Genomic DNA, 57,671 nt, shown 5'->3' on the forward strand with positions numbered 1-57,671 from the left:
AGTCTTCCCTCACCGACGAGTTGGTGCGCCGTTTCCTCTTGGACTTCCCTGAGAAGCGGGTGGCTATCTTGTCCGTAGACCCTTCAAAGCGCAAGAGCGGAGGGGCTCTGTTAGGGGATCGGATTCGTATGAACATCGCTAGCCATCCCCATGTGTACATGCGTTCGTTTGCAACGCGCGAGGCTAACGTGGCACTCAATCGGAATGTACGGGCTGCTATTGACATTGTCAAAGCTGCAGGGTTTGATCTGATCGTGGTGGAGACCGCTGGCATTGGGCAGAGCGACACGAGCGTGGTGGACATCGCTGACGTGACGCTCTACGTGATGACTCCCGAGTACGGAGCTCCGAGCCAGTTGGAGAAGATAGACATGATCGACTACGCCGACCTCATCGCCATCAACAAGTTTGACCGCTTCGGGGCTCAGGATGCGTTGCGAGATGTCCGCAAGCAGTATCAGAGGAGCCATGGGCTCTGGGGACAGCCGCTCGACTCTATGCCTGTTATTGGGACGATTGCCTCGCAGTTCAATGACCCGGGGGTGAATGCACTCTATGCGCTGCTCGTTCGCAAGATCGCGGAGAAGCTGCAGTTAGACTGGAGACCCCACTTGGACCTCCGATATGAGCTGACAAGGAAGATCGAGATCATCCCCGCTAACCGCCGAGGATACTTGGGTGAGATCGTGGAGACGGTGGAGCGTTACAATCGCTTCGTAGAAGAACAAGCAGCTCTTGCCTCACGCCTGTACCAGCTCCACGGCGCCCTTGAGCACGCGCGGCAGAAGGGGTACGCCGTGGATGAGCTAGAGCGGGAGTTCAACGAGCTGTGGGAGCAGCTCGATCCACACTGCCGGACCATCTTGCAGACGTGGGAGGAGAAACTGCAGCGGTACCGCCAGCCGGAATTCTCGTACACAGTGCGCGGACGCGAGATTCGGGTACCGAACTTCACAGAGAGTCTGAGCCATCTGAAGATTCCTAAGGTTGCCCTACCCCGTTACCGCGACTGGGGCGACATCCTTCGCTGGGCACTTCAAGAGAACTTCCCAGGAGAGTTCCCCTATACGGCTGGAGTCTACCCCTTCAAGCGACAGTTCGAGGAGCCTACTCGGATGTTCGCAGGTGAAGGGACCCCTGAACGGACGAATCGACGCTTCCATTACCTGAGCTACGGCATGCAGGCAGCACGGTTGAGTACGGCCTTTGACTCGGTGACGCTCTACGGCGAGGACCCCGACTATCGGCCCGATATCTATGGCAAGATTGGGAACTCAGGGGTTAGCGTCGCTACTGTGGATGATGCCAAGAAGCTCTACTCTGGCTTTGACCTCTGCGCGCCGAACACCTCCGTTTCCATGACTATCAACGGCCCGGCGCCAATGATTCTGGCGATGTTCTTCAATGCCGCGATCGACCAGCAATGCGAGAAGTACATCCTCCAGGAGGGACTGCGTGAGGAGGTGGAGCGCCGGATAGAGGAGCTCTATGCCAGCTATGGCCTGCCGCGACCGGTCTACCAAGGCCGACTGCCCGAAGGACATAACGGGTTAGGTCTCCTCCTGCTAGGCGTCAGCGGAGACGAAGTCTTGCCGCGAGAGGTCTACGAGAAGATCAAGGCCGACACCCTGCGCGTCATTCGTGGCACTGTCCAGGCAGACATCCTCAAGGAGGACCAGGCGCAGAACACCTGCATCTTCTCCACCGAGTTTGCCCTTCGTCTCATGGGCGACGTGCAGGAATACTTTGTCAAAAACCGGATTCGCAACTTCTACTCGGTCTCCATCTCTGGCTACCACATTGCCGAAGCGGGGGCAAATCCGATTACGCAATTGGCTTTCACGCTGGCGAATGCGTTCACCTACGTGGAGTACTACCTCAGCCGGGGCATGCACATCGATGAGTTTGCGCCGAATCTGTCGTTCTTCTTCAGCAACGGGATGGATCCCGAGTACACTGTTATCGGGCGGGTTGCCCGGCGCATCTGGGCAAAGGTCATCCGCTACAAGTACGGAGGCAATGAGCGCTCGCAGATGCTGAAGTACCACATCCAGACCTCTGGGCGCTCACTCCACGCACAGGAGATTGCCTTCAATGATATCCGCACCACTCTCCAGGCACTCTATGCAATCGCTGACAACTGTAACTCCCTCCACACAAACGCCTACGACGAGGCTATCACTACGCCGACAGAGGAGTCAGTGCGCCGAGCGGTTGCTATCCAGCTCATCATCAACAAGGAGCTGGGCTTGACCAAGAACGAGAACCCGTGGCAAGGCTCCTTCTTCATCGAGGAGCTCACGGATGCTGTCGAGAAGGCCGTGCTAGAGGAGTTCCGGCGACTCCACGAACGTGGGGGTGTCCTCGGAGCTATGGAGCTCATGTACCAGCGGGCAAAGATCCAAGAGGAATCGCTCTACTGCGAGCAGCTCAAGCACTCTGGCGAGCTGCCTATCATTGGTGTCAACACATTCTTGGGCAAGGACGGCTCTCCGACGATCATCCCAGCGGAGGTCGTTCGCTCCACTCCAGAAGAGAAAGAGCAGCAGATCGCGAACCTCCGTGCCTTCTGGCAGCGGAACGCCGATCGTGCTCCCGCAGCGCTAGAGCGGGTCAAGCGGGCAGCCATTCGCGGAGAGAATGTCTTTGCAGAGCTCATGGAGGCAGTCAAGGTCTGTTCCCTGGGCCAGTTGACACACGCTCTCTACGAAGTCGGTGGACAGTATCGCCGGAATATGTAAGGTGCTTCGGGGAGCCTCCTGGCGGACCCTTTCGTTCCTGGCCCGGTAGGTGCATGAATCTGCAGGGGGTGCATAAGGGAGGGGACTGTATAGGTGCTGCCAGTATTTGGTAGAGATTGCTCTGGTGTCCTCGACCCAGGCGGAGATACAGGTTGATGCAATGGTCGGCACGGCAAGCAAGGCGCTGCTCTGAGTGCAAGTGTAGTCGTGCAGTTGCTCACTACAGCCACCAGATAGCGGAGAACGTGGATTCAGCATCTTGCCGCTTCTGGTGGGGCTGTGCGGGCTATGCGTCGTATGGGTCTGCCTCAAGCTGCGGGTAGGTAGTCTCCCTGCCGGGACTACTCTTGCCACACCCACTCAGAGAGCCAGAACCCAAGGACACTGAGGATCCCGCCGTACGCAATCAGTAGGCGCAGTGGTGGCATGATCCCTTCCCATGTTGGGTCTCGGAGCGCTGCAAGGGTACCGTTGATGCCGAAGAGGAGGATGGGAATGAGAATTGGCAGAGCAACGATAGGCAGCAACATCCCTCGATGCTGAGCGGCTGCAAGGAGGGCCGAAAGGAGCGTCAAAGCTGCTGCAAACCCGAATGCGGCAACAAGGAGGAGGATGACTAGCCCAGCGGCATTAGCTATTGGTGGCGTGCGGAGAAAGGAGGCAAGGAGTGCATAGCTAGTGATGCTGGCTACTATGCCGAAGAGACTATTGGCTATCAGCTTGCCCCAGTACAAGGCTGCTGCAGAAGTGAGACTCCGCAGGAGGACATAGGTTCCCCGCTCTGCTTCTGCAATGAAGCTCCTGCTGAGGGTCGGACTCAGGACAAAGAAGAAGGCAAGCCACAGTAGAGCGGCGAACAGTTCACCCGATAGCTCCACTCCTTGGAGCGACAGAGCTAGGATGAAGCTCACCGACACAACGGAGAGGAATGTTAGAGCGAGGCCCACCCGCTGACGGAATTCGCTCCGAAACTCTTTCTCCACGACGGCCAAGAGCCGTCGTATGGGGCTGTACAGCACTGGTGATGGCTCCATCAGCCCGACACCGTAGACATTTCGCAGGCCTTTCGTTCGCGGAGGCCAGACGGTTCCCGGAGTGTTACTACTACAGCGGCGTCCAGGTGATGTTGGCAACGGGGACCGCGTACGGGTAGCCGAACCAGAACACTCCGAAATCCAGCGCTAACACGGAGTTGGAGAGCCGGACTCCAACGAGCAGTCCAGTTCGCGAAGGGCTGCGGATGTCGCTATTCCAGAGTTCTGCTAGGAAGTGTAGGTCCCGTCGGGCGAGTGGCCGAACTTCCAGGCCAACGCCAAGCCCGACAGCACCAGTGGCATACCCAAAGGTGACCGATCCCCAAGATCCTGTACGGACGGTGAGGATGTCATCACCAGCGACCTTCCCAAAGATGATCCCACTGATGCACGAGCGCTCGCCTCGGAAGCTAGCAAGGGTGTAGAGGTGTAGGATTTGGTGTCGTGCCGTAAGGGAGCTCACCTGGGCTCCAACAGCAATAGTGACGTAGCTGATGGAGTTGGTGGTACGCAGGAGCGTGAACTTTGTATTCAGCGCCCACAGCTGTTCAGCCATCGGAACTCTTGGGAGCAGCGTGTGGGCTGCTACGATGGAGAGCCAGTCCTGGAATCCTAAACCGCCATAGAGTGCGAAGAGTCCGGCCAATCCGACGAAGGAGTTCCCATCAACCGGCTCGGCTGTCGGCTGAATGAAGATGCGGTGGGAGTGCCGGTAGGCAGCGTGGAGAGGCTTAAGCTCGGCGATCTCACGGCGTGCGATAGTTGCCACACCGATTAAAGTCCGAAATCGCCAGGCGGGGAGACTGTCAGCTATGAGAGCCTCGCCGAGGAAAGTCCCCTCTAGGAGATCGCCATTGATGAGCCGTATCAGGTAGCGATGTCCCTCCGCTGGTGACTGGGCGAAAGCTGCAACGCAAATCGAGGTGGTAGCGGCAATCGATAGCAGTCTGCGCATTGCATTGATCTCTAAGAAAACGGGCAGGTGTAGCCTCTGTCCCGCACCTGCCCGATGCCTTCGGCAGTGACCCGCCAGTGTTATCGTGGGATAAACACTGGCGAGCTAGCCTCAAGCACGTTCCCGTACACCGGGATCTCCAGTGTCGGGTACTCTGGGTGCGATGTCTTCATGCGCACCATTGCGCTGTAGTAGCCCTTTTGGGTAGGCATGACACGGGCGACCAACTCTACTTGCTCTCCAGGCTTCAGCACCGTGTTGTTCTTCAAGTTCAGCGAGAGCCCCGGCGTTGTCTCGATGTCGTAGAGGCGTACTTCCTGCTGCGACATGTTCTTCAGCGTCAGTGTTGCCTTCGCCTCTTGGCCAACGCGCATGTCTACGAAGACGAAGTACTGAGCTGGAATGAAAGCCAACGGACGTACAATCTCAGCCTTGAGCCACAGGGTCCTCGTGGGTGCTGAGGGGTCGTTAGAGACGATGGAAATAGTCCTGGTGACAGGACCCGTCGAGCCGCCAATCCGTAGCGTTACGTCCATGGTGGCTGTCTCGCCTGGTTTCAGCTCGGTCTTATCCAGTGGCGCAGCCGTGCAGCCACAGGCGGGCTGGACGCGCTCAATCTTCAACACCTCGGTGCCGACGTTTTTCAGCGTGATCTTGGCTCGCAAAGGATCATCCTTGGGGCCTACTTTGCCCCAGTCGTAGGTGTCACCACCAACGATCTCCAACTTCGGTTGGGACCAGAGGAGAGTGCTCACGAAGAGGAGGCCAAGCCCTATACGCCTAACCATCGGTGTCCTCCTGTTGTGGGACTGCTGCAGAGATGGTGACGTAGCCATGTCAGCCTTAGTGTTCGGTCAGGCCCCAGAGTACGGCTGTCATCACCCCAATCTCGTACCGCTGCCACGCGGCCGTCTGTAGGAGGCTTATGAGCGACGTGCCGACGAAGACACTGGGCGAGAGATAGAGCGGTGAGAAGCGTGCTAACGGGAGATCGTAGCCGACCCGAAGGCGGAGTCCGACGCCGTACGGGCGGAAGGTGGTCTGTGTGCTCTGTCCAAGGCGCCGTTCACGGCTTGGGGGGAGGGTGCGGAAGAAGAAGTCTTCGGGTCTGCGGACGACTTCCCATTGCTCCTCACTCATCCTCCACTGTAAGGCAGCCCAGCCGCTGGCCCCGATCCAGAGCCATCGGTAGAGTTGGCGTTTCCAGGTAACTTCGGCCCGTAAGGCGAGTAGCCGGAGGCGGAGTTGGAACTCGGTCTCAAGCAGGCGTCCATCGGCTAAAGGGAGAGGCTGGGCTGGAGCAGCAAGAGTGAGCGTAGCATGCTCTACGCTGAGAGCACCCTGGAGGGAACTCTCCGGCCAGAGCCAGAACTCAGTCAGAGCCGTAGCGCTAAGCCCTGCACCAGCCCCACTCCGGTACGTTGCGCAGGTCCATCCTCCCTCAATGGCCTGGAGCGTAGTCGTACTAGGAAGGAGAGCAAGGGAGCTGCCAGCGCCAAGGAACCATCGGGGCGCCGCTATGGGTAGCCGCGGTGAGAGCTCCCAGGGGAAGCCTTGGGCAGAAGCAGCCAGAGGCAGTAGCAGTGCCAACAGCAGCACTACCATTCCACGATGAGTGGGTGCGTCTGGACGACGTCCCCAAAGTGCAAGCGGCAGTGGTAGTATCCCGGTGGCAACGATCGCAGTGAGTAGCGTTCGACGTGTATCCCAGCCCGGCGCCAGCCATGGTAGAGTGTCGCCACATGCATTCCAGCAGCGTTGAAGAGAGCCAACTCTACAGGCCCCTCCACTGGGAGCTCGTACACCACTTCCACCATATCGGCAGAAGGGTTGGGAAAGAGCTCTAGCCGAAGGCTTCCCTCGGGCAAGAGCTTTGCCTCCAGGCCGCAGACGGAGTCCAGCATCACTCGGCCACCTGCAGCACTCAGGGTCCAGAACTCAGGACAGAGGGTATCACCCAAAAGTCCGCGCTGGAGGGAGACCTCAGTGCTCATGCGCCTGCCCAGGAAGACTCGGAAACCGAGCTCAAGGAGCGTGGAGCGATGCCGTAGCGACCCATACGGCTGGTAGGCATGGACGGAGAGGACTCCGGGCTGAAGCTCACCGATGCGGGCAATCTGTGCCCCTTCTAGAGCTGTTCCCTCGGTCCGCCATGTCTCCCACCGCAGCAGGCTGGGATCGTAGCTGAGGACGAGCTGGCATTGATGGGCGTTCTCGGGTATGGTGTCCACTTCCAGTCGGAGCCAGATTCTGCTTCCTGGCTTAGCGCGGAGTACTGGGAGATGGAGCGAGACTGGTATGGGAGCGACTGCAAGGAGCCGTATGGGTACGGAGACAAGGGGACGTCCAGGCACGTTCGTGCGTACGTACAGCGTATCCCGGAACTCACCAGCCGACGGTGGTTGCACGAGTGCCCGGAGCTCTGTCCGCTCGCCTGGGTGTAGGAGCAGCGGGAGGGATAGGGTCTGCAAGGAAATGGCCTGCCCTGTAGCGAGCCACGCTGTGTCAATCTTGAGGACGTCCGTGCCGGTGTTGCCGAGCTGCAGGCGGTGCTCCTGGACCCTCGGGCACCGTGAGGACCAGGGGAACCAGAGCTCCAAGACTCTGGGAGAGAGCTGGAGCCGTGGGCCAATGCCGACACCTCGGAGTACGAGATGCCATTGGCGGGCTGACCATGGTACTCCGAAGCTGCGGGAGCCTAGGTCGCTCGTGAGGACATATGTGGCCTCGGCGAGCCCTGCCGTATGGGGCCAGAAGACAAGTTCTACCTGGAGCTCTTCCTGTGGTCTAATCCCCACCGGTGGGAAAGGGGTAGGAACAGCCAGAAAGGCTCCGTTCGCCTCTGGGGTGAGGGGAAGGAGTGTGTCCTGAGCATGGTAGCGGTAGTTGCCTTCGTTCCGGAGCTGGAGCCGTACGAACGCGGTGCCTCCTATCCGCACGTTGCCGAAGGAGATGGTGTCACCGCGGAGCTGTACCCCTGGGGAAGCATCCTGGATCTCCCAGTGCCAGTGGTGGACGACACCAAAGCCGGTGATTAGGGCAATTGCGCTCCGCTCGTTCGAGGCAACTGGGTATGGTCGGTAGAGGCAGCGTACCTCAATTGTGTCGGGTCCGGGGTCTTGGGGGCAATACCGGAGTCGAAGTCCGAGCTGTAGAGAACGAGCAGGGACGAGCAGCTCGGTAGAGTCGATCTGGAGCTCAGCCCCTATAGGATAGCTCCGGTAGCGCGTCTCCAGCCGTATCCGGACGAAGGTATCAATTGCCGTCGGCGGTGGTGGGGTCAAAGAGAGCTGGAGCGTTAGCTGCAAGGGTTTCTGGGCTCCGACGAAGACGCTATCGGCTGCAAGGAGTGGTGGGAGAAATTCCGCTTGGAGCTCTGTCTTGAAGGCTCGGAGCACGAAGGTATCGGCAGCAATGATAGCTGGGGCGTGGGGAGTACGTAGGCCAAGGAGCAGCGACGCCTGCTTGAGACCGAGAGGATAGAGCTCTGGGTATGCCCGGAAGCGAATCCATATCCGCTGCGTCTGCCACGGGGGGACAACAACGGGGAAAATGGTCTGGGGCTCAAACTCCAAGTAGTCGTATGAGTCCTCGCCCTGACCTGGAAGGCGCTCAATCGAGAAGTACGGCTGGACGGGGGCTGCGAGCAGGACCGTGTCTTGAGAGAAGTTGAGAATCGTCACAGAGCGGAGTACTGCCCAGCCCACGAAGGTTGTGCCGAAGTCTAGGGTATCCAATTCCGGCCGCTGGGGATCAATGACGATGCGGGGCTGCCCCAACAGCAGCGTAGCTCCGCACAGCAGCAGGACACTAGTCTGCAGCTTCATGCTCGTGGTGGGAGGGACTGACAGGTCTGAGGCCACAGAGGAGCTCGGCAATCTGGACGGCATTCGTAGCTGCGCCTTTGCGAAGGTTGTCGGCGACGATCCAGCAGCACAGCCCCGACGGGACCGAATCGTCAATCCGCAGGCGTCCTACGAAGACTTCATCCCGTCCGGCAACTATGCGGGGATGGGGATAGAGGTGGGATTCTGGGTCGTCCACCAGCACGACTCCCGGCTGTTGACTCAGGAGAGCCCGGAGCTCCGGCAGCGTAAAGGGTTCCGAGGTTTCAGCCCAGACGGCTTCGGCATGTCCACCTATGGTTGGTAACCGGACGCAGGTGGCACTGATTGGTAGGGTCGGAAGCTGGAGAATGCGGCGCGTCTCGGCAACGATCTTGCGTTCCTCTTCGCTCCAGCCGTCGGCTCCTATAGGGTGAAAGGCAGTGGTGAAGGCAATTCCCCTCGGGGCAACCTTATGCGGTGGGTCCATGCCAGCCAGCTCAGCATAGAGCTGGTCTAGTCCCTTCTGCCCCGCCCCGCTGATGGACTGGTACGTTGCCACCGCAACGCGGCGAAGTCCCCATTGTCGCGCGATCGGTGCCAACACAACCACGAGCTGGATGGTGGCACAGTTGGGATTTGCGATAACACCGCTGTGCTCTGCTAGGTCTTCTGGGTTGACCTCTGGGACGACGAGCGGTACTCGCGGGTCGTGACGCCAGGCACTGCTGTTGTCCACGACGAGGCAGTCCAGAGCAGCAACATTCCAGGCATGCTCTCGGCTTAGGGCCGATCCGGCAGACCATAGCGATAGCTCCATCCCACGGAGTCGCTCCGGAGCGAAGCTTTCTACAGGCACTTGCTCGCCGTTAAAGGTAAGGAGCTGTCCCACAGAGCGCTCCGAGGCGAAAAGGCGCAGCTCCCGCACCGGAAAGCGCCGTTCCTGGAGGACTTGCAGGATAGTGCGTCCAACAAGCCCCGTTGCACCAACTACGGCGATGCGGAATCCCATGGGCGTAAGGCGACGACGGCACAAAAATACGCTCTCCGCCCTGGAGCATCCCGGCTATATTTGTGACAGGCACCGGAAGCGCAATTCTGATGGCCTTGCTGCGGGTGGCCGTGGTACAATTCGCTCCTGTCCTTGGTGACGTTCAGCGCAATCTTGCCACCATTCTGGAGCTTCTGGATGCGGCGCAAGGAGCCGACGTTGTAGTTTTCCCCGAGCTAGCAACCTCAGGCTACTTCTTCCTTGCGCGGTGTGAAGTTGCTGCCGTAGCTGAGCCAGCAAATGGTCCTACGATAGAGCGGCTGCACCGCGAGGCCCAGCGGCGGCAGCAAGTGCTCGTCGTTGGTTTCCCGGAGTCTGCTCGGGACAAGCTCTACAACGCTGCGGCAGTGCTGCTGCCCAGAGCCACATCTGCCGTGGTCTATCGCAAGACGCACCTCTTCTACAAGGAGAAGCTCTGCTTCGATCCGGGCGATACTGGATTTGTCGTCGTTCCAGTGCCAGAACTGGGGGTCCGGATTGGGGTGATGATCTGCTACGACTGGCGCTTCCCAGAGGCAGCTCGCACGTTGGCTCTACAGGGAGCGGAGCTCATTGCCTGTCCCTCTAACTTGGTCACCTCTGCGTGGGAGAGGGTTATGCCAGTACGGGCGCTAGAGAACAGGGTCTACCTAGCTGTGGCTAACCGTACAGGTGTTGAGCAGCGTGAAGGCGAGGAACTGCACTTTCAGGGCAAGTCAGCCATCTACGGTCCGGAGGGAGAGATTTACTGCCGAGCCGGACCAGAGGAGCAGGCCGTACTCGTCGCAGAGCTTGAGATAGATCGAGCTCGCGACAAGACAATCGGTCCTTTTGGGGATATCTTCGCTGACCGGCGCCCAGAGTACTATCGACTATGACGGTTCTGCGTAAACGCGCTCGAGTTTTGCGGTGATGTAGTCCACGAAGTCGCGGATTGATAGCCCTTCGCCAGTGACCTCGGCAAGCAGCTCTTGAGGGGTCTTGAGGGCACCAGCAGAGTAGATGTTTCGGCGGAGCCACTCTACGATTGGTCCAAAGGTGCCCTGGGCGATCAACTGCTCAACGTCAGGGAGCTCCTCCCGCAAGCGTTTCCAGAACATCGCCGCGTACAGCTTGCCCAAGGTGTAGCAAGGGAAGTATCCGAAGTCCCCCAGCGACCAGTGGATGTCCTGCAGGCAGCCGGTGCGGTCATCGGGTGGGCGTAATCCTAAAAGCTCCTCCATGCCTGCATTCCAGGCTTCGGGGATGTCTCTGACTTGCAGCTCTTCGGTGATGAGCGCAACCTCTAGGCGGAAGCGGAGGAGGATGTGGAAATGGTATGTTACCTCGTCGGCCTCTATGCGAATGAGCGAGGGCTGGACGAAGTTGACCGTGCGGAAGAGCAGCTCTGGAGTTAGGTCAGCCCAAGGGGTGGAGAGCATACCGTTGAAGTGTCTCCGCCACAAGGGGGCGGCCCACTGGCAGAAGGCGAGACTGCGACCGATGATGTCCTCCCAAAACAGCGCCTGAGATTCGTGGATGGCCGTAGAGGCTCCATCGCCAGCGAAAGTGTCGGCTAGCTCCGGGGGAAGATTCTGGTCGTAGAGAGCGTGTCCCAGCTCATGGAGGAAGCTGTAGAGGCATGTCCGTGGGTCCTCTTCGTCGCAGCGGGTGGTAATTCGCACGTCCTCGGGGCCGAACATCGTGCAGAAGGGATGAGTGGCGTAGTCGATTCGACCCTGGTCTAACCTAAACCCGATCGCCTCGCAGATAGCACGGCCGAGCACGAATTGAGCCGCGCAAGGGGCAGGATGGAGGAAAGGCTGTGGCTGGGGACGGTTCTGGACCCAAGAGAGCAACTCACGCATGTTCTGGGCAACTTCCTCCAGCAGGTTCTGGAGTGTACTGGTGCGCATTCCAGGCTCATACAGCTCCAGAAGGGCGTCGTAGGGATGCTCGGCATAGCCGTAATGGCCTATCTGCTCGCGCTTCAGCTCTATGAGCTGGCGCAAGTACGGGGCGAAAAGTTGGAAGTCGTTCTCTTTTCGGGCGTATCGCCAGCTTTCCACGGCAAGGGCTCGGGTGTGGGCTAGCTCTACAGCTAGCCGTCGTGGAAGGGCACCGACGCGACGGAACTCCCGTAGGAAGAGGCGGGCCATCCGCTGGTCCGAGTCAGGGAGCTGAGGCAGAAGCTGCTGAAGGCGCTCAGCCAAGCGGCGAGCTCGTGAGCTGGTGAGCTCGCGGTACACAAGCTCTTCTAAAGTTGCTATGTGCTGGGCGCGACGCTCGGCAGCTCGGGATGGCATGTAGGTCTCCTGGTCCCACCCCAACAGCGCGAGCGCAGAGCGCAGATGCTGTACTGTCCGCATCAGCTCGCTAAGCTCCGCGCGAAGCCGCGTAAGCGTCCGCTGCTGGATACGGCCGGTTGCATGTGCCATCATTCGCGCTTCAGTAGAGGGACCCGACTCGATGCTGAAATGCTCTGCGGAGGAACGAGGCGAACTCATCCGGATCTCGAGTGAAGCCTGTCGTTGCGATTGTCCGTCCTGAAGGGGTCAAGATGGCGTAGAAAGGGAGCTCTATCGTCCCGAAGCGCTCTTGCTGGAGGCGCTTATTGGAGATGAAGGGCTCGGTGAGGCGATCCGTGAAGAGGCGTACCCGGACCATGCTGTCTAAGAGCGACCGGACCTGCGGTTTCGGGAAGATGTTGGTCTCCATCCATCGGCAATTGGTGCAGGTGAAGCCCGTAAAGTCTATGAAGACAGGGCGTCCGGAACGCTGTGCTTCGGCGAGGGCTGTCTCGAGGTTGTCGTACCACTCCAGTTCCTGGGACGTTGGAGCAAGTCTTGGCATAGAGAGCTGCGAGGGGTCCTTCCCTATGAGCTCGTGGTAGTCACGTGGGGGTAGGAATGCCTCGAGTTCACCCAAGGGCTTGTCCCATAGCCCTGTTGCCAGCCATATCGTGATGGTCCCGAAGAGAGTAGCTATGATGACACGCGCCGGTCCTACCTGCTCTATCGGCGTGTCATGGGGTAGGCGGAAGAACCCAAGGACATAGAGAGTGATGAAGGCCCCGCAAATGACCCAACTTGCGAGGAAGAGCTCTCGCGTGATGATGCCCCACCCCCACACTAAGTCGGCGTTGCTGAGGAATTTCACCGCTGCTGCCAACTCCAGGAATCCCATCACGACTTTGAGGTTGTTCATCCATGCTCCGGCTCGGGGTAGTCCGGCTATGGCCGCTGGGAAGAGCGCAAGCAGGAAGAAAGGAGCAGCGAACACAGCGGAGAACGCCGTCATTCCCAGCAGTGGATAGAACCATTCTCCAGCGGCAATTGCCACGAGAGCTGTGCCGACGAAGGGCATTGTGCAGGTGAAGGAGGTCAGCGAGAAGGTTAACCCCATGAGCAGCACGCCTACAGTGCCGTGCCGTTCCGATGCCTGGTGGAGTCGGTTCAGCAGCCTGGGGGGGAGCATCAGCTCGTAAGCGCCGAACAGGTTGAGTGCGAAGGCAACGAAGAGAGCAGCAATTCCTAGGTTGACCCACGGGTTCGTTGCAAACTCCTGAATGCCTGTTGCGCCAAACAGGAGGGAGAGTAGGAATCCTAAGCCGACGAATGTTGCCATGATGCCCAGTGCATACAGCAGGGCATCGCGTATGGCGCGCCGCCGATTCCGCTCTGCTCGCTTCGTGAAGAAGGAGACGGTGATGGGAATCATCGGGAAGACGCACGGCGTCAAGAGCGCAAAAGCTCCAGCACCGGCTGCAATGCTCAGCAGGAGCCAGATGTTCTGTGGTGCTGCCACCTTCGACTGCTCTGCTGGCGGAGCTGGACTTTGAGTCTGCGGTGCAGATGTTCGGTGCTCGAGGACAGAGGTAGCTTGTGGCGGTGGAGTAGAGGTATCCGAAGGGGCTGCCTCAACCGCAGCAGCTTCGACGACGAGCTCGATTGGCAAGCGGGCTTCTTCGGGCGGGAGGCAGCGGATGGAGTCACAGACCTGGTAGACTACAACCACCTGTGCTCCGTAGCGGCCCGGTTGTGGTGCCGTAATGCGAATGGGGAGGTGGAAGAGGACACTGCCTGTGTAGTACTCCACCTCCATCTGGAAGCCCTCGTCATACTTACGTTGTGGGCGAGGGGCGCGGATTCTTCCTACCAACTCCACCACAGAGGCTGGAGCGACGCTCAATCGCAAGGGCTCTGGACCTATCCCGTCAGCGTTGACCTGTGGGGTGAGGCTGTAGGTATACCAGCCGGGCTTCAACTGTAGTCGAACGGTAATCGAGGCCGTGTCGCCGGCGGGCCGGCGCAGGACGGGCGGGGAGACGCTAAGCTCTACCGGAGAATTTGACTGCGCAGCAGAGCAGAGTGCGCTCACAAGTCCTATGGCGAGCAATCGCAGGGGGGATCGCATAGCTGGAGTTCTCGCAGCATTGGCACGATCGTCTCCTCTGCGCCGAGCTGCTGGGCAAAGTAATGCAGGATGATTGCCGCGTCGCGGAGGGGATGGAGACTGTAGAGTTGGCCTTGCAACTGGGCTCTAGCTCCTCCCTGGAGACGCGCTGCTGCCTGGCGGACATGCTCCGGTAGCCGGCTGTCGCTTGCGAGTTCCCGGAGGTTCTGCCCGACGTGGGTGCCGTACGATGGGTAACCCAGCTGTGGCAGTGCCTGTACCAACCATGCGACCGCACGTCGAGCGCAGACTCTTGCCTTCCCCTCATTTCCCTCCTGTAGGGCCTTGGAGCTAGTTTCCAGCTCCCAACGGAGCTGCAGTAGCAGCGTCTCCGGTAAGGGCTGCATAGCGTTTAGCCTTTACTAAATTGCAAACTTAGCAACCAGAGGCGTTGTTCAACGGAGCGCGTAAGGAGTACGATGGCGGCAGCCTCGTTAGACGCAGTAGTCTCCTTGGCCAAACGGCGTGGGTTTGTCTTTCAGTCTTCCGAGATCTACGGAGGCCTCAACGGCGTTTGGGACTTCGGTCCGTTGGGAGTTGAGCTACTGCGGAATCTCAAAGAGGCTTGGTGGCAGGCAATGACGCTGCGAGAGGATATCGAGGGCTTGGATGCTGCCATCCTCATGCATCCACGGGTTTGGGAAGCGAGCGGCCATGTGGCTCAGTTTTCCGACCCGATGGTGGATAACAGAGTTAGCAAGATGCGGTATCGGGCTGATGCTCTTATCGAGGATTACATCGGCCGGCTCTACGCCGAGGGGAGGACGGAGGAGGCACAGTACTGGGAGGGGCGGCTGCGGCGAGCTTCGGAGGCACGGGACTATCATGCCATCATCGTAGAAGCTCGCATCCCCGATCCTGTCTCTGGGACCTGCGAGTGGACGGAAGTGCGGCACTTCAACTTGATGTTCAAGACCTTCTTCGGCCCTGTCGAGGATGACGGCAGCATCGTCTACCTCCGTCCGGAGACGGCACAAGGCATCTATGTGAACTTCCTCAACGTCTTGCAGACCCGTCGTCGGAAGATCCCCTTCGGCATTGCACAGATTGGCAAAGCCTTCCGAAACGAGGTGACAACGAAGAACTTCCTCTTCCGGACGCGGGAGTTTGAGCAGATGGAGATGCAGTACTTCGTCAAGCCAGGGACAGAGCAGGAGTGGTTCGACTACTGGCTTCAGGAGCGCTACCGCTGGTATCGTGCCCTAGGCATCCCAGAAGAGCAGCTCCGGATTCGGCCACATGAGAAGCTAGCTCACTACGCTGCTGCGGCGGTGGATATCGAGTTCCTCTTTCCCTTCGGGTGGGGAGAACTGGAGGGCATCCACTCACGCACAGATTACGACTTGCGTCGTCACCAGGAGTACTCCGGGAAGCGGCTGGAGTACGTTGATCCCGTCACTCGCGAGAGCTACATCCCGTATGTCGTGGAGACTTCTGCGGGGGCGACACGCTCGTTCCTGGCGTTCCTCTGTAGTGCTTACGACGAAGAGATCCCACCGGGACGGGGAACAACGGAGCGCCGCACGGTGCTACGACTCCATCCGGCACTAGCCCCAGTCAAGGCAGCCGTCTTCCCATTGGTCAACCGTGATGGGATGCCAGAGGTGGCTCAGAAGCTCTATCGGGAGCTCCGCCGCTACTTGCGGGTGGAGTACGATGACTCGGGGGCAATTGGGCGCCGATACCGTCGGCAAGACGAGATTGGCACACCATTTTGCATCACCATAGACGGTCAGACGCTCCGAGATGAGACTGTGACGGTTCGGGACCGGGATACGATGGAGCAGGTCCGTATCCCGTTGAACCAAGTCTTAGCCTACCTTCACGAGCGGATCCAGCTTCCCGTTCCGTAGGGCGATGATGAAGAGTGTGCGTCGGTGGCTTGTGGTTGCTGGGTTCTGCGGCGTGGTCGCCGGGATTACGGTCTTGAGGTTAGCGGCCGTGGCTCAAGAGCCCTTCGTGATGAAGATGACCAAGGCCTTGGACATCTTCACGGCTGTACTGCGGCAGCTAATTACCCAGTACGTCGAACCGATTGATCCTGAGGAGCTGCTGCAGAGCTCGTTGGAGGTCATGCTGAAGCAGATAGACCCATACACGCGCTACATTGACGAAAGCGGCAGCGACGAGCTGGATATACTCTCGACGGGCTCGTATACGGGGATTGGGATCGTCGCTGGCATGCAGGATGACAGCCTGTTGACGGTGCTGGAGGTCCACGAGCATTCCGATGCTTGGCGTGCTGGCATCCGTGTCGGCGATCGGCTCCTCCAGCTTGACTCAACAGTCGTGCTGAAGCTGCCGCCGCGGAGGCTGCGACAGTACACCCGTGGGGAGCCTGGCACTGTAGTTCGCGTTGTGCTCTTACGAGAGCGCCTGTCAGGCGGCTACGACACGCTTCGGTTGCAAGTGCGGCGCGAGGAGATTCGCCTCCCCGCTGTCACGGTCGTGCGCCTCTTCGATGACGGCGTCGGTTATATTCGGCTGGAGCGGTTCTCTCGACGCGCGACAGAAGAAGTACGGCAAGCGCTTCAGCAGCTACAACAGCGGGCGTCCCTTCGGGGACTCATCATAGACGTGCGGGACAATCCTGGTGGGTTACTGGACGTTGCCGTCAATATCTGTGGGCTCTTCGTACCGCAGAACACTCCGCTGTTGACGATCCGAGGCCGAGATCCACAGCAGGACCGCGTCTACTACGCCTACGTCACTCCGGTAGAGACAGAGCTGCCGTTAGCGATCCTCATCGACCAAGGCAGTGCCAGTGCCTCAGAGATCCTAGCGGGGGTGCTTCAGGACCTGGACCGGGCGCTCATCGTCGGGAGCCCGTCAGTTGGGAAAGGTTCCGTGCAGTCGGTCCTTTCCCTCCCGCATGGGGCTTCGCTTCGGCTAACGACGTCGCGATACTACATGCCTTCGGGTAGATCCCCACAGAAGATGCCACTGCCTCTGCTTGCAGCTAAGCAGCCCGAGCCTCCACAGCCGTTCTTTACCCGTAATGGGCGCCGGGTAGAGGGCAACGTCGGCATCATCCCTGACACGATTGTATCGGCAGAGGATTCTCTGCCAGAACCCATCCGATGGCTCCAGAGGGAGGGATGGCTCTTTCGGTTCGCAACAGCCTATGCTGCTCAGTACACACAGCCTCCTTTCCGCTCTGCACCGGCAACTCTGCTCACGGAACTGGAACGCTTCTTAGAGCAGCACAAAGAGGCTGCCAGACTCTATCCCACGACTGCAGCCCTTACGAAGGCAGTGGAGGGAGCGCCGGACCATCTGCCCCCTGCGGCTGTGCGCCAACTCGAGCGGCTGCTCCAACAGAGTCGCCAACAGGAGCCTTCGCTGTTGCTGCGCTACCGCGAGGCTTTGCTGCCCCTGCTGGAGCGGGAGATTTTAGCACGCTTCCTCCCGGCCCGGCAACTCCAAGAGCGGTTCCTCCAGTACGATCGGCAACTTGCTGCCGCTGCCGCTCTCGTGAAGAGCCAGCGCTACTACCAAATCTTGGCTCTCACGCCGAATCGCTGAGCCGCTGCCATAACACGGGCGGCAAAACGTCTACAGCCCCCGCAAGAGTCTGATACGCGGTCCCGAACGGCCATGAGCACGTACATCGTCAATCCTGTGGAAGTGCGCATGCAGGAAGACAAGAACGGAACCCTCTACCCAGCGGTCGTAGCGATGAGCATGCGCGCGAACGATTTGGCACTGCAGATTCGCCAAAAGTTAGAGGAGCGGATCGCCGACCTCATTGGGGATAGCGAGACCGAGGGAGAGCTGTATTCCCGGCGTCTCCAGGAAGAGCAGCTCCGGATTGCGCTAGAGTTCGAGCAGATTCCAAAGCCGACCTTCATAGCGATGAAGGAACGGCTACAAGGGCAGCTGACTTATCGAATTCCGGAGTCTCCGGAGCCGTTCTAAGAAGTCTGCGAGGCCGAAGGCAGCCGCTTTAGTGGTACTGGTGAGGAAAGGGGGCGTTCTAAGAGGTCGGTCTCTGTAAGCGTGCCGTCGCGGAGGTCTATCCGAAAGGTTGTGACAGCATACGGTTGGAGCTCGACGTCGGCATAGTAGCCAAAGGCGGGAAACAAAAGCCTGCACACAGACTGTTGCCCTGTTGACTCCCAGAGGCGGACAATGAGCGCGTCGGCATCCTCCGTAAGCTTCAGCGCTGTGAGGACTGCAGAAGGATGCTCTATGTGCACTAGGGGCTGCACAGGCGCCCTACTCCTAGCAGGAGGGAAGGGATAGGCCAGCGGGGGGCGGAGTCGTATGTGAGCCTCGCGCTCTATGGCTTGGAGCCGGCTAAGGCTCTCGCCGGCATTAAGCCAGAACCGGAAGCGGTGCTCTCCCTGGTCAATGCGTGGCGTGAAGCGGTCGGGCGGCGCAATATGGGATACCCCAGCTACGGGATGGCCAGAGTACGCTGGGGAACGGACGAGCGAGAGGCGGAGTTCGCCACTGTGGCAGTCAACGCCGTACGTGGTGTCTGTGATGCAGCTCAGTGCATACGGCTCTTCTACGAGGCAGACCCACCGCTGTGCTACCTGTTCTGAGCCGTTCGTGGGGAGCTCCTCAACGGCGAACATGCTCTGGCCATAGAGACGGGCGTGGAGGAGCCGAGTAGGAAAGGCGAGCTTTAGGAGACTATCGCGCTCGTTCCAGTACAGCCGGAGGCGCAGCTCGATCTCTGCTCCTTCTCGAGGGATCACATAGTGCAAGCAGGCAAAGGAGCGGTAGCGGTGATGGAAGAGGGCCTCTACGACTGTGCAGAGTGGACCATCCTCTATGATTCGGACGGGATGGAGTGGTTCTGGGACACCGGCAAACCAAGCGGCTAGGGCTTTTGGAAGAAGCCGAAAATGACGGGCTTTGCGCCGAAAGTGGCGGACCCACATGCCCCAGGCGTCAGCGCTGTCGGGAATGACAAGCAAGCTGGCCATCCCTGCCCGGGCGTATTCGCGGCCGTGGACTCGGTAGCGCTCCAGGAGGCCGGTCTGACGGCTGATCCATATCTCGGCCTCGGTTGTGCGGAGGCGGATCCATTGAGGGTCTGTAGTCTGTGGCGGCGGAGGGGGAGGTACATACGCGAAACGGCAGGAGAACCGGTGCATACGCTGGGGCTGTAACGTCGCCCGGAAGAGGATTCGCTTGCGGAAGTCTTGGGGAAGGTTGCTCTCGGGGCGGAGCTCCTGGCAGCTAAGGGGGGTACCGTCTTCTGAGAAGAGCTGTGGCTGTGCATGGAGTGTGGAGCGGTTCGGCTCCTCTGGCTGGCATTCGCACTCCAATAGCACCGTGACCGGGTAGGGGTGGTGGTTGTACACGAGGATGGGAATCTCATCAGGAACTGCCGGAGGCTGGCCAACGGAGAGGGCAATGAAGGAGCGATAGAGGAGTCCGTCAACCGTGTGGAGGGCTGAGGATAGGCGTTGGAGGGCCGATATTGTTGCGGATTCCGTGCACGTTCCGGCGAGGATGTCGTGGAACTGGCAGAAGAGCACTGCCTCCCATGCGCGACGCAGTGATTCTCTGGGATAGGGCAGGAGCCCAAGGAGTGCAGCACACGTGGCCATGGTTTCAGCGGTGATGAGGCGGTCTTCGGCGAGGCGATAGAGCTGCTTGAGCCGTATGTTGGTTGTGTAGGCTCCTACGGCCCACGGTCGGAGGCTCTGGCGGACAACAGGGAGCTTGGAGCGCAAAGGCTCTATTGCCTCCAAGTACTCCTCAGGGGTGGCATGCTGGAACTGCCAATCCATCGCCTGTTGCAGTTCCCGAAGTGCATGCAGGTCTATCTCCGAGGGACCGCCACCATGATTGCCCACTCCCCACGGAAAGAGCAGGGGGTGGGGGCTGTCCTGCTGCTGTAGGAAGGAGCGTAGCTTCTCGGCAGCCTTTCCGAGAGGTGTGTTGTAGTGCGAATCGGCACGAATCCCGATGACTTGGGAGCCATCAACCCCTTCCCATCGGAATATGCTATGCGGCAATGGCAGCCGTTCTCGCGAGGGACGGCAGAAGATGTAGGCGCGGTAACCGCTGCGGGCTAAGATCTGGACTAGCCCGCGGCTGTGTCCAAATGAGTCCACATTGAGGGCCACGACTGGCTCGGTGCCGAAAGTGCGGGTGAAGTAGCGATGGCCTACGAGGATCTGGCGCACCATTGCCTCCCCGCAGGGGAGGTTGCAGTCGGGCTGGAGGTACCATCCTCCTGCCGGATACCACTGCCCACTTTGGACCAGATGCCGGATGCGCTCAAACAGCTCGGGCTCGTAGAGCTCAACCCAGTGGTAGAGCAGGGCCTCGTTCTGGTTGAAGCGGAGCTCCGGGTACCGTTGACAGAGTTGGACGACACTGCGGAATGTTGCCAGCGTTACGGCAACGCCTTCATGCCAATCCCACAACCAGACTGGGTCAATATGGGTCTGCGCCAAGAGGTAGACCTTGCGGCGTTCCATAGGAGCTTGTCCCTCTACTGACGCGCGAGCTGCAAGGAGTTCTCTCCATGCGAGGAGTTCTCTCCAACCTTGAGGTAGGCCTCCAGCTCTTGCTGGAGTTCTTCTCGGTGCGAGATAATCCCTATCAGGCGTCCTTGGCGGCGGAGTTGGTGGAGGGTCCCCATGACGATCTGGAGACTCTCGCGGTCTAGGCTGCCGAATCCTTCATCGATGAAGAGCAGGCATCGTCGGAGTCGGGAATTTGCGCGGACCATGTCTGAAAGGGCCAGAGCTAATGCCAGGGAAGCCTGGAAGAGCTGCCCTCCAGATAGGGTGCTGATTTCCCTCTCCCTTCCTTCGTAGCTGAAGTCTCGGACACATAGCTCCCTTCCGCCCTCTCTCACCCCCAGCTCCAAGAGACCATATGTCCACTTCCGCAGGTACTCGTTGGCCCTATTGCAGATGCCATCCATGTAGGACGCGGCGATGAAGTTGATGAAGGCATTGCCTTGGAAGAGCCTTGCCAGCTTCTCGATGCGGTCGCATCGGACGCAGAGCTTTTCGTACTCCTGCGAAAGCTGAGCGTACCGCTCGCGGGCTTGCTGTACCTCTTCGAGCTGTCGCTTTAGGGCCCCTTGGCGTTCTGCCAATTCCTCTAGCTCTCGCTCGAGACGAGCCCGCTCTGTGCAGATACGCTCGTGCTCGTCGGGCTGGTAGCGAGCGGTTTCTGTGCTGAGGCGATCACATTCCTCCTGAAGCATTTTCAGGCGCCTTTGGAGGTCCCGCAGCTCGCTGAGCTCCTTGTAGAGTTCATCATACGGGTGCTGGAGAAGCTGTTGTGCTTCGGCGAGCAATAGACCTTCCGCTTCACATGCTGCTCGGAAGTCTTGGTGGCATTTGTCAATTTCAGCTTCCATCTCGGCAAGCTGCTTGCGAAGGGTTTCTATCTGCCCCTGTACCCTGTCGAACTCGGTCTGCTTCTCCTGAAGCCCTTTCTGCACCCTGGGGAGTTCTTCTTCTACCTGCTGCCGTCTGGCTTTGAGCTCCTCGTGGAGCTTGCGGAGCGTCTCCTGGGTGTAGTGGAGAAGAGATTCGTCGTAGTCCTTCACTCTTTGGCAAAGGTGCTCGTAGGAGCTGCTGCTCTGAGCGTAGTCATTTGATAAGCGGTTGTAGTACTCTCGGCGTTCGAGTTCTTGGCGTCTGTACTCCTCGAGCTGTTCGAGGCGTTCGCGCTCCTCGGTATTGAGATCTTGGAGTTCCTGCTGGAGCTGCCCATAGCGCTGCCTTGCAACCTGTAGTTGATGCTCTAGTGCATCAGGAGACCAGCCAGACCACGTAAACGAGCGTCGGTGTTCAGCAATTTTCTGCTGGATGGACTCCAGCTTAGACTCTATCTCACGGCGCTGCCCTTCGAGCACTTCAAAGCGTGCTGCATAGTCGTTTCGAAGAGTGCGAAGGTATTCCAGCCATCCCTGGAGCACGGAGAGCTGTTCCAGGCTCTTCTCAAGCTCCTCCTGAAGGTGCGGGTCGGAGAGAGCGGGGGAGGGATGGTCGAGGGAGCCACACACGGGGCAGGGCTGATGTGGCTCAAGAAGCTGTGCCAGCTCAGCTGCGCTCTGGCGTTGCCGCAAGCGCTCATGTTGCCGCTGATGCTGCTCTATAGCAGAGCGGAGTCGGTCCTCCACTTGCTCAAGCTCGTCGGAGTGGGGACTCTGGGGCCGGTATTCCTCTGACAGTTCACCACATCTTCGGAGGAACTCCGCTTCCGCTTCGGCTATTTTTTCGTTGCACTTCCGAAGTTCATCGCTAAGCTCGCTGTGCTGATTCCGAAGCGCCTTGTCTACGCTGTGCCAATCGACCAGCTCGTGAAGCTCTGCATACGACTTCAACTCATCGATAAGCCGTTGGCGCTGTTTGCGGAGAGCCTCTAACTCCTCTTCAAGCCGCTGACGGGAGTGCTGTAGAGAGGCAAGCTGTTGGCTGAGTTCCTGGCGTTCGAGATCTAGTTCGGTCAGCCTCTCTCGGAGCGCTGCAGCTTGCGCAGCGTCGTCGTAAAGTTGGATGATCTCAGGGCTGAGCTCGTGGCTGTCGGCAAGCGACCGCAACTCTTCATAGCGCCGTTGGAGGGGACTTAGAGAGTTCTGGAGCTCATCAGCCGCTTGCTGCAATGGGATGAGTTGGTCCTGGAGCTTACGGCGATGTTCCAGTTTGTTTTGCAGTTGCTGCCAGGGTCGGAGCAGCCGCTCACGGCAGTGGAGGAGGTGCTCAAGTCGTTGGCATCGTTCATCCACATCTGGGTACTGCCGGTGTAGATCCTGTAGCTCTTGGCGGAGTCTCTGGTACTGTTGGTATTGCTCGGCAAGCCGCTGGAACCCCTGCTCTCTGTGGAGCAGCTCTTGGTGGCGCTGCTTCAGCTCTTCCTGCTTGGCCTTAGCTTCTTCCAGCTCTTCCTGTAGGCTCTGAAGCAGCTCTTCGGAGGCGGATTCTCTGTATTGATTCAGCTGCTGTTCCAGGCTCTTCTTGCTGAGGTTGGCTTCTTGCCTCACGTCGCGGATAGTCAGTGAGAAGTCGTAGCGGTGGAGCTGGAACAGCTTTTGGAGTGCTTCGGCGCGGTCTCCGGAGTCCAGTGTCAAGAAGTTCTGGAATTGCCCCTGTGGCAAGAGGATGGCGCGGCAGAAGTTGTCGTAGTCCAAGCCAAGCAGCTTAGCAACTTCGTTGGCTGTATTTCCACTGACTTGTCGCCATTTTCCGGAGTGGGATTGGAAGAGCTGATGGAGGAGTCTGCCCTTCTCGTTGGCTCGGTAGCGACATTGGTAGAGATGCTGACCATCGTGAGTGTCCAGAAGGAAGGTGAAATCTACGCTGACTTTTTGGCTCTTGGGGTTCATGATGACGGCGATACTCTTGTTCCGGGGCTTCCGAGGGCATTCAGCATAGAGGGCCAGCAGCATTGCTTCGACGATCGCCGACTTGCCACTCCCTGTTGGCCCTATGATGCCGAAGAGGCCTGCATCTACGAGCGGGCCGAAGTCTATCCGCTGCTTAGTGCTGTACGAAAAGAGGCCTTCAATGGTCAACTCCAGCGGGATCATGGCTGTTCTCCTAGGTATCGTGTTGCAAGGCTCTATGCCGTTGCAGAACTTCTCGGAAGAGCTCTACCATTGCCGCGTCTGGGTCCTGTCTCTCCTTGTAGCGGAAGAAAGTGGTGAAGAGGGTCTCGATGTCGTCGAGGAGAGCCTCAGGGGATGAGAATTCCGAAAGCTCCTGCTGCAGCTTCACGGGGGTGATGAAGAGGTGCCGATGGGAACCCCGGAGCTGTTGTAGCTCCTCAGGGCTTAAAGGGGCATCAGAGTACAGCAGCAGCTCCACGTACGCTTCGCTCGGTAAGTTCTGGAGCCGCTGCAGAGCCTCTTGGCTGTTCTGGCAGATGAGGCGATATAGAGGGTAGCCGCCGGAGAGTGGTAGGGGGTTGATCTGGACACCATTGGGGTTGAGTTCTACGAGGAGCGCGACTTTGTTGGGATTGGTGTCGGAGAAGGAGTACTGTAGCAGGCTGCCCGAGTAGGCAATCGTTGGTGAAGATTGGCGGATGATCTGGAACTGGTGGAGGTGTCCTAGGGCTACGTAGTGGACCATTGATGGGAAATCGTCTGGCGAGAATGCTTCGTTACCGAAGCTGATGGGACGCTCTTCCTCGTCCTCCTGCAGGACTATGCCATCTGCGGAGCAGTAAAGGTGTGCCACGAGAACTGTTGGCATGGGAACATGAGCGCGGCTCTGCAGGCGTTCTTCCCACTGCGTTCTCAGCCATGCGGGGAGCTGAGTGTCTACGATTTGCTGGAGTCGGTACGGGGAGACGTAGGGTGTTAGCAGGAAGCGCACGTCAAAGGGCCAGCGGGGGTGCTGAAGCTCCAATATTCCGTTGGCGCTGTAGGAGACGACAGCTTTCCCAAGGTGTGTCCCGGCCTGTGGTAGGGTGGAATCCAGAGAGCCGAGGAGTAGGACCCCTAAGGGATAGCCCCAGCAAGCTGCTGACTCCAGGCGCTCTGGGGAGTCGTGGTTGCCGGCGATGACAATGACCGGCCGCTCGCCTCCGCGGGCCAGCTCGTGCAGGACCTTAAAGCAGAGTGTCTGGGCTTCAGCAGGAGGGTTAGCACTGTCGTAGACATCGCCGGCGATCAGGATGGCATGGACTTTCTGCTCATCTGCATGGAGCACGAGGGATTCCAATGCTCGGCACTGTTCTTCCAGGCGATTGAATTGCCGTAGGCGTTTCCCCAAATGCCAGTCTGCTGTATGAAGGAGACGTATCATCCCCTGCACGCTCAGCACATGGGCTAACACGAGCGGGATAGCTCATACGTAAAATTAGCGGCTCCGGGTAGCGCTGGCGAATCGGGTACTGCAGAGGATACAGGTGTTCGTTTGGTGTCTGTAGGACCGTGATGGCATTGCAGCGTGCGCACATCCGAGTCCGCGGTTTCGTTCAAGGTGTGGGCTTTCGCTACTTCGTCCTACACCACGCTCGCTCGCTAGGCCTTGTGGGGTACGTGCGTAATTGCCCAGGGGGCGAGGTGGAAGCGGTTGTTGAGGGAGAAGCAGAGCGAATCGAGGAGCTGGTGCGACTGATGCGCTTCGGGCCACCGGCTGCACGGGTAGACGCTGTGGAGCTTGAATGGGAATCTCCTACAGGGGAGTTCACCGTGTTTGAAATTCGGCGGGGCAGGTGAGCGTCAGAGCGGGTGCGTCCAGTTTCTGTGTGGATGGAGGATGGAGTTGCAGCCAGAGACGGTTGTGCTGATTACGGGGGCTTCTTCAGGGATTGGGGCAGCAGCAGCATGCCGCTTTGCACAGGAGGGGGTCCGAGTGGCCATCGCAGCACGACGTCGGGAGCGCTTGGAGGCAGTCGAGCAGGAGCTACGGTGTTCTGGCTCGGAGGTGCTTGCTGTTCCGACCGATGTAGCTGATCCTGAGCAGGCTCGAAACCTCGTGGAACGAGTCCTTCAGCAGTGGGGGAGGATTGACGTCTTGCTGCTCAACGCAGGGCGGGGAAACTTGGCGGCCGTTGAGGAGACGACGCCCGAGCAGCTCTGGCGGATTTTCGCTGTCAACGCATTCGCTCTTTGGTACGTCACGGCACCTGCACTTCCCCATATGAAGCGGCGTGGCACGGGGCATATCTTGGTCGTTGCCAGCGTTGCCGGCAAGTGGGGATACCCGTACATGAGCGCGTACGTCGCTGCAAAGCACGCTGCCGTTGGGTTCGTGGCGGCTCTTCGGACGGAGCTGCTGGAGACAGGGATTGAGGCGACTGTCGTCTGCCCAGCGGCAGTAGAGACGGAGTGGGGAGAGGTCAGCGAGGGTGGACCCATAGGAGTGCTGTACCAAGAGGGCATCCGGCGCTCTAAGGAGATTGCTCGTGAGCGCGGTATCCCTCTGGCACCGCTGCCGAAGATTCTCACACCCGAAGCCATTGCGGAGCAGCTTGTGGAAATCGTTCGGAATCCTTCCAAGGCAGATGTCTTTACCCACGCAGGGACAGAGGAGCTGGCGCTTCTGGCGGCGCGTGACCGGCGGGAGCTGGAGCAACGGATGCTGCCGTTCTACTTGGGGGTCCGGCAGGTCTACGAGGAGTGGCGTCGCCATGGCACGGCTGAAACTCCGTAGATACGGGGCCCTTGTGCTACTGGGGTGGAACGCTGTAGGGGCGACGGAGGTAGAGTGGAGAATTCCGGAACCGTGGCGACTAGCTCCGCCGCTGGTCATCGTGTTGAGTGGCGGCGGCGCCCGCGGGATTGCTCAGCTGGGGGTCTTGGAGGTCTTAGAGCAGCACGGTTGGGTTCCTGATGGGATTGTTGGCACCAGCATCGGGGCTATCCTCGGCGGGCTCTATGCCAGCGGCTATACTGTGCAGGAGCTCCAAGAGATCGTGTGGCGCACGAACTGGGAGGAGTTGCTGTCCCTCCGCGAGCATGAGCGTGCTCAACTCTTCGTAGACCAGCGTCAGGAGGAGGATCGCAGCTTGCTGACGCTCTCGTTCGATGCTTTCCGTCCCGTGCTGCCGTTGGCACTCTCCCCTGGAACGCGGATGACAGCCTACTTGCAGGAGCTGGTATGGGGGGCTCCCTACCGCTCTTCGGATTTCGACCAATTGTGGTGCCGCTTCCGGGCCGTTGCTACGGATCTGCTGCGGGGACGAGCTGTTGTCCTGCGTCGTGGAGACTTAGCGATGGCACTACGGGCAAGCGCAGTCTTCCCGCTGCGGTACGTCCCTGTGCGCTGGGATTCCCTGCTGCTGGTAGATGGAGGATTGGAGGCCAATCTCCCCGTGCGGTTGGCGCGGCAGGAGTTCCCGGAAGCTGTCATCGTTGCTGTCAACACAACGGCGCCGCTCCGTACGGAGGCGCAGCTTACGACCCCGTGGGCGATTGCTGATCAGAGCATCTCGCTCGTAATGCAGCGCTTCATCGAGCAAGACCGGGCTGCAGCCGATGTCCTCATTGAGCCGGCGTTGGGGCACCACGGGACGCTGGAGTTCCGCGACTTCGCAACACTCATTGCGCGGGGGCGTGAAGCGGCAGTAGCGGCGCTACCACAGCTCCAGCAGCGGTATCGGATGTTCTGGGATTCACTTGCCCAAGTGTATGCTCAGCGCTTCGGCGCTGGTTATGCTGCCCGAGTGGCGGAGATTCGTTGGAGTGGCTTTACAGCAGAGGAGGAGGAAGCTCTGGAACACCTCCGCAGTCGGACGCTGCCGGAAGCGCTATCAGGTATTCTTTGGCTTAGTGCCCGAGGGGGCTACCGACAGCTCGTGGTGCGCGCGGGCTGGGACGGTAGAGGGATTGTTCTCTCCTGCCATGTGGAGCCGTATCCAGAATGTCGGGCATTGGAACTGTGGGGGATGCCGGCGGGGGTAGCCGAGCTTCTGGCCCGGATGGCTGCAGTGGGTGAGCGCTGTAGGACGGGAGGGCCCGCTCAGCGTCGGCTGGAGTGGCGACTGCGCCGTGCTCTCAAGGCCCTAGACCTTGATACGTTGGTGCCCCGAACGTGGAGTGTGGCAGATTCCTGCCTCTACGCGTGGCTTGAGCGCGAGCATGTGTGGAGGGTGGAATGTAGCGGGGTCTCACCCCAAGAGTGCCGCGATGTGCAGGAGTTCTTAACACTGGAGGAGGGAAGACCCATCATGTGGCAGCGCTTCTGGCCTCGGTGGCAAGGGCTGCAGCATTCTGGACTCTTCCGCAGCTTGGAGGCGTATCGGGAGCAGGACGGGGAGAGGGTAACCTTCCGCCTGCGACTCTCTCGGGTTCCTCCGCAGCAAGTCCATTTCGGGCTGCGAACTGACAACGAGCGTTACACACGCCTGTGGCTCGAGGCTGTTCACCGGCAAGGCGTCATACCGCAGATGGAGGTGCGAGCAGCGGGCATCGTTGGACCACGCGATGGGGCTGTCAGTCTGCAGGTAGCCCTGCAGCGGCGTTCGGCTGACATCGGAGCGGCGGTGCAGGCTCGGCTCTACGCCAGCAGCCGATTGGTCCGGCTCTTCGAGAGAAGGCCGACGTCAACGGGATGGGAGGTCATCACCACCGGGGACGCACGCCAGCAGCGGTACGGGATACGGCTGGGACTCCGCCTTCCCTTTCAGCCGGTAGATGTTATCGAAGGCTGGCTTTCATACGAGCGACAGCGAGAAGCTCCGGAGGGGCAAGCGGTGCCGTTTGCTACGATCCTCCTTTGGGGTACCGCATTTGGGCACGACAGTCGAGATCGCACCGAATTCCCGAGGCAGGGGCGCCTTGCGCGGCTCAGCTTCGAAGGTGCGCTCCCTCGGTGGTTTGAGGCCACCGTTGGTTTCACACGCTTGGAGGTTGCCTTCGGCCGATCCTACCGCGTGTGGTGGGGGCACAGCTTGTGGACGGAGCTCCACTTTGCCGCGGGGGATATCGCGATGCCCCAAATAGAGTTCTTCTCCCTGGGAGGACTCCGGAGCTTCTGGGCACTTCGGGAGGATGAGCTCGTAGGTCGCCAGCTCGTTCGGCTGAGCGCTCTGTACCAGCTTCCCGTGCCGCCAATCCTTGGGCTGCCGAGCAGCCTTGCGCTTCGCTATGACGTGGGGGGCGTCTGGATAGCACCGCAGCAGATTCGGTTGGGGTCGCTGCAGCATGGGGTTGGGTTGGGTGTCTGTGTGGAGACACCGCTTGGCTTGGCGGTAGCGACCCTTGCGCGGGGGTTTGAGTTCTCTCGCGGTGTTCCAGCATTACGCTGGGGACCAACCGTTGTAGCATTCATGCTGGGGAGTGCGTTGCCATGAGTCTTATCGTGACCGTCTTCGGTAGCGGTCGTCAAGGTCCCGAGGATCCCGCCTACCAAGACGCCGTGCGTTTGGGGGAGCTGTTAGGCCGAGCAGGCTGGGGAGTTGCAACCGGCGGGTACGGTGGCATTATGGAAGCGGTACTCCGAGGGGCGGCTGCATTCCCAGTGCGTCGCATTGGCGTCGTGACAACCGCACTGGCTGCCCGAACAGTCAATCCCTACGTTGACGAGTCCATCACCGTGCCTACGTACCTGGAGCGCTTGCAGAAGCTCGTTGAACTGGGGGCAGCCTACGTCGTCTTCCCTGGGGGCACGGGGACATTGTTGGAGCTGTTCGCCGTCTGGGCGCTGAGAGAACGCCGTCTGCTGTCTGATAGGCCGATTGTGTGCCTTGGTGAGCGCTGGACCTATGCTCTCCATGGGCTTGTTGCCAGTCTCCCGGAGCTTGGAGCGGCGCGGATGCTCGTAGAGGTTGCGGCGACACCTGAGGAGGCCTTTCGGCTCCTTGAGGACGGCTTAAGGTCCAGCAGCCGCTAACTGCAATGGGCTCCTTGTACGTCAAAGCAGCTAAAGAGCTGGCTGTAAAGGGGACGAGCCGATGCAGAGGACGCTGTGGGAAGCCGTGTCATTGGTAGTGTTAGCTACCCTGGTGGCCCTGGTCTTCAATGCTGTCAATCCCAAGGGAATTCCATTGCTGCGGAGCCAGCAGCGGCTGCCGGTTGTGGAAGATTCCGTCCTCCAGCAGCTCCTGCAGTCTGCGGAGTCGCAGTCAGACACTTCGAGGCATAGCGGGGGCGGAGAAGAACACGCGTCGCGGCTGGTGGCTGCAGCGGTGCGAACGGATACTTCGGTGTCCACGACTCGCAGGAGCGCTTCCCAAACTCCTGACACTAAGGGCTCCGAAGCTACGGCAGACCATCAGGCGGGACAGCTCTCCATCCGTGTCGTGAAGTACGAGCACATGCTCCAACTCCTCCGACATCCAGAAGTGCTCCTCATTGATGCACGGCGCCCTGAAGACTACGCTGCCGGCCACATCCCGGGAGCCCGCAACATCTTCGCCTACGACATGGAGGCGCATATCCCGGAGCTCCTACAGCTTCCGCGGTCGAAGCCGATCGTCATCTACTGCGATGGCGGGCAGTGCGAGCTAAGCCGTCACTTAGCAGAGCAACTGCGGAACTTAGGCTTTCGGCAGCTCTACATCTACGAAGGCGGATGGGAAGAATGGCGCCGTCGCCAGTCCAACTGACCAAGGGCGCAGAGGAGGAGGCACAGTTCCAGCTTCTGCAGTGGCGCTACGGTATCGTTGGGCAATCGGCCGCGCTGCGGCAGGCACTGCGCCTCCTACTGCAGGTTGCATCGACGGATCTCACTGTGCTGCTGACAGGCGAGACTGGCACGGGGAAAGAGCTCTTCGCCCGAGCTATCCACGGCCTCAGCCCACGGCGCCGCTCAGCGTTCGTCAGCATCAACTGCGCAGCGATCCCTGAGACGCTCTTGGAGTCGGAGCTCTTTGGGCATGTCCGCGGAGCTTTCACTGGCGCCACTAGCGACCGACAGGGGTTCTTGGAGGTCGCCGACCGCGGGACTCTCTTCTTGGACGAGATCGGCGAGATGCCGCTGGCGCTGCAGGCAAAGCTGCTGCGGGTCTTAGAGACTGGTGAGTTCTCCCCACTGGGGTCCTCCGAGGTTCGCCGCGTAGACATCCGGCTCATTGCAGCAACGAACCGCGATCTGGAATCGGCCGTCCGCGAAGGGAGCTTCCGCCGCGACCTGTACTACCGGCTCAATACAGTCCGCATCCACCTGCCGCCACTGCGAGAGCGGCCAGAGGATATCCCGCTGCTTGTGGAGTACTTCGCAGCGAAGACGTGCGAGCGACTGGGCATAGAGTTTGAGGGGATCGACCCGCAGGCTCTAGAGCTCCTCCAACAGCAGCCGTGGCCTGGGAACGTTCGGGAGCTCCGCAACCTGGTGGAGACCGTCATAACGTTGGAGCGGGGGGCATACTTGACGCCAGAGCTTGTGCAGCGCTACCTACAGCAGATGGCCCCGGTGGAGCAGCCCCTTGCTGTGTACGAGCCCGTTCCAGCAGAACGGGCGATCGTTGTAGCAGGTCGCTCGCAGGAGGCGAGGAGTGTACCGGCCGCATTCGACATCGGGTTACTCTACCGGGTCCTGCTGGATATCCGCAGCGAGCTGGGGGACCTTCGACGGGGATTACAAGCAGTGGGCTCGCTCTTGCAAGAGCTCCAAGAAGTGCTGGGGAGGCTGCGGTATCAGGACGATACCGACGATGCCGTCATCCGGCTGCGGAACGAGGCTGACTTCCGGCTAGAGGACATCGAGCGGCGGCTCATTATCGCTGCTCTGAAGCGATTCGGGGGGAACCGTCGCTTAGCGGCTCGTGTGCTGGGGATTAGCGAGCGCACGCTCTACCGCAAGTTGGCGCAGTATGGCCTCGGGGAGGCGTTCTGAGACTGCACCGTCAGCAGTGCTCCCCGTACGTCGCCTTCAGCGGGCAGTGCTGGAATGGTACGCACGGCACCAGCGTCCGCTGACGTGGCGCTCCTTTCCTCCGGAGCCCTACGCGGTACTGGTTCGTGAGGTGATGTTGCAGCAGACCCAGGCTGGGAGAGTCGAGCGAGCACTCGAGAGGTTTTTGGAGCGCTTCCCGAGCTTTCAGAGCCTGGCAGCAGCGTCGCTAGCAGAGGTCCTGCAGTGCTGGCAGGGGTTGGGGTACAATCTTCGGGCGCGTCGGCTCTGGGAGTGTGCCCGAACTGTGGTCAGCCACTACGGGGGACAACTCCCTCAGGAGCCGAGTCTCCTTCAGCGTTTGCCGGGCATTGGTCCGTACACCGCCGCGGCTGTGGCCACCTTTGCGTTTGGGCGGCAAGACCTGCCAGTGGTGGACACGAACGTCCGGCGGGTCCTCCAGCGTCTCGTTGGGGAGGAACTTCCGCAGCAGGTGGTAGAGCATGCTCGCCGACTCATTCCCAGGGGCAAGTCCGCAGAGTGGCATCAAGCCTTGATGGACATCGGTGCCCTCCTCTGTCGCCCTCGTTCCCCGCGCTGTGGGGAGTGTCCGCTACAGCAGTGGTGCCAGTATGCGCGGAATCCTGTGCCTAGTGTGCCAGCGAAGAGAGTGGAAGAGCCCAGCTTCGAAGGAATCCCCAGGCGGTTGTGGCGAGGACGAGTCCTGCGGATTGTGGCCACACAAGGGAAGGCAAGCTTGCGGCAGGTTGCTCAGATGCTCTTCGGGCAGATTCCGACGGCGCAGCAACGACTGTGGGTGCGTCATGTGGTCCAAGGGCTAGTCCGCGACGGGCTCCTGGTGCGTTCGGGTGGAATGCTCTGCCTACCTCGAGGGGCATAGGGATAGGGCAGGTTGCTGCCCGGGGGGCTTTTTCTGTATTTTCGCGGCCGACGTGCATGGTGCTACTTTGGCGGAGACTACAGATGCGCTGGGATCTGCGACGGTATAGCCTTGTAGGCATCGCCCTCCTTTTGGCTTGCCAACAGGCTCCTCGGCCTGCCCCGATAGGGGAGCTCCAGCGGTACAAAGACCCCGTCGTAGGCTTTGAGGTGCTCTACCCAGCCAATTGGCATGTGCGGTCGGTTGCCGGGGAGAGCTTCTTGGTGCTCTCCTCCGAGGCTGCGCTAGAGCGATTCGTGCGTTGGGATGCTGAAGGGCCAAAGGCAGCGAAGATCGAGGTGACTGTCCTACTGCTGCAGGGCAAGAGCATCGACAGCATACTGCTGGAGCGCAAGATCTTCAGCGACGAGGTCTATAGCCCTCCAGAGACCGTCACTGTTGGTGGTGCAGCGGGGCGCAAGCTGCGGTATCGCTTCCCGCTGCGGGATGGGGAAGTGGAGGGCGAACTCTACATCGCTTCAGCTGATGGACAGGTTGCCACTGTAGTAGAGTGTGCTGCCTTCGGAGGGACATTCCCAGCCTACCGAACACTCTTCGATTCTGTTCTGGCGACCCTGACGTTAGCAAGGCAGCCTGCACCAGCACAGCCTACAACGGCTACACCAGCGCAGCCTTCCCCACCGTCACAGACGCTCCGCAACTACGTTGGGCAGGGCTTCACGATTCAAGTCCCGGAGAACTTCCGCGCCGAGCGGACCAGCGTGCCGGCATCGCTGTTCTCGGTTCGCTTCGTTGGTGACCGTAACGACTGCATCATCCAGGTGGACGTCTTCGACGCTTCGCAGCAGCGTGACCTGCGGAAGATCGTGGAGGAGAACCGCCCCCGCTATCGTGCCGCGGAGGCAGTCCCAGTACGCCTCTCTGGGCAGGAGGCATACTACTTGGAGTACGCAGCGGCGGCCCAAGTGCAAGGGCGGGCCTACTTCGTGCTGGCAGACAAGAGGCTCTACCGGGTTGTCATCACGTGGTATAAGCCAGAAGAGTCGGTCTACCGGCCCGTCTTTGAGCGTGTCGTCCAGAGCTTCCGCCTCCAGACGCGGTCATAGCTGATAGTGGGCAGGAGATGTGGCATTGGTGCAGATGCTGGGCCCTCCCTGCCCTCTGCTGTAGCCTCTTTGCAACTCAACTGCCAGAACTTTCGCAGACACTGGTAGTGACGGCCACCGATAGCCTTGTATGCCTGGGGGTTCCCTTCATACAGTCGCTCACCATAGTGCTGGATTCGGTCTACAGCCTCCAGACGCCGTTGGACTATGAGCTAGATGCCCGCCGGGGATGCATACGCCTGTCATCACATTTCCGCCGGCTCTTTCGGTACCGAGATACGCTTCACCTGTGGGTCCATGCACAGTATGTTCCGCTGTACGTTTCGCCGTATGGAGGGGTTCCTAGGGAACCGCTTCGGCCGCAGCAGCAGGAAGTCACTGCTAACGCCTCAGAGGTGGCGGAGACTGCTCCGAAGGAGCTCCGGTCACGAGGTCGGCTCGTGCGCGGCTTGGTTCTTCAGTCGGGCTCTGGCCTCTCGATATACTCGGGGCTGGACTTGAGCTTCGGGGCTGAGGTGGGGAGCAGCGCAGAGGTAGGCGGGCGCATAGTGACGGATCATCTGCCTTGGAGTGCAACTGGCTCCAGCATTGCGCTGCAGGAGGCTGAGCAGCTCTCTCTCCACGTCCAGACAGCTGCTTTCCGTGCGGAGATTGGCGAGCTTATGCTGCAGTCACCCTCTGAACGGGGCTGGGGGCCGACGTACCTTCACGGAGTGAAGGCTGCAGCGCATGTCAGCGGCTGGGAGGCTAAAGCACTCCTGGGAGCAGCTCGTTCCGTCCCTGTGACCGTTAGGGTGACAGCCATAGATGGCGTAGCAGGCCCTTACCTGCTGCGCCCGCCCCAGACAGGCGTGCTACTGCCGATTGTACCGGGGAGTGAGCGGGTGTGGGTTGATGGTGTTCTGCAGGAGCGAGGGGAGGACAAGGACTACGTCATTGACTACTGGCGCGCGGAGCTGACGTTCCGTCCCAGACGTCCGGTGAGCTCTGCCTCCCAGATTGTGGTGGAGTTCAGCGTGCTGGAGGATGGTCGAACCCAGACCGTAGCTGGTGTTGCGCTCTCCAGTCCCATTTGGAGTGGGCATAGGTTTGGGCTGGAGTATGCTCACCGCCTACAGCGCCCCTTGGAAAATAGGCCGGGCGTAGCTCGGGTCATCGTACAGCAGGGAGGCAGCTATGGAATTACTGACGGAGCAGATTGGGTTGGGGCAGATAGCATTAGCGGGCGAGGGCGGGGATGGTACCGCCGGCGGGATACCGTGGTCAATGGAATTACGCAAGCTGTGTGGGAGTATGCCCCAGGGGCTCCGGATGCGCTCTATATGGTCACCTTCAGCTTCGTAGGCGATGGGGAGGGGGATTATGAGCCTGTGGCTCCTGGTGTATACCGATACGTTGGACTCCGCCGGGGGCGGTATGCCCCGGTAAAGCTCTTCCCACTGCCGTCGCAGCACCAAATGTGGACCCTCCGGTGGCGATGGGAACCAACCCCTGGCTACGCCTCGGAGGTGGAGTGGCGGCAGAGCCACCTACAGCCGTATCTATTGCAAGCAGATGTTCTCCGTGGTGCTGCCTTGACTGCTACAGCTCGGTACAGCTCTGCTGCTGATACAGCAACGGCTTGGCTCATGTGGGAAGGGAGTGCCAGGTTGAGCTCTCCGACATTCATGGAGGCAGCTCCGCCTTCAGAGGAGGCCCTAACGGGGTGGGAGTGGAAAATGCCGGTGGGCCTACAGGCGATGGGACGGAGGGCAGTCCTCCAGCAGCGCTTCCGGGCTCAATCTGGGTGGGCGCAGGTGGAAGTACTCGCAGGGTGGCTCTGTCGGGAGCCACTCTCAGCCTTACGGTGGGGCGGGGTGGTAACGATTCGTCCGGGCTCTGCCGATAGTCTGCGGATGGTGCTTGGCTATAGTGGCGGGCATAGGGATGTTGCGCCAGGGGTGAAGTTTCCCTGGCACAGCCTCCACTCTTCAGCGGTCATTGTAGGCCATCGGTGGCAGTGGTCGGCGGAGCTCCGGGGCTACATTGACCGCTATCCTCTCCATCGGCGTGTCGAGGGAACAACTCAGGTGGAATGGCCGATCGCTCCAGCCGTCTCTGCAGGAGTCCGGCTGTTTTGGCATCACCGGTGGCAGCCAGGATACGCTGGCGGTTGGTATCCAGCATCGTGGCTCCTATGGCAGACTCCGTCTGGAAGGATGCAGCTCCAAATTGGATGGAACATCCTCCGAGACACAGCTGTAGCACGGCAGTTCCTATGGTTGCAGTGGCAGGGGAGCTGGAGCCCTTCTGGTACAAAGTCGCTGCAGTGGCGTTACGAGACGGGAACGGAGGCATTGGGTGCCGTACTACCGAACTTCCTGCGGGTTCTGCCTGGCCATGGGGCTTTTCGACATCGGGGGGACCTCAATGGAAACAGCTTCCCAGACGCCTCCGAGTTTGAGCAGGTGCCTTTCGGAGGAGACTACGTGATGATTCCGACGCACTTCGGAGGTGCTGCCGGCACAGTCATACGTGCTGAGGGTGCGTATAGGTTTGCAGCATCCGATGCCGACAAAAGGCATGTGGAAGTAGAGACTCGGCTCAGCTTCCTGCAGAGACGGTATCCTTCGGCATGGTGGCACTATCTCGCACCGACTCGAGCAACGGGGGCTGGAGTGGCCACGACGCAGTGGAATCTCTCCCATCGGTACCGTCGCAGTGCCTACCCCTGGCAATGGGAAGTGAGCGGCGAATGGCTGGGTACTGCCTTCTGGACCGGAAGTGCGTGGGAGCAATCGTATCGCGCTGCAGTAGAAGGGAGCCTAGAGCATGTCCTCTTCTCTGTCCTGCGGCTCGGAGGGGGGCTCGGTCCGATATGGGAGAGGCGCTGGACTGCATGGGGACATCGGGGAGAGGTAACTGGGCTCCAGTGTTGGGTGGGGTTGCCTTGGAGCCCTCGTGCAGAGATGTTGGTGACACCACGCTTGAGCCTCTTTCGAGGGAGGATGCTGAATGCCGGCGGCCGCCTTACAGTAACGAATGTGGGCTGGGCTTTGACTGTTGGTGGTCGGCCTTTAGAGCAGTTTCTCTCCCAGATGACGGTCCGCTATGGCTGGCTTGTCCCCAAGGGTATGCCTACGGAAGCCTTGCTCGGCGGGTTATTCGCTGGCTGGTGGCTCCAGGGCGAGCTCAGCTACGAAACCGGCGCTACGGTATGGTCGCTCTCGGTTGCGGGCACACAACCTCCAGGACGTCCCTGGTGGAACATAGTGACAGCGCAGGTGCAGGTGACTCTGTAGGGCTATGGCATGCGAACAGAACAGGTCCGGAAGGGTCGCCCCTTACGACGAGGGGACGTAATCGGGCTTGTAGCACCAGCCTCTCCAGTAGAGGCGACTACGATAGAGAGCGTCGTGCGGTATCTAGAGCGGTTGGGCTACCGTGTGGAGATCTCTGCCCACATCCAGAGCACGTACTTGGGCTACTTGGCCGGGACGGATGCACAGCGTGTTGCTGAGCTCCATCGCTTCTTCTCCAACCCACGGATTGCTGCCATTTTCTGCCTGCGGGGCGGCTATGGGAGCATGCGCCTGTTGGCACAATTGGACTACCGCCTCATTGCTCGCCATCCGAAGATACTGGTTGGCTTCTCCGACATTACTGCACTGCAAATAGCCCTGTGGCAGCGGATCCACTTGGTATCCCTCTCGACGCTCCCGCCGGGCGCTGAGCTGCTGCCTCCCGATCGAGAAGCATGGTTTTGGCAGCTTCTGACTTCTCCCCATCCACCGGGGGAGATCCCAGAGCTTATGCAGCCGCTCTCCCCTTTGCCATCGAAAGGAGTTAAGGGGGTTCTCTTGAGCGGTACGCTCTCCTTGTGGAGTGCTCTCTGTGGGACCCCGTTCTTTCCCAAGCTGGCTGGTGCTATCGTGGTACTTGAGGATACTGGGGAAGCTGCCTATCGGCTGGACCGGATGGTTACGCAGCTCCTCCTTGCAGGCCTGCGGGAAGCAGCAGCGGTTGTCTTCGGCGACTTTTCGCTCCCTGCTTCTGCGGAGCAGCGGTTACCCCAGCCTTCGCTGGAGTCCTTGCTTCGGGATTTCGCTGGACGGATAGGGCTTCCCTGCTTCTCTGGGTTACCGTATGGCCATATCCGTGAACGCTGGGCCCTGCCATTTGGAGTGGCGGCCTCCATCAGTCGGCAAGGCTACCTTACCATCGAAGAGGCGCTGGTGGCTAAGGATTGACCAGTAGCGTGGGGGCTACCGCGGTGGGCGCTGGCTCAGGAGTGTGAACCGCAGAGAGCTCTCTGCACCTGCAGGCACGGTTAGACGGAATCCCACGGTAGTGGCATCAATGCGCCAGTGCGGATGGGTTGCACTCGTTACGCGCCAGTTCTGCTGATCCCAGCGGAGGCGGAATCGGATCTCTACGGTAGCCGGTTCCTGCCCGCCGTTGAGGAGTGTTAGCGCGTAGCTCTCCTCCACGAGATCACTGCCGAGCTCTCGGCGCTCTACTGTCTGCTGTCGGGCTTTCAGCTCAAAGGTCGGTCCGAGCTCTATGGTTGCTGTGTCTCCAGTGGGGGTCTCTGGGAACGGTACAATCCCGAGGAGCTCCAGGGTGTCTCCTGACGAGACGAACACTCTAGCGATGCCTTTGGGCAATGGCTGTCCAAGCCCATTCTGAGATGTGTTGGCAATGCGGAGTAGGCGGAGCACGGGAAGGGACCCACTCCCATCGGCAAAGGCTTCGACGATGTGGAGCCACTGGCTGCGGCTGTCGGTACAGGGTAGCAGTGGAACCTGTATGGAGCTGTTGGCGGGCAAGGAAAGGACGCGGGGCAAGGTGTAGCGGTAGACGCCACGCATCTCGGTCGGCGAGGGCTCGCGAGGACTTTTAGCGAGCAAGGCTTCACCGAGCTGAGCCCGTTGGAATGGCCCTGGGATAGCGCTCATCTGTGGAACGTAGCCGGCAACAAGGCTGACGTAAGCAGAGTCGTAGTCCCTCTCAGACGAGTTCTCCACATGCGCAAAGCCGCACAGCCGCAATGAGGTTCCGCGGGGAGGCACGTAGAGAGTGTAAACAGCTTGCCAGCGAAGCGCATCCGTAAGGTAGGCAACCGTTAGCGGGACCTCGCCGGCGCGATCGGTCTCTACCAGCGCCGTCAGTGAGATAGGAGTCGTGAGCTCTGGCACCTCTTCCTCGACCAGGATTCGGAATTCGTTCGGTGAAGGGAGCAGAAGGAGTCCGGCTGGCGTGCGGACGAGGGCATGGTTAGGGAGTACTTTCACCAGCGTGCCGGTGATGACTTGCTCCTTCTCTGGGCTGATGAATCGCAAGGAGCGACCCTGGAGCCGCTTCAAGGCTTCCTCCCCCGACGAAGGGGGCTGAGCAACGGAGTGCCATACTATCCTCATTCGCTCTGGCTCTTGGACCTCTACACTCGTGGGATTAGCTAAGGGAATACCGGGAAAGGCAACCAAGGTTTGTCCGGCGGTGAGGCGGGCAGTCCATCGCTCGCGCGCAAAGGCCATACCGTTCTGGTAGATCGTGAGGTACCGTTCGGAGAGCTGGGCAGAGATCGGCTGGGCGTCTAAGGAAGAGCTCGCCACCAGAAGGAGCGTAAGAGTACACCACATCGCAGCTTATAAGCGCAGTAGCCAACGTCCCAGGGCAGAAAGAATAGAGATGAGGACCGAGCCGCGCAAGGCGCTTCCGAAGCCATCGATCCGAAAGCCTGGCACAATTGCTGCTGCCAGCCATAGCCCGACGGCATTCAGAACGAAGAGGAAGAGCCCGAACGTGAGCACTACAGCAGGGAGCATCAGCAGGACCAGCAAGGGGCGCACTACAGCGTTGATGAGTCCTAACACGGGCACTGTCAGCAGTGCCGACCATACGTTGGCGATACTGATTCCTGGCAGTGCAGCGGCTACGAGACCGATGACGGCAGTGTTGAGCAGCCACGATGCTATCAGGCGCATCCAACCCCTCAGAGAATGAGCATCGCGTCACCGTATGCGAATAGGCGATAGTTCTCCTTTACTGCTGTTCGGTATGCCTTCATGATGAGCTCAGGTCCTGCGAGTGCTGCCCCGACCAGTAGCGATGGCGAGGTCGGTGGGTGGAAGTTGGTGATTATGCTCTGTACAATCCGGAACTCGTACGGTGGGTAGATAAAGCGGTCGGTCCATCCCCGAGTGGGCTTGATGACGCCCGTGGTCAACGCACTGGACTCCAAAGCACGTGCAACACTGCAGCCGACAGCACAGACACGTTTCCGGTTCTGTAATGCCCGGTTGATGACCTCTGCTGCTTGTGGACTGACCTCGAAGTATTCCGAGCTCATCGTGTGCTTGCTGAGGTCCTCCACCTCGATGGTTTCAAAAGCTCCCAGCCCGATGTGGAGGGTGATCGGGACAATGCGGACTCCGCGTTGAGTCAGTTGTTGCACCAACTCTCGCGTGAAGTGAAGGCCTGCCGTCGGAGGAGCTAAGGACCCGATGCGCTCTGGATTGGCGAAGACGGTCTGGTACCACTCTTTGTCGCTTTCCTCTGGCTGTCGCTGAATGTAGTCGGGGAGGATAACGCTCCCCAACCGTTCCATGACCTTGTACAGGTCGCCGGTGTAGCTAAATCGGACAATACGCCCGCGCGAGGTCGTGTTGTCTATGATCTCGGCGTAGAAGCGGTTGTTGTCAAAGTAGATTTTGTTGCCGATCCGCACCTTTCGAGCGGGTTCCACGAGCACTTCCCAGATATTCGCCTCGGGGCTCAATTTGCGGGCCAAAATGACCTCAATTGGAGCATATGTCCGCTCTTTCTTCCCGATGAGACGGGCCGGGTAAACCCATGTGTCGTTGACAACTAGGCAATCACCCTTGTGGAAGTAGTCAATGATGTCGCGGAAGGCCCGGTGCTCCAGCTCTCCAGAATCACGATGGACAACCAGCAAGCGGGCACTGTCGCGTGGATCTGCAGGGAAGCGGGCAATTGCCTGTTTTGGGTAAGAGTAACGAAACGCGGACAGCTTCGTCCGTAGGAGCATCTCTCCCCACATGGCGCCGTGTCGTAGCTGATAGTACAGCATACGTGACGTAAATCCTGCCGATTTCGTTAGTTTTAGCTCCTTATGCCTGAAAGGCCTTGCCGACGTCGAATGGCGAGAAGTGGATTCCAGCTCGTTGCACCATACAAGCCTGCTGGAGACCAGCCCAAAGCAATTGCCCAACTCGTGGAAAATCTACGACGTGGTGTGAAGCACCAGGTACTGCTCGGTGTAACTGGATCGGGGAAGACCTTCACCATCTCTAACGTCATTGCCGAAATCCAGAAGCCGACCTTGGTCATTTCGCCGAACAAGACCCTAGCAGCCCAGCTCTATGGCGAGTTTCGCCAGTTCTTCCCTCACAATGCTGTGGAGTTCTTCATCTCGTACTACGACTACTACCAGCCGGAGGCTTACGTGCCAGCGACGGACACCTACATCGAGAAGGAGGTTGCCATCAACGAGGAGATAGACCGGCTACGGTTGCGTGCGACGAGCGCCCTCTTGGAGGGGCGTCGGGATGTCATCGTAGTTGCTTCCGTGAGCTGCATCTACAGCATCGGAAAGCCTGAAGATTTCCAAGCAACATTGCTGCCCCTCCGAGTGGGGATGCGGATGGGACGGCGTCAGCTCTTGTCAAGGTTGGTCGATATCTACTACACCCGCAATGACGAGGAGCTGACGCGTGGTACCTTTCGTGTCCGCGGGGATGTCATTGACGTTGTTCCTGGGTACGAGCACACGAACGCCCTTCGGATTGAGCTCTTCGGGGATGTGATCGACCGCTTAGCATGGATAGACCGTGTCGGCGGTGCTGTGCTAGAAGAAGTAGAGGCTGTGACTCTCTATCCTGCAAAGCTCTTCATTACAACAAGAACTCAGCTAGAGCGCGCGATTGTCTCCATCCGACAAGAGCTGGCCGAGCGATTGCGCGAACTCCGTGCTCAAGGGAAGGAATTGGAAGCCCGGCGGTTGGAACAGCGTACGCTCTTCGACCTAGAAATGCTCCAGGAGATTGGCTATTGCCCGGGCATTGAGAACTACTCGCGCCATCTCTCTGGTCGCCAACCAGGAGAGCGCCCATGGTGCTTGCTAGACTACTTCCCGCGCGATTACTTGCTCATCATTGACGAAAGCCATATCACCATCCCTCAGTTGCGGGGAATGTACAACGGGGACCGCTCACGGAAGCAAACCCTCGTTGAGTATGGCTTTCGCTTACCTTCAGCACTGGACAACCGTCCTCTGCGCTTTGAGGAGTTTGAGGAGCTCGTCAATCAGGTCATCTACGTAAGCGCGACGCCAGGGGAGTACGAGTTGGAGAAGAGCCAGGGAATGGTCGTTGAACAGATCATCCGCCCAACAGGGCTTCTGGATCCGGAGATTCAGGTGCGTCCTACTCGCCACCAGATAGACGACCTGCTAGGAGAAATCCGCCGGCGAATAGAGCGGAAGCAACGGGTCTTGGTTACAACGCTGACAAAGCGTATGGCCGAGGACCTTGCAGAGTACTTAAGCGCCTTTGGGATCCGCGTGGCCTACCTCCATGCTGATATTGATGCGGTGGAGCGGGTGGAGATCCTCCGAGATTTCCGCCTTGGTCGCTACGATGTACTGGTTGGCGTCAATCTGCTTCGCGAGGGGTTAGATCTGCCGGAAGTCTCGCTCGTCGCGATCCTCGATGCTGACAAAGAAGGGTTCCTCCGCAGCTACCGCTCGCTCCTGCAGATCGCTGGGCGCACAGCGCGGAATGCGGAGGGTCTGGTCATCCTCTACGCTGACCAGATTACGGAAGCGATTCAGAAGGTGATCTCCGAAGCGAACCGTCGCCGGGCGCTCCAGATAGAGTACAACCGTCAGCACGGCATCAACCCACGTACGGTCTACAAGAGCCTGGAGGAGATTCTCCAGACGACGGCTATTGCGGACATTCAACAGCGGCGGTGGCGGAGCCTTCCTGCTACTGCCCACTGTACAGCTCCAGTGGTAGCCGATCCACTCATCGCTTACATGACTGCCGAGCAGCGGCGACAACTGGCGCAGGAACTCCAGGCAGAGATGCGGCGTGCTGCGCTGGAGCTGGACTTTGAGCGCGCCGCTGAGTTGCGGGACGCACTGCTACAGCTCTACCGTGACTTCCCCGAGGATTTCCCTGACCTCCCGTTGCCGGCCGTGAAGCCGGAGGGCTCGTCGTGAGCTCTCCTGAAAGGTCCGCCGCAGGGAAGGGATTTCCTGATCTGCGCCGATACCGCTAGCGCTACCGAACAATGAGCACGGGAGACCGGAAGAGCTGGGAACCGCTCCGTACAGTCAGGGTGTATGTCCCGGCAGCTAACGAATAGACTGGTAGTACGAGTTCACCTACCTCAGCTCCAACTGAGCGCCGTATCTGAACTCGGCCCTGAAGGTCGCGGAGCTCTACCTCTGCAGGGTAGGTTAGGTTGGAAGGTATGCGTACTCGCACGACCCCTGTAGCAGGGATTGGGCTGATATGCAGTGCTTGTGGTAGGACCTCAGCAACGCTTGTAGCCTGACGCCCGACCCCTGACAAGAGCACAATAGCTTGTGGCTCCGTAGGATCGTTGCAGGTGATGGTAAGCTGTGCTGTGTGGGAGCCCGTTCGAGTTGGACGGAACTGGATTTCAAGTGTCGTCTCCTCGCTAGGGTTCAGAACAATCGGCACGAGGTCAGCTTCTGGGACATTGAAGGCATTAGCATCCGCTCCACTAAGCTGGATCTGTGTGATGCGTAGCTCCGCGTTACCTGAGTTGCTGATGCTTAGCGTCAGCGAGCGCGTCGTGTTGATCTCTACTGAGTCAAACCGCAGTGAGTATGTGCTCAGGGCAATGCGGGGCTGAGATTGCTGTCCACCGCCGCCCAGGAGCCAGGTCACAACCCGGTTCCACAAGTCTTGCCGTAAGCTAGCGCTGGCGATGGCTTCAGGGCCAAAACTCGTGTAGACAATTCGATTCCCATTGCTGAGCTCTCTCCGCACTCCCCCAAGAGAGCTCGGCGTGTTGTCGTAGTAGAAGACAGGCTGCGAAGCGCTGCCCGAGCGGAGACTGAAGATGTCCGTGTAGAGATTATAGCCTGCGTTGACGCTAGTGTTCGCGGTTGCAGAGAAGCCATTCCCGATTGGATCGTTCGCTACCCCCGCGATGGGGAATGAGACGAGGGTGTTGCCGCTGAAGCGCTGCTGGAGCCGAGTATACTGGAGACCCAGGTCGTTGGTGTAGAAGCTCCGAGCTGCGGAGGTGCGGTACTGAGATTGGGGATCGAAGGCCCAATACATCCCTGCCTGGGAGATCAGCCACACCCGTGTGCCAGCATTGAGGGCTTGTCGGATAGCGTTGAAGATGTGGTCTAACTCACCGCCTGGAGTATGGAGGGGGTAGTCCCCCATCGGGAAGACTGCAAGCCGAAAACTTTGCACTGGGAAGGCTGCCATCTCTTCCGGAAGAAGCGGCAAGAAGGCTACATCCCCTCGGAGCGCAGGGATTTGGGAAGCGATGTTGAGGTAGGCAGTAACAAACCAGGGCGTGATGCCGTAGTAGAGTATGTACTGGGAGTTTTCCGAAAGCAGGCCTACGACAACGCTCGTATCCTGGAGCTCTAGAATCGCTCCACCGGTCCGAGTGAGTAGCTTAGGCTTCAACTCCAGCCGTACATATCCTGCATCGCTCGGGGAGGTAATCCGTAGGGTGAATTGCTGAGATGCTCCAGGAGCTAAGTAGACAGAGTCTGGGGAGATCGTTGCGCTCCAGCCTAAGTTCTGCAAGACTACACTGCGGTTTGGGTCAGCCACGAGACGGAAACTGTAAGCTTGAGAGCTTGTGTTCCGCAGAGTTACCGTCCGCGTAACGGTTGTGCTGCGTGGTATGTATGAGAACTGCGGGGTTGGAGCCGTGAGCTGGACTGTGACGTATGCGAGCTTCTCCTCTAAGTTGGTCCCGGCGTCGATTATCTCCCTTGTAGAGCTGTTCTGGACGAACGCGATGACGTAGTCCTGGCCTGGAGGCCACAGCTCCCCAGTGCCCAATTGGTAGACAAACGGACCAAAGCTCTGTTCCTGCCCCGGAGCAATGGAACCTGACAGGGCTGTCCCGCTCGCGCTCGGTAGCATCTTCATCATGGCATCGTAGAAGACCGTTTCGCCGTTTGAGTTCTGGAGGCGCTGTGGAAGGTCAGGGAGGTCTACCCGACGGTTGACGACCGCTGTGTGCAGTACGTGCCCGCTCAGCGACAACGATTGAGAACCGACATTCCGGATGCGTACAGTAACGCTGATGTTAGGGGCATTCTGGCGGGACTCTATAACCGTAATCTGGAGTCGTACGGGTCGACTCTGTTGCTGCCGGACGGCATCGTCAAAGGCGCTGGTAACAGGGTGTCCTGTCCATGTCCCCATAACGGCGGCGAAGGGGATACTATTGACTCCGTAGTACTGCCGGCGTGCCTGGTTCTCCGTTGGGTTCGCCACGTTGAAGGGATCGCCAGGAGCTGGCCAATTCATGTGGTAGCGGATAGAAATTAGCCCCCGGTCTACGCGGACCATAGCGTTGAGCTTCTCCGATGCTTGGACGCACGGGGGGCATGTTGCACTGGTGAACTCCTCTATGAGCACGTACCGCTTCGGGGGCTGCTGAGCCAATAGGCTACTCCAGAGACTGAGCCCGAGCAGGAGTGTGAGTCCATAACGCGCCATGGCCTTTTCCTCCAGTGCTGTGAGGAGTACGATACGAGTGCGAACAAAGATACGGCTTTTTCGGAAACTCTGATTGCCCGTTGGAATGCCGCGTGTAGAGGACTGAAGACTGGTAGGGCAAGTTGCGTAATTTCACGTTCGGTAGTGTAGCTGCAATGGGTCATGGAACGACGTAAAATCCTAAAGTACGGCGTTGTTGGTAGCGTTGCCCTGCTTGGCTGGGCCTGTCAGCGGAAGGTGCCAGCACACTCTACCACCTTGGTGGGACCACAGACGCAGGTTCGCTGGCGCCTAGCAACCTCGTGGCCTCCCAACTTTCCGGTCTTCGAGCATGGTCCTCGACGCCTGGCCGAGTTGCTGGCGAAGATGTCGGGAGGACGGTTCGTGCTTGAGGTCGATTCTGCCGGCAAGCACAAAGCGCCGTTTGGTGTCTTCGACATGGTCCGCAACGGAACGTACGATATGGCACATACGGCAGCCTACTACTGGAAGGGCAAGGAGGCAGTGATGTCGCTCTTCACGACCGTTCCCTTCGGGATGAACGTTCTAGAGCAGTACGCATGGCTCTTCTACGACCGTGGGATGGAGCTCATGCAGCGAGTGTTCGGTAGGCATGGATTGCTCTCTTTCCCCGGCGGAAATACGGGGATGCAGATGGGTGGCTGGTTCCGGAAGGAGATTCGCTCTGTGCAGGATTTCCGAGGGCTGAAGATTCGTATCCCTGGCCTTGGAGGCGAAGTGTTGGCCCGTTTGGGGGCTGAGCCTATTACTCTGCCGGCAGGTGAACTCTACACGGCGCTGGAGAAACGTGTCATTGATGCCCTGGAGTGGGTGAGCCCAGCAATAGACCTGACGATGGGCTTCCAGCAGATCGCGGAGTACTACTACTTAGGCTGGCACGAGCCGGCAGCAGAACTTCAGTACCTCGTCAACAAGCGCCGATTTGAGGAGCTTCCCGAGGAGTTCCAGGCGATGCTGGTGACGGCGATGAAGGAGACTGCTCTGGATGTAACTAGCGAGTTCTTCGCTCGTAACGTGGAGGCGTTGAAGGAGCTCCATACCAAGTATCCGAAGGTCAAAATCATGCAGTTCCCCCCAGAAGTCATCGCAGAGCTGAAGCGGCAGACACGGCTACTCCTTGAGGAGTATGCGGCTCGAGATCCTCTCTTCCGGGAAGTGTGGGAGAGTCAACAGCGCTTCCTGGAGGATGCTCGTCGGTGGACAGCTATTTCGGAGCACTACTACCTCAACATTCGCTGAAGCCCGAAGAGCTCAGGAGCCAGCACCAAGGCGCAGACCATAAGTACCTGCAGGGAGATGAAGGGGATCACTCCCCGGTAGATGTCCAACGTCTCCATGGATGGAGCAGCTCCCTTCAGATAGAAGAGGCTGAACCCGAACGGTGGTGTCAGGAACGAGGTCTGCAGGTTCATCGCGATTACGACTCCGAGCCACAGCGGATCAAACCCGGCACGGACAAGGACAGGGGCAATAATTGGGACAGCGATGTAGCTGATCTCGACGAAGTCCAGGAAGAAGCCGAGTAAGAAGATAAGCAGCATCGCGACTACAAGCATACCCGTTGGGCCACCCGGGAGTCCTTCAAAAAAGTCGTGGACGGCCTGCTCCCCACCGGCGTAAGAGAAGGCCATAGAGAATGCTGTAGCGCCAATGAGGATTGTGAAGACCATCGCAGAGATACGGGCCGTCTCGCGAGCTGCTTCCCAGAGTAGTTGCCAGGAAAAGCGCCGGTGTAGTAGGGATAGACCAACGCTGCCAATTGCCCCAACGGCAGCCGATTCTGTCGGGGTAGCTATCCCGGCGAAGATGGAGCCCAGCACGAGGACGATGAGGAACACTGGCGGCGCTACGGCCCAGACAATCCTCTGCCACGACAGCTGGTGCTCTAAGGGGAGAGGAGGAAGCCACTGAGGTCGCAAGAGGCCTACTGCTATAGTCCAGACGACGTAGAGTAGGGCCAGTGCTATGCCTGGCATGAATGCTGCTCGGAAGAGGTCTCCCACGGGAACCTGAAGGACCTCTCCCAGCACGATGAGCACAATAGAGGGAGGGATAATCTGCCCAAGCGTTCCTGCCGCGCAGATGACGCCAGCAGCGAAGCGTCGGTTGTAGCCGTATTTCAGCATCACTGGCAGAGCGATCAGGCTCATTGCAACGACCGTTGCCCCCACAATTCCAGTAGAAGCGGCCAAGATGCTCCCAACGAGGATTGTCCCGATCGCTACCCCTCCGCGCAGGCGTCCAAAGAGCATTCCAATCGTCTCCAGCAGCGTCTCGGCTAATCCTGAACGCTGGAGGACCATGCCCATGAAGATGAAGAGCGGAACGGCCATGAGGGTGAAGTTTGTCATCAGCGCGTAGATCCGCTCTGGCAGCATTGCGAAGAGCTCCACTTGCCCGGTCAGCACTGCGAAGGCGATGGCGACAGCAGCGAATGTGAAGGCCACTGGATAGCCGAGCATCAACAGAACGAACGCCACTGCGAAGAGCAGGATGCCAATCATAGCCTCTGCTCCCTAGCCGCTGCATGATCTTGTCCCCGAGCTCTCCGCCATACCAGCACGAGCGCTGCCGCGGCCAAAAGCCCAAAGCTGAGCGGAATGGCAGCCTTGAACACGTACACTGCTGGTAGTCCTCCGGGATTCGGTGAAGCTTCCTGGATGGCGAACGAGTACGCGACGAAATCGTACGATGCCCAGAGCACGACTCCGGTGAAGGGAAGGAGAAGGAGGAGTGTGCCGAGGATGTCAATCCGCCGTTGCCACACTTCGGGGAATCGGGCGTAGAAGATGTCTACTCGCACGTGTCCGCCAACACGTAACGTTGGTGCCATAGCTAAGAGGAACGTCAGTGCGTAGAAGTACCACTGCAGCTCCTGCAGAGCCATAGCACTCACGTTGAAGACGTACCGTGCCAAGACGTTCCCGAAGACCAGAAGGGTGAGCACCAAGACACAGAGGGCAGCCACTGACTCAGTTCCACGCAGCATGCGCTCGACTGCTTGGACCAGACGCTCCATGATGCTGTCTTCCAGGGGGTTGCGAAGCATTGCAAAATTACTCGGCAGCTTCTTGGGGGAGCTTGGCGGCCCTAATTTTGTCGAAGTTTGCCTCAGGCGGGCTCCTGATGCGAGTATGGATTGAACTGCCTGGACGCCGAGTGGCTATAGACCCGAGCTCCCCAATAGAGCTGGCCTTTCCGATCATCGATGGAGCACAGGTTCCTCGGGCTTTTGGGTTCCAAAAGCCGCAGATTGTGCCTGTTCGGCAAGGGAGCTTCGTAGGTTCAGTTGCTGCTGGTGGACCATGTAACTGCGATTGTCTGCAGCTCATCCCCCATGGACACACGACTCATACTGAGTGCATCGGGCATATCACAGCAGAGCGTATCCCACTCTACCACTGTCTGCGCCGCTATCTCTTTTGGGCACAGTTGGTGACCGTACAGCCTCAGGTTCTAAGCAATGGCGACCGGGTAATCACAGCGGCTCAGCTCCAGTCCATGCTCGTGAACCCGCCTCCGGAAGCACTGATTGTGCGAACGGTCGGTATAGATCCAAAGGGGCAGGACTTCTCAGGAACAAATCCTCCGTATTTCACTCCCGAGGCTGCAGAATTGGTGGTGCGCTACGGCATCCTACACTTGCTGACCGACTTGCCGTCCATAGACCGAGAAGAGGATGGCGGGGCGTTGCGAGCACACCGTGCTTTTTGGCAGTATCCTTATGCACCGAGGGTGGAGGCGACAATTACAGAGCTCCTTTCCATCCCACCCGCATTGCCAGATGGAGAGTACCTGCTCCAGTTCCAGATCCTCAATCTTGATAGTGATGCCAGTCCCAGCAAACCCGTCCTCTACGCCCCTCTAGAGGTCGGAGAGTGGATGAGAGCCGAGTACCTTGTGTAGGAGCTTTTCTCTAAGTTTGGGCTGTGCTCGGTGTATTTCGCAGCAGCGATGTACCGGGGAAGAGTGGTTAGGTAGGGGACATGCGATGCCGGTCACGAAGTACATCTTCATCACGGGTGGTGTGCTTTCCTCACTAGGCAAAGGGATTGCAACCGCATCTCTGGGACTACTTCTAAAACAGCGCGGATTCAGCGTAACGGCGCTCAAGTTCGATCCTTACATCAACGTGGATCCTGGCACGATGAATCCCTATCAGCACGGGGAGGTCTACGTCACCGATGATGGTGCTGAGACCGACCTTGACTTGGGGCACTATGAGCGCTTCATGGGCATTACGACCTCGCGGCTCAACAATACAACAGCAGGACAGGTCTACTACGAGGTTATCCAGCGTGAGCGCAAGGGCTACTACTTGGGCAAAACCGTCCAGGTTGTCCCGCACATCACCGATGAGATCAAGCGCCGAATGACCATCTTCGATGGACAGTACGACATCGTGCTCATCGAGATCGGCGGAACGGTTGGGGACATCGAGTCGTTACCGTTCCTTGAGGCTGCCCGTCAGCTCTGCCTGGAGCGGGGAGTACAGAATACGCTCAACATCCACTTGACCTATGTGCCCTACATTCGTTCGGCTGGAGAAGTCAAGACAAAGCCAACCCAGCATTCGGTCAAAGCGTTGATGGAAGCAGGAATCCGCCCCGATATCCTCCTCTGCCGTACGGAGCAGCGGTTGAGCCGTGAGGTCCGCTCAAAGATTGCACTCTTCTGCAACGTAGAGGAGGAGGCCGTCATTGAGGCCCTGGATGTAGAGACGATCTACGAAGTACCGCAGCTCTTCAGTCGCCGAGGGCTTGACACGATCGTGCTGAGGAAGCTCGGCCTCCAAGGGAAGCCCCTTCGGATGGAGTGGTGGAACAGCTTTGTGCGACGCATCAAGCATCCTCGCCACAGCATTACGGTGGCCTTCGTAGGGAAGTACACCCAGTACTGGGACTCGTACAAGAGCATCCTGGAAGCACTCGTCCATGCCGGTGCCGTTGGCAACACCCGGGTCAATATCCGGTGGATCAGCGCCGAGGAGCTGTTGTTCAATGGAACTGTGGAGAACCCTCTGACGGATGTTGATGGTGTCTTGGTTGCTCCTGGGTTTGGAGCCCGCGGAGTAGAAGGCAAGATTGCGGCTGCTGGCTACGCTAGGCGGCATAACATTCCCTACTTCGGTATCTGTCTGGGAATGCAGTGTGCCATCATTGAGTTTGCGCGTAACGTCTGCGGTTGGCCTGAAGCTCATTCGGCCGAATTCGCCCGAACGGATTACAACGTCATTGACCTTCTGCCGGAACAGCGGAAGGTCAAGCAGAAAGGGGGAACGATGCGCCTGGGAGCTTATCCGTGCATTATCCGTAGAGGGACGAAAGCGTGGCAGGCATACAAGCAGGAGCTGGTCTACGAACGGCATCGGCACCGATACGAAGTCAATCCCGATTTCCTGCCGGCACTCCAGGAGCATGGACTCATCGTTAGCGGTAGCTCACCGGACGGGCGGCTCGTGGAGATCGTGGAACTAGCCAATCATCGCTGGTTCGTCGGGGTACAGTTCCACCCAGAGTTTAAGTCACGCGTTCCCACTGGCCACCCGTTGTTCGTAGAGTTCGTTCGGGCGGCGTTGCGCTATCGTCAGGCACGGCAAGGACTGGTGCCAGCGGTGGTAACTGGATGACACCTCAGACGATAATCCTTACAGAGCTGTCGGCCACCACCACGGAGGAGTTTTTTCCGTTCAGTAGCCTGCACTGCCTCTGGGAGCTCCGCTGGGGACCTTTCCAACTCTACGAGTGGTGGCAGCGCCTCTTCCCGAGGGCTCGCATTGCCGTAGCTGTCCCGCCTGAGCGCGAACTATGGCGCCGCTCCTTTCTGGCAAGGACACCAGCAGTAAGCGAAGGTGGGGTCGTAGAGCCGATTCTGGTGGTGAATACACAACTTCTGCCGCTGCGCCGCACCTTCCACACTCTTGCCGGGATATGGCGAGACATGACTGCAGAGCACAAAATATGGGCCGTTCTGACTGAGGGAGTGATGGCGGCGTTGTGGATAGACTCTCCAACGCTTCCAGACGAAGTAGTGGGGCTGGGGAAGGGGCAGTGGCTACCAGAGACTGCGGAGTGGTGTCAACGGATACCGCACGTTGAGCAATCACTGCCACTGCTGCACTCACTATGGGAGCTCATTGCGACACTGCCGGAGGCGTTTGCCGAAGCGGAGTCCATGCTCCCTTTGGGAGTGGACCTGGAGTTGTGGCAACGGCGCGGGGTCTGGATTCTTGCTCCCGAACGGGTTGCCATCGCTCCTACGGCTGAACTTGCTCCTGGAGTTGTCATTGATGCACGCGGTGGGGCGGTCATTATAGAAGACGGGGTCGTCTGCCAGCCCCATGCAGTCCTGCTTGGACCGTGTAGCATCGGGCAGCACTCTCTACTCCGTGCCCATGTTACAATCGGCGCCTGCACCGCCGTTGGAGAGCATTGCCGCCTCGGCGGGGAAGTTGCCCATAGTATCTTCCACGGCTATGCCAATAAACAACATGAGGGGTTCGTCGGGCATTCCTACGTTGGTGAATGGGTAAACCTTGGGGCTGGCACGACGACGTCTAATCTGAAGAACACTTACGGCACTGTGCGGGTACGCTTGCCCGTCGGTGAACGTGACACCGGGATGCAGTTCCTCGGAACACTCTGCGGTGACCATACGAAGACGGCAATAGGTACCTGCCTGCGGACAGGGGCTGTAGTAGGTGTCTGCACGAATATCCTCTCAGGGGGGATGGAGGCTCGGCTAGTTCCCTCTTTCAGCTGGGGAGACACTTGCCAGCCGCAGCCCTATGCCATCGAGAAGGCCCTCGAAGTGGCCCGTCGTGCGATGGCACGTCGCCACAGGGAACTCTTCCCGGAGGAGGTTGAACTCTTGCGTCGTGAATACGAGCGTTGGTGGAGTGAAACAGCTTAGGGATCGCAATGTTCTTCCGGCTGCTTTACGACGAGGCTCTGGCGCAGGCCTCCTACTTCGTAGGATGCGAAGCCACAGGCGAAGCATTGGTGGTGGATCCAACACGAGATGTAGACCGCTACTTAGAATTAGCGTCACAGCATGGATTCCGTATTACGGCTGTTACCGAGACCCATATCCATGCTGACTTCCTGTCGGGTACCCGGGAGCTTGCAGAACGGACTGGAGCGGCAGTCTATCTGTCTGGTGCAGGAACTCCGGACTGGCAGTACCGTTGGGCGACGACGGGGCTAACACTGCTTCAGAACGGGGATACCTTCCGTATAGGGCACTTGCTCATTACCGCGCTCCACACCCCAGGGCACACGCCCGAGCATCTCTGCTTTGCTCTGACGGATCGAGGCGTAGGAGCAACCCATCCGGTGGGCGTCTTTACGGGAGATTTCCTGTTCGTTGGGGATGTTGGGCGACCGGACCTCTTGGAAAGCGCTGTTGGACAGCGCGGAGTAGCTCGGCAGTCGGCGGAGGTGCTCTTTGACTCACTTGCCATCTTGGAGACACTGCCCGACTTCGTCCAAGTCTGGCCTGGACATGGTGCCGGTAGCGCCTGCGGCAAGACGTTGGGAGCAATCCCGCAATCAACGATTGGCTATGAGCGCCGCTACAACCCGGCTTTGCAGATAACGGATCGTACGCGGTTTGTTGAGTTCGTCCTCCAGGGGCAGCCTGACCCACCACTGTACTTTGCACGGATGAAGCGCCTCAATCGGGATGGGGTACCAATCCTTGGCAACCTGCCACAACCGCGGCGACTGACGCTCCAGGAGCTCCGTCCCCTCCTGCCGGAAGTCTGGGTTGTTGATACTCGGTCATGGGGGGAGTTCCAAGAAGGGCATCTCGAAGGATCAATCTTCGCTCCGTTGACGAGGGCCTTTCCGACGGTAGTGGCATCGTACGTACCGGAAGATGCCCCAGTCGTCTTGATCCTTCCAGAGTCTCTCCTCCTGGAGGCCATACGACAACTCGTGCGCGTCGGGGTGGACCGGATCGTGGGGTACGTTGAACCGCACCATCTTTCAGCAGCTAACGGCTTGCTGCAGTCGCTGCCTACCGTAACTGTGGACGAATTGAGCTCGGTACGGCCCGATTCCGTCGTATTGGTGGACGTGCGCAATCACGACGAGTACGCAGCTGGGCATATCCCAGGTGCACTCCACGCTCCCTATGCACGGCTGCCCGAACACCGGGGTCGGTTGCCGAAGGACGCAGAGCTGATAGTCTACTGCTACTCCGGTGAGCGTTCAGCGTATGCGGCTGCTTTGCTGCAGCGGTATGGCTTCCGAGTGCGCCAGTATGCTGGGGGATTCCGGGAATGGGCGCTTTCAGGAGGACCCGTTGAGCGATGAGGGTAGACGTTCAGCGGCGCGGAGCCGTGCGCTCCGACAGCGAGGGTTCTGTTGCACTTCTGCTGCTGATGGCCGTAAAGGCTTTGGGGTAAGGATGCGGAAGAGTGGCACGGAACTTGTTGATGTTTGCCGAAGGAAGTCTTTGACAATTCGGTCCTCCAGTGAGTGGTAGCATAGCACAACTAGGCGTCCGTAGGGTGCCAGCAGTTTCAGTGCGCACTGGAGGGCATCCTGAAGGGCACTGAGCTCGTCATTGACAGCGATGCGGAGAGCCTGGAAGATACGGGCCAGCGACTTCAGGCGGTGGGGAGGTGGGACGACCTCCTCTACCACCGCCCGAAGATCCGCTGTAGTCCGTAGGGGCGCGCTCCGCCGGCGTTGTACGATCCGACGGGCGATCGCCCGGGCTCGAGGCTCTTCGCCGTAGTAGCGAAAGAGCGACGCGAGCTCTTCCTCCGATGCTGCTGCCAGCAGGGCTTCCGCTGTCTGGGGAGAGTCGGGGCTGAAGCGCATGTCTAAAGGCGCCACCGCTCGGAAGGTGAAGCCACGCTCGGGAGTGTCCACCTGATGCCACGACAACCCTAGGTCCAGTAGGAAGCCCTGCACCTTCCCCATTACATCGGTCAATAACGTGCATGCATCCCGGAAGTTCGCCCGCAGCAGGCGGAGGCGCCCCTCCTGGATTTCCCGCGCGAATCGCTGTTGGCAGTATGCTAATGCTTCTGGGTCCACATCCATCCCAATCACGTACCCTGCTGATAGGCGCTCGAGTAGTGCTGCCGTATGTCCACCCCCACCGATCGTTCCATCTACGTAGATGCCCTCTGGCGAGCAGAACCATAGCGCTACAGCCTCCTGCAGCATTGCGGGTACATGGTATGGTCTATTGCCATCAGACAGCGGTCTCATGAAGAGCGCATAACATGTGCGGCAACCTCTTCATAGGACCGAGCAAAGCTTACTAAGTAGCGCTCGAATTCCGCTGGGTTCCAGAACTCGATGTGGTCTACCACTCCGACAATCGTCACCTTGGAGTTGATCCCGGCGAACTCGAGATGGCGGCGGGGGAGCATGATGCGTTGCTGGGCATCCAGTTGCACCTCTTCGCTCCATGCCAGGATCATTCGGAGGAAGAATCTCTCTTGCTCATCGTACTGATTGAGGCGGGCGAACCGCTCTTCATACTTTCGCCATTCGTCCAAGGGGTAGGCTACAATACAGCGGTCCACTCCGCGAGTGACAATGAACGTGTCTTGTGCTTCTGGAGAGAGGCTTCGACGCATCTTAGCCGGTAGGCTCACACGGCCCTTAGCATCTAGGGAGTGGGTCTCCTGTCCCTTGAAGAACGCCACAGTCTGCTACGTGAAGTTGCTACGGACGCGCTGGGAGAATCTCCCACTTTCTCCCACCACTTTGTCTACAAAAAAGGCGGATGCGCTCCATCGCACCTCGCTACCCTTGGTCGTAGGGGGACGGAGTAGGGCTATGAGCCTCAAAATGAGCGTTTTCTTACAAAAATCGTGCATTTGGCATACACCTATCGCCGTTATTGTGTGTTTACAGTTGAAGTCCTCCCGCGGCGGACAGCATTAGGTAGAGTGCCACTGAACAGATTCTCAGTATCAGCGTGACGGACTGAATAGATTTTCACTAGCTTTGTGGTCGCCGCACCAACTCAAAGGAAGATGGCGGAGCGGGGAACCGGACTGAGCCGTCGGCAGCTCCAAGCTCTTCGCTGTATTGCTGAGAGTATTGCAGAGCGGGGATTCCCTCCAACCATTCAGGAACTGTGCCACGCGCTAGGATGTCGCTCTACTAATGCCGTGTACGGGCTCCTCAAGGCCTTAGAAGCAAAGGGATACCTCCGTCGCCTTGCTAGAGGACGTGCTCGGAGTCTACAACTGACGGAGAGAGCTCTTGGAGGTACAGGTCTGTACTCTCAGAAGCACCACGGGCGTGTAGTTCCAGTACTGCGCTCTGGAGTGGTGTTGGATCCAGCTGAGGTGTTCCGGGTACCTGTTGGCTACGTATTCTTGGATCCCCTAGTGTTCCCTGAGGAAGAGCTCTTCGCCCTCACCGTTCCAGATAGCGCTCTGCAAGGGGCCGGGATTCTGAGTGGCGACATCGTCATCGCAGTTCGCTCTAGGGAACTAGTTCCTGGGAGACTCATCGTGGCTTGGGTCAGTAGTACCCTCTTGGTGCGATTTCTGTATCAGACTCCGCGTGGATGGGAACTGCAAGCTTCCGAGCGCTCTGTGCCACCGCTACGCTTCCATGCTTCTGATCAGGATGTCGTCGTCGTAGGGCGGGTCATCGGCCTGTTGCGCCGCTTTACTCAGGGCTGAAAACCGACAGTTCGGTACGGTGATGTAGGTCATGTCGGAAAGCTGGAGATTCTTGGGAATTTTGCCCACGGAAAGGGTCTCTCTTCTTGTGTATGCAAGTCTCACAATCTTTGAAACTCCAATGCGCTGGCTCAGAGTACTCTTCATGCTGCTTCCGTTGGGATTGCTGGGCTGTGGCGGCGCGGAGAAGCCAGAGCCATCTAAGGTGGAGGAAAACGCAGCAATGGAACAGGCTGCAAAGGTCCCGACCGTCGCAGGTGTCTCTGCGGAAGTTATGCAGCGCGGTAAGCAGATCTACGACTCGTACTGCAAGACATGCCATCAAGCGAGCGGACAGGGGATCGCTGGTGTCTACCCTCCACTAGCGAAGTCCGATTACCTGAACGACAAGCGTAAGACTATCCACTCAGTGGTCTTCGGGCTTTCGGGGCCGATTGTAGTTAATGGGAAGCAGTACAATGGGGTTATGCCTGCGGCCCCATACAACGATCAAGACATCGCAGCAGTACTGACCTACGTGTACAACAGCTTTGGCAATCCAGGCGGCATTGTGACCCCTGAGGAAGTTGCAGCGGTCCGCAAGGCTGGAAAGTGAGGCTTACTTGAGCCAGTCGAGTGGGTTGAGAAGCCGGCGCCCGTGCCAAAGCTGGAGGTGAAACCCTTCACCGTCCGGGGTGTTGCCGGCGGAGCCGAGCACAGTCTCGTGTGTGACGCTCGTTCCAGGCTTGACGGCGACGCTACTGAGGTTGCCGTACACAGAGCGGAAGTTGTCAGCATGCTCTACGATGACGACATGCTGGTAGGTCGGCAGCCACTGGATAGCCTTAACGGTACCGGCAGCTACTGGCCGAACAGGGGTGCCGTAAGGTGCGGAGATGTCGATACCGGGATTCTCCCAGCTAACACCTGTTTCTGGGTTGCGGTGGAGACCATATCCCCGAAGGAGCTTTCGGGAGACCAAGGGCCATCGAAATTCTGGACGGCTGGAAAGAGTTGGGGAGGAGAGCTGCGCTGTTGGAGAGGGAGTGCGGGGGGATATTGGCTGAGGTGGAAGCGACGAGTGTCGGCGAGCCTCAGCGATGAGCTGCTCGATAAGCCGTCGGAGCTGCTGAGCGCTCTGCCGGCGCTTCTCCAACTGGAGCCGAAGCTGTCGTTGGCGTTCTCGGGTCTGCCGTAGGAGGTGCTCCTGCCGAGAGAGTGTAGCTGTTAGCTCTCGCTGCTGCTCCTCGCGGCGCTGGAGCCATTGCTGGCGCTGCTGATAGAGCGAGGCAAGCCGGGCTTGGAGTTGGGCCATGACCGCATAGCGCTCCGCTACGTCCTGTTGGCGTGCTGCGTAGTGCAAGAAGAGTGCTGCAGTGTAGTGCTGTAACTGGGATCGGAGTAAGTGGTCTTCGGTGCGTATCCATACGGTGTAGAATTGGCGAAGGAGCCGACGCTGTTGCTCGTTCAAAGTATCATGCTGACGGCGCAGTAGGTCGAGTTGCTGCTGGAGGAGTTGTAGGGAGTCGTCTAGGACCCGGAGCTGTGTCCCGATGGCTACAATGGAGCGTTGTAGGAGCTGGCGGTAGCGACGTAGACGCTCTACCCGCTGCTGTAGGGAGAGTTCCTGGCGCTGTTCGGCTTGGAGCTGCTGTCGGAGCTGGTCAATTGAACGCTGGAGTTCGTTGAGGCGCTGGCGATAACGCTCTAGTTCTGCTGGCTTGGTGCTGGCGGGCGAAGGGAGGTATCCCAGCGCGAAAGCAAGGCAGAACGCAAAGGTCAGTCTAATCAGTCTCCGCTGCTGGGACCCGCTCAATCGCTGCCCCAAGTTGCTGCAGCTTGAGCTCAATGGCTTCATAACCTCGATCCAAGTGGTGGACTCCGAAGACCTCCGTTTGCCCAGTAGCAATCAGGCCAGCGATGATCAGTGCTGCACTAGCCCGGAGGTCGCTAGAGACGACGCTGGCGCCTCGAAGCGGGCGACCACCATAGACCACGGCTGTGTTTCCATGTAGCTCTAGCGCTGCCCCAAGCC

Annotated in this window: 45 protein-coding genes (2 of these 45 only partly in view); 23 read left to right on the top strand and 22 right to left on the bottom strand. The window is 59.2% G+C overall.

Annotated elements, in window-relative coordinates; translation table 11 throughout:
* Positions 1–2,741, top strand: partial view of a methylmalonyl-CoA mutase family protein gene (locus NZ960_02140; protein MCS7176415.1) — the 3' portion only. The gene continues 631 nt to the left of window position 1, outside the view; the window shows 2,741 of its 3,372 coding nt (coding positions 632–3,372); its start codon lies beyond the left edge, outside the window; it ends in the stop codon at positions 2,739–2,741.
* A 341-nt stretch (positions 2,742–3,082) separates the two neighbouring features.
* Here NZ960_02140 and NZ960_02145 read toward each other — a convergent pair whose 3' ends face one another.
* The 6 genes from NZ960_02145 to NZ960_02170 form a co-directional block, all read right to left on the bottom strand.
* Entirely contained in the window at positions 3,083–3,775 is a 693-nt protein-coding gene (locus tag NZ960_02145) for a heme exporter protein CcmB (protein ID MCS7176416.1), read from the bottom strand.
* 70 nt (positions 3,776–3,845) lie between these two features.
* Positions 3,846–4,730, bottom strand: coding sequence for a hypothetical protein (locus NZ960_02150; GenBank protein MCS7176417.1), 885 nt, complete (start codon positions 4,728–4,730; stop codon positions 3,846–3,848).
* A gap of 80 nt (positions 4,731–4,810) precedes the next feature.
* Positions 4,811–5,518: a DUF1573 domain-containing protein gene (locus NZ960_02155; GenBank protein MCS7176418.1), complete on the bottom strand. Its 708-nt coding sequence runs from the start codon at positions 5,516–5,518 to the stop codon at positions 4,811–4,813.
* 55 nt (positions 5,519–5,573) lie between these two features.
* A complete protein-coding gene (locus tag NZ960_02160; GenBank protein MCS7176419.1) occupies positions 5,574–6,335 on the bottom strand; it encodes a hypothetical protein in 762 nt (253 codons plus the stop codon).
* Positions 6,329–8,557: a hypothetical protein gene (locus NZ960_02165; GenBank protein MCS7176420.1), complete on the bottom strand. Its 2,229-nt coding sequence runs from the start codon at positions 8,555–8,557 to the stop codon at positions 6,329–6,331. The genes NZ960_02160 and NZ960_02165 overlap by 7 nt, the downstream gene beginning before the upstream one ends.
* Complete coding sequence (locus NZ960_02170) at positions 8,541–9,566, bottom strand: aspartate-semialdehyde dehydrogenase (GenBank protein MCS7176421.1); 1,026 nt, start codon at positions 9,564–9,566, stop codon at positions 8,541–8,543. The genes NZ960_02165 and NZ960_02170 overlap by 17 nt, the downstream gene beginning before the upstream one ends.
* 89 nt (positions 9,567–9,655) lie before the next feature.
* Here NZ960_02170 and NZ960_02175 point away from each other — a divergent pair, with 89 nt between their 5' ends.
* Entirely contained in the window at positions 9,656–10,462 is an 807-nt protein-coding gene (locus NZ960_02175) for a carbon-nitrogen hydrolase (GenBank protein MCS7176422.1), read from the top strand.
* On the opposite strand, the gene NZ960_02180 is transcribed toward NZ960_02175, so the two are convergent.
* The 3 genes from NZ960_02180 to NZ960_02190 are packed head-to-tail and all read right to left on the bottom strand — an operon-like array spanning position 10,457 to position 14,365.
* On the bottom strand, positions 10,457–12,004 hold the full coding sequence (locus NZ960_02180) for a carboxypeptidase M32 (GenBank protein MCS7176423.1): 1,548 nt from the start codon (positions 12,002–12,004) through the stop codon (positions 10,457–10,459). The genes NZ960_02175 and NZ960_02180 overlap by 6 nt on opposite strands.
* A 7-nt stretch (positions 12,005–12,011) precedes the next feature.
* Complete coding sequence (locus NZ960_02185; GenBank protein MCS7176424.1) at positions 12,012–13,979, bottom strand: protein-disulfide reductase DsbD family protein; 1,968 nt, start codon at positions 13,977–13,979, stop codon at positions 12,012–12,014.
* Positions 13,949–14,365: a hypothetical protein gene (locus NZ960_02190; GenBank protein ID MCS7176425.1), complete on the bottom strand. Its 417-nt coding sequence runs from the start codon at positions 14,363–14,365 to the stop codon at positions 13,949–13,951. The genes NZ960_02185 and NZ960_02190 overlap by 31 nt, the downstream gene beginning before the upstream one ends.
* Positions 14,366–14,437: 72 nt before the next feature.
* Here NZ960_02190 and NZ960_02195 point away from each other — a divergent pair, with 72 nt between their 5' ends.
* The 3 genes from NZ960_02195 (at position 14,438) to NZ960_02205 (ending at position 17,936) form a co-directional block, all read left to right on the top strand.
* The gene (locus tag NZ960_02195; protein ID MCS7176426.1) at positions 14,438–15,871 is read left to right on the top strand and encodes a glycine--tRNA ligase; all 1,434 of its coding nucleotides are present in this window, start codon (positions 14,438–14,440) and stop codon (positions 15,869–15,871) included.
* 4 nt (positions 15,872–15,875) lie between these two features.
* Entirely contained in the window at positions 15,876–17,543 is a 1,668-nt protein-coding gene (locus tag NZ960_02200; protein MCS7176427.1) for a S41 family peptidase, read from the top strand.
* Between the two features lie 72 nt (positions 17,544–17,615).
* Positions 17,616–17,936 carry a hypothetical protein gene (locus tag NZ960_02205; protein MCS7176428.1) on the top strand — a complete coding sequence of 107 codons (321 nt, stop codon included), beginning with the start codon at positions 17,616–17,618 and terminating at the stop codon, positions 17,934–17,936.
* Here NZ960_02205 and NZ960_02210 read toward each other — a convergent pair.
* From NZ960_02210 to NZ960_02220, 3 genes are read right to left on the bottom strand one after another with little or no spacing between them, the layout of a single operon-like run.
* On the bottom strand, positions 17,933–20,464 hold the full coding sequence (locus tag NZ960_02210; GenBank protein ID MCS7176429.1) for an alpha-mannosidase: 2,532 nt from the start codon (positions 20,462–20,464) through the stop codon (positions 17,933–17,935). The two genes, NZ960_02205 and NZ960_02210, sit on opposite strands and share 4 nt — an antisense overlap.
* Positions 20,465–20,478: 14 nt before the next feature.
* Positions 20,479–23,535 carry an SMC family ATPase gene (locus NZ960_02215; GenBank protein MCS7176430.1) on the bottom strand — a complete coding sequence of 1,019 codons (3,057 nt, stop codon included), beginning with the start codon at positions 23,533–23,535 and terminating at the stop codon, positions 20,479–20,481.
* 10 nt (positions 23,536–23,545) lie between these two features.
* Positions 23,546–24,757: an exonuclease SbcCD subunit D gene (locus NZ960_02220; protein ID MCS7176431.1), complete on the bottom strand. Its 1,212-nt coding sequence runs from the start codon at positions 24,755–24,757 to the stop codon at positions 23,546–23,548.
* Between the two features lie 131 nt (positions 24,758–24,888).
* Between NZ960_02220 and NZ960_02225 the strand changes: the two genes are divergently transcribed.
* From NZ960_02225 to NZ960_02270, 10 genes are all read left to right on the top strand, one after another.
* Entirely contained in the window at positions 24,889–25,173 is a 285-nt protein-coding gene (locus tag NZ960_02225; GenBank protein ID MCS7176432.1) for an acylphosphatase, read from the top strand.
* 40 nt (positions 25,174–25,213) lie between these two features.
* Positions 25,214–26,110 carry an SDR family NAD(P)-dependent oxidoreductase gene (locus tag NZ960_02230; protein MCS7176433.1) on the top strand — a complete coding sequence of 299 codons (897 nt, stop codon included), beginning with the start codon at positions 25,214–25,216 and terminating at the stop codon, positions 26,108–26,110.
* Complete coding sequence (locus NZ960_02235) at positions 26,088–28,751, top strand: patatin-like phospholipase family protein (protein MCS7176434.1); 2,664 nt, start codon at positions 26,088–26,090, stop codon at positions 28,749–28,751. Before NZ960_02230 ends, NZ960_02235 begins: the two co-directional genes overlap by 23 nt.
* The gene (locus NZ960_02240; protein ID MCS7176435.1) at positions 28,748–29,290 is read left to right on the top strand and encodes an LOG family protein; all 543 of its coding nucleotides are present in this window, start codon (positions 28,748–28,750) and stop codon (positions 29,288–29,290) included. The genes NZ960_02235 and NZ960_02240 overlap by 4 nt, the downstream gene beginning before the upstream one ends.
* 61 nt (positions 29,291–29,351) lie before the next feature.
* Positions 29,352–30,005: a rhodanese-like domain-containing protein gene (locus NZ960_02245; protein ID MCS7176436.1), complete on the top strand. Its 654-nt coding sequence runs from the start codon at positions 29,352–29,354 to the stop codon at positions 30,003–30,005.
* A complete protein-coding gene (locus NZ960_02250) occupies positions 29,981–31,234 on the top strand; it encodes a sigma 54-interacting transcriptional regulator (protein MCS7176437.1) in 1,254 nt (417 codons plus the stop codon). The genes NZ960_02245 and NZ960_02250 overlap by 25 nt, the downstream gene beginning before the upstream one ends.
* Positions 31,235–31,250: 16 nt before the next feature.
* Positions 31,251–32,132: an A/G-specific adenine glycosylase gene (locus NZ960_02255; protein ID MCS7176438.1), complete on the top strand. Its 882-nt coding sequence runs from the start codon at positions 31,251–31,253 to the stop codon at positions 32,130–32,132.
* Positions 32,133–32,215: 83 nt separating this feature from the next.
* Positions 32,216–33,238: a hypothetical protein gene (locus NZ960_02260; GenBank protein ID MCS7176439.1), complete on the top strand. Its 1,023-nt coding sequence runs from the start codon at positions 32,216–32,218 to the stop codon at positions 33,236–33,238.
* Between the two features lie 17 nt (positions 33,239–33,255).
* Entirely contained in the window at positions 33,256–36,519 is a 3,264-nt protein-coding gene (locus NZ960_02265) for a hypothetical protein (GenBank protein MCS7176440.1), read from the top strand.
* A gap of 9 nt (positions 36,520–36,528) precedes the next feature.
* The gene (locus NZ960_02270; protein ID MCS7176441.1) at positions 36,529–37,467 is read left to right on the top strand and encodes an LD-carboxypeptidase; all 939 of its coding nucleotides are present in this window, start codon (positions 36,529–36,531) and stop codon (positions 37,465–37,467) included.
* A gap of 15 nt (positions 37,468–37,482) precedes the next feature.
* On the opposite strand, the gene NZ960_02275 is transcribed toward NZ960_02270, so the two are convergent.
* Genes NZ960_02275 through queA form a run of 3 tightly spaced genes read right to left on the bottom strand, consistent with a single transcriptional unit; the run spans position 37,483 to position 40,280 of the window.
* Positions 37,483–38,859 (bottom strand): hypothetical protein, encoded by a 1,377-nt coding sequence (locus NZ960_02275; GenBank protein MCS7176442.1) that lies wholly within the window; start codon positions 38,857–38,859, stop codon positions 37,483–37,485.
* A gap of 6 nt (positions 38,860–38,865) precedes the next feature.
* On the bottom strand, positions 38,866–39,204 hold the full coding sequence (locus NZ960_02280) for a phage holin family protein (protein ID MCS7176443.1): 339 nt from the start codon (positions 39,202–39,204) through the stop codon (positions 38,866–38,868).
* An 8-nt stretch (positions 39,205–39,212) separates the two neighbouring features.
* Entirely contained in the window at positions 39,213–40,280 is a 1,068-nt protein-coding gene (gene queA / locus NZ960_02285) for a tRNA preQ1(34) S-adenosylmethionine ribosyltransferase-isomerase QueA (protein MCS7176444.1), read from the bottom strand.
* A gap of 99 nt (positions 40,281–40,379) precedes the next feature.
* Here queA and uvrB point away from each other — a divergent pair, with 99 nt between their 5' ends.
* The gene (gene uvrB / locus NZ960_02290) at positions 40,380–42,464 is read left to right on the top strand and encodes an excinuclease ABC subunit UvrB (GenBank protein ID MCS7176445.1); all 2,085 of its coding nucleotides are present in this window, start codon (positions 40,380–40,382) and stop codon (positions 42,462–42,464) included.
* Positions 42,465–42,525: 61 nt separating this feature from the next.
* On the opposite strand, the gene NZ960_02295 is transcribed toward uvrB, so the two are convergent.
* Positions 42,526–44,973 (bottom strand): choice-of-anchor D domain-containing protein, encoded by a 2,448-nt coding sequence (locus NZ960_02295; GenBank protein MCS7176446.1) that lies wholly within the window; start codon positions 44,971–44,973, stop codon positions 42,526–42,528.
* A gap of 162 nt (positions 44,974–45,135) precedes the next feature.
* On the opposite strand from NZ960_02295, the gene NZ960_02300 reads away from it, so the two are divergent.
* Positions 45,136–46,233, top strand: coding sequence for a TRAP transporter substrate-binding protein (locus tag NZ960_02300; protein MCS7176447.1), 1,098 nt, complete (start codon positions 45,136–45,138; stop codon positions 46,231–46,233).
* On the opposite strand, the gene NZ960_02305 is transcribed toward NZ960_02300, so the two are convergent.
* Both NZ960_02305 and NZ960_02310 read right to left on the bottom strand, forming a co-directional pair.
* Positions 46,215–47,498: a TRAP transporter large permease subunit gene (locus tag NZ960_02305; protein ID MCS7176448.1), complete on the bottom strand. Its 1,284-nt coding sequence runs from the start codon at positions 47,496–47,498 to the stop codon at positions 46,215–46,217. The two genes, NZ960_02300 and NZ960_02305, sit on opposite strands and share 19 nt — an antisense overlap.
* Complete coding sequence (locus NZ960_02310; GenBank protein ID MCS7176449.1) at positions 47,495–48,043, bottom strand: TRAP transporter small permease subunit; 549 nt, start codon at positions 48,041–48,043, stop codon at positions 47,495–47,497. The genes NZ960_02305 and NZ960_02310 overlap by 4 nt, the downstream gene beginning before the upstream one ends.
* 77 nt (positions 48,044–48,120) lie before the next feature.
* Here NZ960_02310 and NZ960_02315 point away from each other — a divergent pair, with 77 nt between their 5' ends.
* From NZ960_02315 to NZ960_02330, 4 genes are all read left to right on the top strand, one after another.
* The gene (locus NZ960_02315) at positions 48,121–48,900 is read left to right on the top strand and encodes a cyclase family protein (GenBank protein ID MCS7176450.1); all 780 of its coding nucleotides are present in this window, start codon (positions 48,121–48,123) and stop codon (positions 48,898–48,900) included.
* A gap of 85 nt (positions 48,901–48,985) precedes the next feature.
* The gene (locus NZ960_02320) at positions 48,986–50,623 is read left to right on the top strand and encodes a CTP synthase (protein MCS7176451.1); all 1,638 of its coding nucleotides are present in this window, start codon (positions 48,986–48,988) and stop codon (positions 50,621–50,623) included.
* On the top strand, positions 50,620–51,906 hold the full coding sequence (locus NZ960_02325; protein ID MCS7176452.1) for a hypothetical protein: 1,287 nt from the start codon (positions 50,620–50,622) through the stop codon (positions 51,904–51,906). Before NZ960_02320 ends, NZ960_02325 begins: the two co-directional genes overlap by 4 nt.
* Before the next feature lie 8 nt (positions 51,907–51,914).
* Positions 51,915–53,312 carry a rhodanese-like domain-containing protein gene (locus NZ960_02330; GenBank protein MCS7176453.1) on the top strand — a complete coding sequence of 466 codons (1,398 nt, stop codon included), beginning with the start codon at positions 51,915–51,917 and terminating at the stop codon, positions 53,310–53,312.
* Here NZ960_02330 and rsmH read toward each other — a convergent pair.
* On the bottom strand, positions 53,289–54,221 hold the full coding sequence (gene rsmH, locus NZ960_02335; protein ID MCS7176454.1) for a 16S rRNA (cytosine(1402)-N(4))-methyltransferase RsmH: 933 nt from the start codon (positions 54,219–54,221) through the stop codon (positions 53,289–53,291). The two genes, NZ960_02330 and rsmH, sit on opposite strands and share 24 nt — an antisense overlap.
* Complete coding sequence (gene mraZ / locus NZ960_02340) at positions 54,218–54,664, bottom strand: division/cell wall cluster transcriptional repressor MraZ (protein ID MCS7176455.1); 447 nt, start codon at positions 54,662–54,664, stop codon at positions 54,218–54,220. Before mraZ ends, rsmH begins: the two co-directional genes overlap by 4 nt.
* 333 nt (positions 54,665–54,997) lie before the next feature.
* Between mraZ and NZ960_02345 the strand changes: the two genes are divergently transcribed.
* Positions 54,998–55,657, top strand: a complete 660-nt coding sequence (locus tag NZ960_02345; GenBank protein MCS7176456.1) for a winged helix DNA-binding protein — start codon at positions 54,998–55,000, stop codon at positions 55,655–55,657.
* Between the two features lie 121 nt (positions 55,658–55,778).
* Positions 55,779–56,252, top strand: coding sequence for a cytochrome c (locus tag NZ960_02350; GenBank protein ID MCS7176457.1), 474 nt, complete (start codon positions 55,779–55,781; stop codon positions 56,250–56,252).
* 3 nt (positions 56,253–56,255) lie between these two features.
* Here the strand turns inward: NZ960_02350 and NZ960_02355 are convergent, their stop codons facing one another.
* Positions 56,256–57,452, bottom strand: coding sequence for a peptidoglycan DD-metalloendopeptidase family protein (locus NZ960_02355; protein MCS7176458.1), 1,197 nt, complete (start codon positions 57,450–57,452; stop codon positions 56,256–56,258).
* Positions 57,421–57,671, bottom strand: the 3' end of a protein-coding gene (murA, locus tag NZ960_02360; GenBank protein ID MCS7176459.1) for a UDP-N-acetylglucosamine 1-carboxyvinyltransferase. 1,015 nt of this gene lie beyond the right edge of the window; the window shows 251 of its 1,266 coding nt (coding positions 1,016–1,266); its start codon lies beyond the right edge, outside the window — the gene reads right to left on this strand; its stop codon occupies positions 57,421–57,423. The genes NZ960_02355 and murA overlap by 32 nt, the downstream gene beginning before the upstream one ends.

It is taken from the genome of Candidatus Kapaibacterium sp. (assembly GCA_025059875.1).
Taxonomy (GTDB): Bacteria; Bacteroidota; Ignavibacteria; order Kapaibacteriales; family HRBIN21; genus HRBIN21.

Excerpts from the sequence above, each read along its gene's own strand:
- NZ960_02145 (MCS7176416.1), bottom strand. The coding sequence starts at position 3,775 with ATGGAGCCATCACCAGTGCTGTACAGCCCCATACGACGGCTCTTGGCC.
- NZ960_02150 (MCS7176417.1), bottom strand. The coding sequence starts at position 4,730 with ATGCGCAGACTGCTATCGATTGCCGCTACCACCTCGATTTGCGTTGCA.
- NZ960_02155 (MCS7176418.1), bottom strand. The coding sequence starts at position 5,518 with ATGGTTAGGCGTATAGGGCTTGGCCTCCTCTTCGTGAGCACTCTCCTC.
- NZ960_02160 (MCS7176419.1), bottom strand. The coding sequence starts at position 6,335 with ATGGTAGTGCTGCTGTTGGCACTGCTACTGCCTCTGGCTGCTTCTGCC.
- NZ960_02165 (MCS7176420.1), bottom strand. The coding sequence starts at position 8,557 with ATGAAGCTGCAGACTAGTGTCCTGCTGCTGTGCGGAGCTACGCTGCTG.
- NZ960_02170 (MCS7176421.1), bottom strand. The coding sequence starts at position 9,566 with ATGGGATTCCGCATCGCCGTAGTTGGTGCAACGGGGCTTGTTGGACGC.
- NZ960_02175 (MCS7176422.1), top strand. The coding sequence starts at position 9,656 with ATGGCCTTGCTGCGGGTGGCCGTGGTACAATTCGCTCCTGTCCTTGGT.
- NZ960_02180 (MCS7176423.1), bottom strand. The coding sequence starts at position 12,004 with ATGATGGCACATGCAACCGGCCGTATCCAGCAGCGGACGCTTACGCGG.
- NZ960_02185 (MCS7176424.1), bottom strand. The coding sequence starts at position 13,979 with ATGCGATCCCCCCTGCGATTGCTCGCCATAGGACTTGTGAGCGCACTC.
- NZ960_02190 (MCS7176425.1), bottom strand. The coding sequence starts at position 14,365 with ATGCAGCCCTTACCGGAGACGCTGCTACTGCAGCTCCGTTGGGAGCTG.
- NZ960_02195 (MCS7176426.1), top strand. The coding sequence starts at position 14,438 with ATGGCGGCAGCCTCGTTAGACGCAGTAGTCTCCTTGGCCAAACGGCGT.
- NZ960_02200 (MCS7176427.1), top strand. The coding sequence starts at position 15,876 with ATGATGAAGAGTGTGCGTCGGTGGCTTGTGGTTGCTGGGTTCTGCGGC.
- NZ960_02205 (MCS7176428.1), top strand. The coding sequence starts at position 17,616 with ATGAGCACGTACATCGTCAATCCTGTGGAAGTGCGCATGCAGGAAGAC.
- NZ960_02210 (MCS7176429.1), bottom strand. The coding sequence starts at position 20,464 with ATGGAACGCCGCAAGGTCTACCTCTTGGCGCAGACCCATATTGACCCA.
- NZ960_02215 (MCS7176430.1), bottom strand. The coding sequence starts at position 23,535 with ATGATCCCGCTGGAGTTGACCATTGAAGGCCTCTTTTCGTACAGCACT.
- NZ960_02220 (MCS7176431.1), bottom strand. The coding sequence starts at position 24,757 with ATGATACGTCTCCTTCATACAGCAGACTGGCATTTGGGGAAACGCCTA.
- NZ960_02225 (MCS7176432.1), top strand. The coding sequence starts at position 24,889 with ATGGCATTGCAGCGTGCGCACATCCGAGTCCGCGGTTTCGTTCAAGGT.
- NZ960_02230 (MCS7176433.1), top strand. The coding sequence starts at position 25,214 with ATGGAGTTGCAGCCAGAGACGGTTGTGCTGATTACGGGGGCTTCTTCA.
- NZ960_02235 (MCS7176434.1), top strand. The coding sequence starts at position 26,088 with ATGGCACGGCTGAAACTCCGTAGATACGGGGCCCTTGTGCTACTGGGG.
- NZ960_02240 (MCS7176435.1), top strand. The coding sequence starts at position 28,748 with ATGAGTCTTATCGTGACCGTCTTCGGTAGCGGTCGTCAAGGTCCCGAG.
- NZ960_02245 (MCS7176436.1), top strand. The coding sequence starts at position 29,352 with ATGCAGAGGACGCTGTGGGAAGCCGTGTCATTGGTAGTGTTAGCTACC.
- NZ960_02250 (MCS7176437.1), top strand. The coding sequence starts at position 29,981 with ATGGCGCCGTCGCCAGTCCAACTGACCAAGGGCGCAGAGGAGGAGGCA.
- NZ960_02260 (MCS7176439.1), top strand. The coding sequence starts at position 32,216 with ATGCGCTGGGATCTGCGACGGTATAGCCTTGTAGGCATCGCCCTCCTT.
- NZ960_02265 (MCS7176440.1), top strand. The coding sequence starts at position 33,256 with ATGTGGCATTGGTGCAGATGCTGGGCCCTCCCTGCCCTCTGCTGTAGC.
- NZ960_02270 (MCS7176441.1), top strand. The coding sequence starts at position 36,529 with ATGCGAACAGAACAGGTCCGGAAGGGTCGCCCCTTACGACGAGGGGAC.
- NZ960_02275 (MCS7176442.1), bottom strand. The coding sequence starts at position 38,859 with ATGTGGTGTACTCTTACGCTCCTTCTGGTGGCGAGCTCTTCCTTAGAC.
- NZ960_02280 (MCS7176443.1), bottom strand. The coding sequence starts at position 39,204 with ATGCGCCTGATAGCATCGTGGCTGCTCAACACTGCCGTCATCGGTCTC.
- queA (MCS7176444.1), bottom strand. The coding sequence starts at position 40,280 with ATGTGGGGAGAGATGCTCCTACGGACGAAGCTGTCCGCGTTTCGTTAC.
- uvrB (MCS7176445.1), top strand. The coding sequence starts at position 40,380 with ATGGCGAGAAGTGGATTCCAGCTCGTTGCACCATACAAGCCTGCTGGA.
- NZ960_02295 (MCS7176446.1), bottom strand. The coding sequence starts at position 44,973 with ATGGCGCGTTATGGACTCACACTCCTGCTCGGGCTCAGTCTCTGGAGT.
- NZ960_02300 (MCS7176447.1), top strand. The coding sequence starts at position 45,136 with ATGGAACGACGTAAAATCCTAAAGTACGGCGTTGTTGGTAGCGTTGCC.
- NZ960_02305 (MCS7176448.1), bottom strand. The coding sequence starts at position 47,498 with ATGATTGGCATCCTGCTCTTCGCAGTGGCGTTCGTTCTGTTGATGCTC.
- NZ960_02310 (MCS7176449.1), bottom strand. The coding sequence starts at position 48,043 with ATGCTTCGCAACCCCCTGGAAGACAGCATCATGGAGCGTCTGGTCCAA.
- NZ960_02315 (MCS7176450.1), top strand. The coding sequence starts at position 48,121 with ATGCGAGTATGGATTGAACTGCCTGGACGCCGAGTGGCTATAGACCCG.
- NZ960_02320 (MCS7176451.1), top strand. The coding sequence starts at position 48,986 with ATGCCGGTCACGAAGTACATCTTCATCACGGGTGGTGTGCTTTCCTCA.
- NZ960_02325 (MCS7176452.1), top strand. The coding sequence starts at position 50,620 with ATGACACCTCAGACGATAATCCTTACAGAGCTGTCGGCCACCACCACG.
- NZ960_02330 (MCS7176453.1), top strand. The coding sequence starts at position 51,915 with ATGTTCTTCCGGCTGCTTTACGACGAGGCTCTGGCGCAGGCCTCCTAC.
- rsmH (MCS7176454.1), bottom strand. The coding sequence starts at position 54,221 with ATGAGACCGCTGTCTGATGGCAATAGACCATACCATGTACCCGCAATG.
- NZ960_02345 (MCS7176456.1), top strand. The coding sequence starts at position 54,998 with ATGGCGGAGCGGGGAACCGGACTGAGCCGTCGGCAGCTCCAAGCTCTT.
- NZ960_02350 (MCS7176457.1), top strand. The coding sequence starts at position 55,779 with ATGCGCTGGCTCAGAGTACTCTTCATGCTGCTTCCGTTGGGATTGCTG.